Origin of the sequence: Streptomyces aculeolatus, assembly GCF_020400605.1 — a bacterium.
Classification (GTDB): domain Bacteria; phylum Actinomycetota; class Actinomycetes; order Streptomycetales; family Streptomycetaceae; genus Streptomyces; species Streptomyces aculeolatus.
The window spans coordinates 56024-113240 of record NZ_JAINRD010000004.1; the positions used below are offsets into that span (position 1 = coordinate 56024).

The 57217-nt window shown below is 74.6% G+C and carries 45 protein-coding genes, 2 tRNA genes and 3 pseudogenes (2 of these 50 cut by a window edge); 20 read left to right on the plus strand and 30 right to left on the minus strand.

The window, feature by feature from the left end; genetic code table 11:
* The 3 genes from LG396_RS08965 to LG396_RS08975 all read left to right on the plus strand — a co-directional run.
* A protein-coding gene (locus LG396_RS08965) for a hypothetical protein (protein ID WP_225794321.1) crosses the window boundary here: on the plus strand, positions 1 to 160 show its 3' portion. Its footprint begins 455 nt before the window's first position; only the last 160 of its 615 coding nucleotides appear in the window; the start codon falls outside the window, past its left edge; it ends in the stop codon at positions 158 to 160.
* Positions 161 to 271: 111 nt separating this feature from the next.
* Complete coding sequence (locus tag LG396_RS08970) at positions 272 to 616, plus strand: ArsR/SmtB family transcription factor (RefSeq protein WP_018834440.1); 345 nt, start codon at positions 272 to 274, stop codon at positions 614 to 616.
* Positions 613 to 2406: a SulP family inorganic anion transporter gene (locus LG396_RS08975; RefSeq protein ID WP_225794322.1), complete on the plus strand. Its 1794-nt coding sequence runs from the start codon at positions 613 to 615 to the stop codon at positions 2404 to 2406. The genes LG396_RS08970 and LG396_RS08975 overlap by 4 nt, the downstream gene beginning before the upstream one ends.
* Before the next feature lie 72 nt (positions 2407 to 2478).
* On the opposite strand, the gene LG396_RS08980 is transcribed toward LG396_RS08975, so the two are convergent.
* Complete coding sequence (locus LG396_RS08980) at positions 2479 to 3060, minus strand: PadR family transcriptional regulator (protein WP_225794323.1); 582 nt, start codon at positions 3058 to 3060, stop codon at positions 2479 to 2481.
* 112 nt (positions 3061 to 3172) lie between these two features.
* On the opposite strand from LG396_RS08980, the gene LG396_RS08985 reads away from it, so the two are divergent.
* Positions 3173 to 4582: a carotenoid oxygenase family protein gene (locus LG396_RS08985; RefSeq protein WP_225794324.1), complete on the plus strand. Its 1410-nt coding sequence runs from the start codon at positions 3173 to 3175 to the stop codon at positions 4580 to 4582.
* An 82-nt stretch (positions 4583 to 4664) separates the two neighbouring features.
* Here the strand turns inward: LG396_RS08985 and LG396_RS08990 are convergent, their stop codons facing one another.
* Positions 4665 to 5120 (minus strand): carboxymuconolactone decarboxylase family protein, encoded by a 456-nt coding sequence (locus tag LG396_RS08990; protein ID WP_225794325.1) that lies wholly within the window; start codon positions 5118 to 5120, stop codon positions 4665 to 4667.
* Positions 5121 to 5256: 136 nt separating this feature from the next.
* On the opposite strand from LG396_RS08990, the gene LG396_RS08995 reads away from it, so the two are divergent.
* Complete coding sequence (locus tag LG396_RS08995; RefSeq protein WP_225794326.1) at positions 5257 to 6144, plus strand: sigma-70 family RNA polymerase sigma factor; 888 nt, start codon at positions 5257 to 5259, stop codon at positions 6142 to 6144.
* Between the two features lie 181 nt (positions 6145 to 6325).
* On the opposite strand, the pseudogene LG396_RS09000 reads toward LG396_RS08995, so the two are convergent.
* The 4 genes and pseudogenes from LG396_RS09000 to LG396_RS09015 all read right to left on the minus strand — a co-directional run.
* Positions 6326 to 7645 (minus strand): annotated as a pseudogene (locus LG396_RS09000) (PQQ-dependent sugar dehydrogenase); the annotation flags it as partial.
* Between the two features lie 182 nt (positions 7646 to 7827).
* Positions 7828 to 8361, minus strand: a pseudogene (locus LG396_RS09005) (3-keto-disaccharide hydrolase); the annotation flags it as partial.
* Between the two features lie 271 nt (positions 8362 to 8632).
* Complete coding sequence (locus LG396_RS09010) at positions 8633 to 9283, minus strand: HAD family hydrolase (RefSeq protein WP_051642632.1); 651 nt, start codon at positions 9281 to 9283, stop codon at positions 8633 to 8635.
* 67 nt (positions 9284 to 9350) lie between these two features.
* Positions 9351 to 9869, minus strand: coding sequence for a MarR family winged helix-turn-helix transcriptional regulator (locus tag LG396_RS09015; protein WP_225794327.1), 519 nt, complete (start codon positions 9867 to 9869; stop codon positions 9351 to 9353).
* A 129-nt stretch (positions 9870 to 9998) separates the two neighbouring features.
* Between LG396_RS09015 and LG396_RS09020 the strand changes: the two genes are divergently transcribed.
* The 6 genes from LG396_RS09020 (at position 9999) to LG396_RS09045 (ending at position 15976) form a co-directional block, all read left to right on the plus strand.
* Positions 9999 to 10427 (plus strand): Rid family hydrolase, encoded by a 429-nt coding sequence (locus LG396_RS09020; RefSeq protein WP_037749166.1) that lies wholly within the window; start codon positions 9999 to 10001, stop codon positions 10425 to 10427.
* Between the two features lie 97 nt (positions 10428 to 10524).
* Positions 10525 to 10953 (plus strand): NUDIX hydrolase, encoded by a 429-nt coding sequence (locus LG396_RS09025; RefSeq protein ID WP_225794328.1) that lies wholly within the window; start codon positions 10525 to 10527, stop codon positions 10951 to 10953.
* Positions 10954 to 11033: 80 nt separating this feature from the next.
* Positions 11034 to 12119: an S-(hydroxymethyl)mycothiol dehydrogenase gene (locus tag LG396_RS09030; protein ID WP_018834427.1), complete on the plus strand. Its 1086-nt coding sequence runs from the start codon at positions 11034 to 11036 to the stop codon at positions 12117 to 12119.
* Complete coding sequence (locus LG396_RS09035) at positions 12116 to 12733, plus strand: MBL fold metallo-hydrolase (protein WP_225794329.1); 618 nt, start codon at positions 12116 to 12118, stop codon at positions 12731 to 12733. The genes LG396_RS09030 and LG396_RS09035 overlap by 4 nt, the downstream gene beginning before the upstream one ends.
* 173 nt (positions 12734 to 12906) lie before the next feature.
* On the plus strand, positions 12907 to 14085 hold the full coding sequence (locus LG396_RS09040; protein WP_225794330.1) for a lactonase family protein: 1179 nt from the start codon (positions 12907 to 12909) through the stop codon (positions 14083 to 14085).
* Between the two features lie 295 nt (positions 14086 to 14380).
* Complete coding sequence (locus tag LG396_RS09045; RefSeq protein ID WP_225794331.1) at positions 14381 to 15976, plus strand: class I adenylate-forming enzyme family protein; 1596 nt, start codon at positions 14381 to 14383, stop codon at positions 15974 to 15976.
* Positions 15977 to 16006: 30 nt separating this feature from the next.
* On the opposite strand, the gene LG396_RS09050 is transcribed toward LG396_RS09045, so the two are convergent.
* The 3 genes from LG396_RS09050 to LG396_RS09060 all read right to left on the minus strand — a co-directional run bounded on the left by LG396_RS09050 (position 16007) and on the right by LG396_RS09060 (position 17734).
* Positions 16007 to 16318: a hypothetical protein gene (locus LG396_RS09050; protein ID WP_225794332.1), complete on the minus strand. Its 312-nt coding sequence runs from the start codon at positions 16316 to 16318 to the stop codon at positions 16007 to 16009.
* 245 nt (positions 16319 to 16563) lie between these two features.
* Positions 16564 to 16701, minus strand: a complete 138-nt coding sequence (locus tag LG396_RS09055; protein WP_225794333.1) for a hypothetical protein — start codon at positions 16699 to 16701, stop codon at positions 16564 to 16566.
* Between the two features lie 199 nt (positions 16702 to 16900).
* A complete protein-coding gene (locus tag LG396_RS09060; protein WP_225794334.1) occupies positions 16901 to 17734 on the minus strand; it encodes an SDR family NAD(P)-dependent oxidoreductase in 834 nt (277 codons plus the stop codon).
* 74 nt (positions 17735 to 17808) lie between these two features.
* Between LG396_RS09060 and LG396_RS09065 the strand changes: the two genes are divergently transcribed.
* Positions 17809 to 18228 (plus strand): winged helix-turn-helix transcriptional regulator, encoded by a 420-nt coding sequence (locus tag LG396_RS09065; RefSeq protein ID WP_037749196.1) that lies wholly within the window; start codon positions 17809 to 17811, stop codon positions 18226 to 18228.
* Positions 18229 to 18346: 118 nt separating this feature from the next.
* On the opposite strand, the gene LG396_RS09070 is transcribed toward LG396_RS09065, so the two are convergent.
* Both LG396_RS09070 and LG396_RS09075 read right to left on the minus strand, forming a co-directional pair.
* Positions 18347 to 18420: transfer RNA gene (locus LG396_RS09070), tRNA-Ile, on the minus strand.
* A 217-nt stretch (positions 18421 to 18637) separates the two neighbouring features.
* Positions 18638 to 18710, minus strand: a tRNA-Asn gene (locus tag LG396_RS09075).
* A 182-nt stretch (positions 18711 to 18892) separates the two neighbouring features.
* On the opposite strand from LG396_RS09075, the gene LG396_RS09080 reads away from it, so the two are divergent.
* A complete protein-coding gene (locus LG396_RS09080) occupies positions 18893 to 19216 on the plus strand; it encodes a hypothetical protein (protein ID WP_018834419.1) in 324 nt (107 codons plus the stop codon).
* Positions 19217 to 19346: 130 nt separating this feature from the next.
* Positions 19347 to 20957 carry a xylulokinase gene (locus LG396_RS09085; protein WP_225794335.1) on the plus strand — a complete coding sequence of 537 codons (1611 nt, stop codon included), beginning with the start codon at positions 19347 to 19349 and terminating at the stop codon, positions 20955 to 20957.
* A 9-nt stretch (positions 20958 to 20966) separates the two neighbouring features.
* Here LG396_RS09085 and LG396_RS09090 read toward each other — a convergent pair whose 3' ends face one another.
* The 7 genes from LG396_RS09090 to LG396_RS09120 all read right to left on the minus strand — a co-directional run bounded on the left by LG396_RS09090 (position 20967) and on the right by LG396_RS09120 (position 32915).
* A complete protein-coding gene (locus LG396_RS09090; protein ID WP_225794336.1) occupies positions 20967 to 23006 on the minus strand; it encodes a metallophosphoesterase family protein in 2040 nt (679 codons plus the stop codon).
* Positions 23003 to 27136: an FtsK/SpoIIIE domain-containing protein gene (locus tag LG396_RS09095; RefSeq protein WP_225794337.1), complete on the minus strand. Its 4134-nt coding sequence runs from the start codon at positions 27134 to 27136 to the stop codon at positions 23003 to 23005. Before LG396_RS09095 ends, LG396_RS09090 begins: the two co-directional genes overlap by 4 nt.
* Positions 27137 to 27143: 7 nt before the next feature.
* A complete protein-coding gene (locus LG396_RS09100) occupies positions 27144 to 27803 on the minus strand; it encodes an SLATT domain-containing protein (protein WP_100302799.1) in 660 nt (219 codons plus the stop codon).
* A 143-nt stretch (positions 27804 to 27946) separates the two neighbouring features.
* Complete coding sequence (locus LG396_RS09105; protein ID WP_225794338.1) at positions 27947 to 29632, minus strand: glycoside hydrolase family 13 protein; 1686 nt, start codon at positions 29630 to 29632, stop codon at positions 27947 to 27949.
* Positions 29633 to 29729: 97 nt separating this feature from the next.
* Entirely contained in the window at positions 29730 to 30662 is a 933-nt protein-coding gene (locus tag LG396_RS09110) for a sugar ABC transporter permease (RefSeq protein ID WP_225794339.1), read from the minus strand.
* A complete protein-coding gene (locus LG396_RS09115; RefSeq protein WP_225794567.1) occupies positions 30659 to 31546 on the minus strand; it encodes a carbohydrate ABC transporter permease in 888 nt (295 codons plus the stop codon). The genes LG396_RS09110 and LG396_RS09115 overlap by 4 nt, the downstream gene beginning before the upstream one ends.
* An 82-nt stretch (positions 31547 to 31628) precedes the next feature.
* Positions 31629 to 32915, minus strand: coding sequence for an extracellular solute-binding protein (locus LG396_RS09120; protein ID WP_225794340.1), 1287 nt, complete (start codon positions 32913 to 32915; stop codon positions 31629 to 31631).
* Positions 32916 to 33065: 150 nt separating this feature from the next.
* Here LG396_RS09120 and LG396_RS09125 point away from each other — a divergent pair, with 150 nt between their 5' ends.
* Positions 33066 to 34112: a LacI family DNA-binding transcriptional regulator gene (locus LG396_RS09125; RefSeq protein WP_018841659.1), complete on the plus strand. Its 1047-nt coding sequence runs from the start codon at positions 33066 to 33068 to the stop codon at positions 34110 to 34112.
* Positions 34113 to 34142: 30 nt separating this feature from the next.
* Here the strand turns inward: LG396_RS09125 and LG396_RS09130 are convergent, their stop codons facing one another.
* From LG396_RS09130 to LG396_RS09175, 10 genes are all read right to left on the minus strand, one after another.
* The gene (locus tag LG396_RS09130; protein ID WP_225794341.1) at positions 34143 to 35576 is read right to left on the minus strand and encodes an alpha-amylase; all 1434 of its coding nucleotides are present in this window, start codon (positions 35574 to 35576) and stop codon (positions 34143 to 34145) included.
* Positions 35577 to 35918: 342 nt separating this feature from the next.
* Positions 35919 to 37019, minus strand: coding sequence for an RNA polymerase sigma factor (locus tag LG396_RS09135; protein WP_078572846.1), 1101 nt, complete (start codon positions 37017 to 37019; stop codon positions 35919 to 35921).
* A gap of 327 nt (positions 37020 to 37346) precedes the next feature.
* Positions 37347 to 39299 (minus strand): DNA primase, encoded by a 1953-nt coding sequence (gene dnaG / locus LG396_RS09140; RefSeq protein ID WP_225794342.1) that lies wholly within the window; start codon positions 39297 to 39299, stop codon positions 37347 to 37349.
* A 99-nt stretch (positions 39300 to 39398) separates the two neighbouring features.
* The gene (locus LG396_RS09145) at positions 39399 to 40616 is read right to left on the minus strand and encodes a sensor histidine kinase (protein WP_225794343.1); all 1218 of its coding nucleotides are present in this window, start codon (positions 40614 to 40616) and stop codon (positions 39399 to 39401) included.
* Between the two features lie 712 nt (positions 40617 to 41328).
* Positions 41329 to 42603, minus strand: coding sequence for an NAD(P)/FAD-dependent oxidoreductase (locus tag LG396_RS09150; protein ID WP_225794344.1), 1275 nt, complete (start codon positions 42601 to 42603; stop codon positions 41329 to 41331).
* Between the two features lie 334 nt (positions 42604 to 42937).
* A complete protein-coding gene (locus LG396_RS09155; protein ID WP_225794345.1) occupies positions 42938 to 44236 on the minus strand; it encodes a deoxyguanosinetriphosphate triphosphohydrolase in 1299 nt (432 codons plus the stop codon).
* A gap of 73 nt (positions 44237 to 44309) precedes the next feature.
* Positions 44310 to 44693 carry a nitrite reductase small subunit NirD gene (gene nirD, locus LG396_RS09160; protein ID WP_037749229.1) on the minus strand — a complete coding sequence of 128 codons (384 nt, stop codon included), beginning with the start codon at positions 44691 to 44693 and terminating at the stop codon, positions 44310 to 44312.
* Positions 44690 to 47341, minus strand: coding sequence for a nitrite reductase large subunit NirB (gene nirB / locus LG396_RS09165; protein ID WP_225794346.1), 2652 nt, complete (start codon positions 47339 to 47341; stop codon positions 44690 to 44692). The genes nirD and nirB overlap by 4 nt, the downstream gene beginning before the upstream one ends.
* Before the next feature lie 2 nt (positions 47342 to 47343).
* On the minus strand, positions 47344 to 48636 hold the full coding sequence (locus tag LG396_RS09170) for an NAD(P)/FAD-dependent oxidoreductase (protein ID WP_225794347.1): 1293 nt from the start codon (positions 48634 to 48636) through the stop codon (positions 47344 to 47346).
* 108 nt (positions 48637 to 48744) lie between these two features.
* Complete coding sequence (locus LG396_RS09175) at positions 48745 to 49482, minus strand: SanA/YdcF family protein (protein WP_372483484.1); 738 nt, start codon at positions 49480 to 49482, stop codon at positions 48745 to 48747.
* Positions 49483 to 49581: 99 nt separating this feature from the next.
* Here LG396_RS09175 and LG396_RS09180 point away from each other — a divergent pair, with 99 nt between their 5' ends.
* On the plus strand, positions 49582 to 50361 hold the full coding sequence (locus tag LG396_RS09180; protein WP_225794348.1) for a sulfite exporter TauE/SafE family protein: 780 nt from the start codon (positions 49582 to 49584) through the stop codon (positions 50359 to 50361).
* Here LG396_RS09180 and LG396_RS09185 read toward each other — a convergent pair.
* Positions 50312 to 51617 (minus strand): annotated as a pseudogene (locus LG396_RS09185) (RNA-guided endonuclease InsQ/TnpB family protein). The gene LG396_RS09180 and the pseudogene LG396_RS09185 sit on opposite strands and share 50 nt — an antisense overlap.
* A 184-nt stretch (positions 51618 to 51801) precedes the next feature.
* Between LG396_RS09185 and cutA the strand changes: the two are divergent.
* The gene (gene cutA, locus LG396_RS09190) at positions 51802 to 52122 is read left to right on the plus strand and encodes a divalent-cation tolerance protein CutA (RefSeq protein ID WP_018834397.1); all 321 of its coding nucleotides are present in this window, start codon (positions 51802 to 51804) and stop codon (positions 52120 to 52122) included.
* An 18-nt stretch (positions 52123 to 52140) separates the two neighbouring features.
* Here cutA and LG396_RS09195 read toward each other — a convergent pair whose 3' ends face one another.
* Positions 52141 to 54228: a molybdopterin oxidoreductase family protein gene (locus LG396_RS09195; protein ID WP_225794349.1), complete on the minus strand. Its 2088-nt coding sequence runs from the start codon at positions 54226 to 54228 to the stop codon at positions 52141 to 52143.
* A gap of 160 nt (positions 54229 to 54388) precedes the next feature.
* Here LG396_RS09195 and LG396_RS09200 point away from each other — a divergent pair, with 160 nt between their 5' ends.
* From LG396_RS09200 to LG396_RS09210, 3 genes are all read left to right on the plus strand, one after another.
* The gene (locus LG396_RS09200) at positions 54389 to 55303 is read left to right on the plus strand and encodes a sirohydrochlorin chelatase (protein ID WP_225794350.1); all 915 of its coding nucleotides are present in this window, start codon (positions 54389 to 54391) and stop codon (positions 55301 to 55303) included.
* Positions 55304 to 55418: 115 nt separating this feature from the next.
* Positions 55419 to 56189 carry a DUF8817 family protein gene (locus LG396_RS09205; RefSeq protein ID WP_225794351.1) on the plus strand — a complete coding sequence of 257 codons (771 nt, stop codon included), beginning with the start codon at positions 55419 to 55421 and terminating at the stop codon, positions 56187 to 56189.
* 167 nt (positions 56190 to 56356) lie between these two features.
* Positions 56357 to 57217, plus strand: the 5' portion of a protein-coding gene (locus LG396_RS09210; RefSeq protein WP_225794352.1) for an alkaline phosphatase PhoX. The gene runs 303 nt beyond the window's last position; 861 of the gene's 1164 nt are visible here — the first part of the coding sequence; it begins with the start codon at positions 56357 to 56359; its stop codon lies off the right edge, out of view.

The window sequence follows — 57217 nt, forward strand, 5'->3', positions numbered from 1 at the left end:
GGGAGGCCGCCCGGTACTGGCGGCGGTGTGCGCGGGCCTGGCGGGCGCGGGGGCGGTGGGGGCGGTGCGGGAGGGCCGGAAGATGCAGCACTGGGCGAGACTCAAGACGCTGGAGCTGTGCTTCTGGATCCCGGACATAGACGAGCGCTTCGGACGCTGAGGCGGGGTGAGCGGTGCGCCCTCGCTCCGCATCCTCCACTTCGCAAATTGCATTACTCTGCAATTTGCTACATCATGTAGCCGTCATCGCGATCATTTGGAGTCAGTTCCCGTGCAGGTCCCGCTCTACCAAGCCAAAGCCGACCTGTTCCGCATGCTCGGCCACCCCGTCCGCATCCGCGTCCTCGAACTCCTCCAGGACGGCCCCATGGCCGTCCGCGACCTCCTCACCGAAGTCGGCGGCATAGAGGCCCCCGCCCTCTCCCAGCAACTCGCCGTGCTCCGCCGCTCCGGCATCGTCACCGCCACCCGCGAAGGCTCCACCGTCGTGTACGCCCTCGCCGGCGGCGACGTCGCCGAGCTGATGCGTGCCGCGCGGCGCATCCTCACCGAGATGCTCGCCGGGCAGAACGAGCTCCTCGCCGAGCTGCGGGAAGCGGAGGCCGAGGCGCGGTGAGCACACTTCTGGCCCGGGCCTGGGGCCCGGTTCGCTCGTTGCTGCCCGCGCGCGCCGAGTTCGCCGCGATGCGCCGCGATCCGCGGCGCGACCTGCTCGCCGGGCTGACCGTGGCGATCGTCGCGCTGCCCCTCGCGCTCGGGTTCGGGGTCTCCTCCGGGCTCGGGGCGGAAGCCGGGCTCGCCACCGCCGTCGTGGCGGGGGCCGTCGCGGCGTTCTTCGGGGGGTCCAACCTCCAGGTCTCCGGGCCGACCGGGGCCATGACCGTCGTCCTCGTGCCGATCGTCGCGGAGTACGGGGCCGGCGGCGTGCTGGCCGTCGGGCTGATCGCGGGGGTCATGCTGGTGGCGCTGGCGGTGGCGCGCGCGGGCCGGTACATGCAGTACGTACCGGCCCCCGTCGTCGAGGGGTTCACCCTCGGCATCGCGTGCGTGATCGCCCTGCAGCAGATGCCCAACGCCCTCGGCGTCGAGAAGCCCGAAGGCGAGCGCGTCCTCGTCGTGACCTGGCGGGCCCTGGAGGAGTTCGCCGCCGCCCCCGACTGGACCGCCGTCGCCCTCGCCGCCGGCGTCGTCGCCATCATGCTCGCCGGGGCCCGCTGGCGGCCCGCGATCCCGTTCTCCATCGTCGCCGTCATCGCCGCCACCCTCGCGGCGCAGGCGTTCGGCCTCACCGGCGCGAAGCCCATCGGCGAGCTGCCCGCCGGCCTCCCGGCCCCCTCCCTCTCCTTCCTCGACCCGGGCGACCTCGGCAGCCTCCTCGCCCCCGCCGTCGCCGTCGCCGCCCTCGCCGCGCTGGAGTCGCTGCTGTCCGCGCAGGTCGCGGACGGCATGACGGCCGGCCGGCGGCGCGGCCCCGACAGCACCGCCGCCCCCGCGCCACAGAAGCACGACCCCGACAAGGAACTCTTCGGGCAGGGGCTGGCCAACATCGCCGCGCCCCTCTTCGGCGGCGTACCCGCGACCGGGGCCATCGCCCGTACCGCCGTCAACGTCCGCACCGGCGCGCGCTCCCGGCTCGCCTCCCTCACCCACGCCGCGATCCTCGCCGTGATCGTCTTCGCCGCCGCGCCGCTGGTGTCGAAGATCCCCCTCGCCGCCCTCGCCGGGGTGCTGCTCGCCACCGCCGTACGCATGGTGGAGGTCGCCTCGCTGCGCGCCATGGCGCGGGCCACGCGCTCCGACGCCGCCGTGCTGGTGCTCACCGCCGGCGCCACCCTCGCCCTCGACCTCGTCTACGCGGTGATCATCGGCCTGCTCGTCGCCGGCGCCCTCGCACTGCGCGCGGTGGCCCGGCACGCGCGGCTCGACCAGGTCTCCTTCCGCGCCCACCTGCCCGGCGACCACACCGACGAGGAGCACTCGCTGCTCGCCGAGCACATCGTCAAGTACCGCCTCGAAGGGCCCCTGTTCTTCGCCGGCGCGCCCCGCTTCCTGCTGGAGCTGACCGACGTCGCGGACGTGCGCGTCGTCATCCTGCGGATGTCCCGGGTCTCGACGATCGACGCCACCGGCGCGCTGGTCCTCAAGGACGCGGTGGAGAAGCTCGACCGCCGCGGCATCGTCGTCATGACCTCCGGCATCCGCCCCGAGCACCGCCGGGCCCTCGACTCGGTGGGCGCGCTGGACCTGCTGCGGGCCGAAGGCCGCGAGTACGCCACGACCCCCGACGCCGTCGCCGCCGCCCGCCGCCACCTGCACGGCGCCGGCATCCTGCCGTTCCCCGCCCCGCGCCCGGACCCCCACCCCACCGCGCACACGGCCACCCTCGTCGAGGAACCGAACCGCTAGCCCGACGCGGCGGTCCCGTACCGCGTACGCGGGCGAGGGGCCGGGGCGCAGTTGCGGCCACTCCCCGCCCCCTCAACGTCCCCGGCCACGCGGATCCACCACCCCTGCTCCCCCCTCCGCGACCTCCGTCCAGAACTCCACCGCCAACTCTTCGAACCGCATCCCGAACGCCAGCGCCGCCGCCTGCGGAGTCTCGAACCGCGGTCCCACTCCCGCCGAATCACCCGCTCCCGCCCACACCAGAATCGCCTCGTACTCCGCCAGCTTCGCCCGGTGCGCCGCCACCTGCGCCTGCGCCAGCCGCCGCACCCCCTCCCCGTCCGACGCCGCGTCCTGCTGGAAGTACAGCCGCAGCAAGCCCTCGTCCCGCACATCCGTCGCCGCCTCCGCCGGGCCGGTGAGCCACGCCGCGAGCGTGTCCCGCCCCGCCCGCGTCAGCGCCAGCGTCCGCCGTCTGCGGCCGGCGGCCTCCCGCTCCTCGGTCACCAGCCCGCGGCGTACGAGCCGGGCGGCCTCCGCGTAGATCTGGGACCGCGGGAAGTCCCAGAAGTGCCCGACGCTCCGCTGGATTTCGCGATCGAGCGCGTACGGGGTCGCGGGGCCGGATTCCAGGAGGCCGAGCACCACATAGGCGCTGGCGGAGAGCGAGGGCATGGGGCATCTCCCGGTCTGGACGGTCTGAACCCCGGCGTTGCACGCCGGACTCCGAAGCCGGAGCATCGAAACAGTACAGGCTGCACGTTCCAATGTGACGATCGGAGTCCCGATGGCTACCGCAACCCGCAGCGACAACCCCTACCTGGAGGGCAACTTCGCCCCCGTCCCCGACGAGCTGAGCGTCTCCGACCTCCCCGTGACCGGGGCCCTGCCCCGCGCACTCAACGGCCGCTTCCTGCGCATCGGCCCCAACCCCGCCGCCCACGAAACCGGCGCGGGCCACCACTGGTTCGCCGCCCGGGGCATGGTGCACGGCGTCCGGCTGCGCGACGGGCGCGCCGAGTGGTACCGCAACCGGATCGTGCGGGGCGACGCCCCCGAGGACTCCCCCAACACCAACGTCCTCGCCCACGGCGGCCGGCTCCTCGCCCTCGTCGAGGGCGGCGGCGCGCCGGTGTCGATCACCCCGGACCTGAACCGGATGCGGACCTGGGACTCCGACGGCGCGCTGCGCTCCGGCTTCACCGCCCACCCGAAGATCGACCCGGAGACCGGCGAGATGCACGCCGTCAGCTACCTGATCGACCCCTCCTCCGCGCATCTGCGCTACGTCGTCGTCGACGCCTCCGGCACCACCGTCCACGCGGCCGACCTGCCCGTATCCGGCGTCCCCATGGTCCACGACATGGCGATGACCGCCACCCGCGTCGTCGTGCTCGACCTCCCGGTGACCCTCTCGGCCGCCGCCGTGGGCCGCCTCGCCGCGGGCACGCCGCAGCCCGGCGACGCACACCCGATGCGGTGGAACGACGCACACCCGTCCCGCGTCGGTGTGCTGCCGCGCGGCGGTACGGCCGCGGACATCAGGTGGTTCGACGCGCCGCGCTGCTACGTCTTCCACGTCCTCAACGCCTACGACGCCCCCGACGGCTCGATCGTCATGGACGTCGTCCGCTACGACACGGTGTTCCGCGACAGCCTCCGCGGCCCCGCCGACGCCCTGCCCGCCCTGGCCCGGTGGACCGTCCCGCCGCACCGGGGCGCCGTCTCCGAGCAGATCATGTCCGACCGCAGCATCGAGTGGCCCCGGATCAACCAGGCACTGACCGGGCGCTCCCACCGCTACGGCTGGTTCGGCGGCATCGGCCCCGCGAGCCTGCGGCTGACCGACGACGTCGACCGCGACAGCGGCGGCAGCTTCGAACCCGGGCCGCTGGTCAAGTTCGACACCGTCACGGGCGAGTCCGCCGCCCACCACTTCGGCGCCGGCCGCGTGACGCAGGAGCCGGTGTTCGTGGCCCGGCCGGGCGGCGGAGAGGAGGACGACGGGTGGATCCTCTCGGTCGTCCACGACGGCACCACCGACCGCAGCGAACTGGTCGTCCTCGACGCCGCCGACGTCACCGCCGCGCCCCTCGCCCGCGTACACCTGCCGCGGCGCGTCCCCTTCGGCTTCCACGGCAACTGGATCTCCGACGACGAGATCAGCACCCGGTCCCCGGCCGTGCTCCCCGCCTGACCTGCTGCCCCCACTGCCCCGTCGCGGCCGGCCCGGTCCGTCCCCCCTCCGCGGACCGGGCCGGCGCCCTCAGGGCACCTGGTCAGGCACCCCAGTCCTGCGGCACCTGCCTGGTGGTCGCGTTCAGCCGGTTGAACATGTTGGTCACCGCGATCATGAGCACGATCGCCGCGAGCCCCTTCTCGTCGTAATGGCCGGCGACCTCGTCCCAGAGGGCGTCGGGCACCGGGTCGCTGCGGTCGGCCATTCTCGTCGTCGCCTCCGTCAGCGCCAGCGCGGCCCGCTCCTCCCCGGTGAAATACGGGGAGTCCCGCCAGGCGGCGACCGCGGAAAGGCGCTCCTCGGTCTCGCCGCTCCTCCTGGCATTGCGGGAGCCGGAATCGACGCACGCGCTGCACCCGTTGATCTGGCTCGTGCGCAGGTGCACCAGGTCGAGTGTGGTTTTCGGGACCCCGCCGGAATAGGTCGCCTTGAAAATGTCCCCGACGGGCTGCATGGCATCAAGAACGCGGGCCGGATTCGGCATTCGCGGCTGCATGGAAATGTCACTCCTTCGCAAATTTCGTGGCGCCGGATTCCGGCGTGCACACTGCTATGACGTCCGGCGGTGGGGCGGTGTGACAGCCGGCCGCCGTGGCGGTGACCGCAGCGCGGCGGCAGGGGCGAGGAGGAGGATGGTGGTCATGTACGAAGACGAGTTGCTGGCCCGCAGGTTCGAGGAGAGGCGGCCGCGGCTGCAGGCCGTGGCCCGCCGCATGCTCGGTTCCGCCGAGGAGGCCGAGGACGCGGTGCAGGAGGCGTGGATCAGGCTGCAGCGCGCCGACGCGGAGTCCGTCGAGAACCTCGACGGCTGGCTCACCACCGTCGTCGGCCGCGTCTGCCTGGACGTGCTGCGGGCCCGTACCCGCCGCGAGGAGCTCTTCGAGGAGCTGCTCGACCAGCACGCCGACCCGCCGCCCGCCGCGCCGGCGGACGAGGCCGCCGACCCGGAGGAAGCGGCGCTGCTGGCGGACTCCGTGGGCCGGGCGCTGCTGGTCGTCCTGGACACGCTGGAGCCGGACGAGCGGCTGGCCTTCGTGCTGCACGACATGTTCGCCGTGCCGTTCCCCGACATCGCCGCGATCATCGAGCGCAGCCCGGCCGCCACCCGGCAGCTCGCCAGCCGGGCCCGCCGCCGCGTCCGGGGCGCGTCGCCGCTGCCCGACCTGCGGCGCCAGCACCAGGTCGTGAGCGCGTTCCTCACCGCCGCCCGCAACGGCGAGTTCGACCGGCTGCTGGCGCTGCTGGCGCCGGACGTCGCGATGCGCGCCGACGCGACCGCGGTGGGCATCGGCGCGGCGCGGGCGACGCTCGGGGCGGAAGGGGTGGCGAAGGTCTTCTCCGGCGGCGCGCAGGCGGCGCGGCTCGCGCTGGTCGACGGGGCGGTGGGCGCCGTGTGGCAGGTGAAGGGGCGCGCGGTCGTGGCGTTCGGCTTCACCGTCGAGGACGGGAGAATCACGGCGATCGAGCTGATGGGCGACGCCGAGCGGCTGGAGGGGCTGGACATCGCGGTACTGGGATAGGACCCGTCCGCAGGGCCCCGGCCGTGGGCCCCGCCCGCCCCGGCGGCGGCCTACGGGCCGCGCCCCCTGCCGCACCGCAGGTGCGCCGCCGGGCGGAAGAACCGCCCGGCGGCGCCGATCGCCGTCAGCCGTCAGCCGCGGTTTCCGGCTGCGCGCCCGCTGCGTGCGCCTACTCGGCCGCGCCGTCCGCGACGTAGTCGATGCGGTAGATCCCGGCGTTGGTGTTGGTGCTGCCGCGGCCCACGCCGCTGCCCTCGCCGAAGTCGATGACGTAGAGCGAGCCGTCGGGGCCGAACGCGGCGTCGAAGGGCTGGATCCAGCTCATGCCCTCGAAGACCGGGTCGATCGACTGCAGTTCGCCGTCCGCGTACGAGAAGGTCTTGAACCACTTGCGGGTCAGCTCGTAGTTGAACCACTTGCCGTCGTACGACTCGGGGAACTTCGTCGCGCTGTCGAGGTCCGGGTCGAAGTCGTACCGCGGGCCGCCCATCGGACCGCCGCCGCCGGAGCCGAGCTGCGGGAACTCGGCGGAGGCCGCGTACGAGTACCAGACCTGCGCGGCGGTGGCCGGTGGCAGCTGGGCCTTCCCCGTGTTGTTCGGCGAGTTGTTCACGGGTGCGGCGCAGTCGAACTTCCCGCCGGAGGTGCCGGCGGCGAAGTCGTAGTCGTTGAAGGGGATGTTGTTGCCGACGCAGTACGGCCAGCCCATGTTGCCGGCCTTGGAGATCAGGTTGTACTCGACGATGCCCGCCGGGCCGCGGTCCGGGTTCGCCTCGCGGGAGTCGGGGCCGTAGTCGCCGACCATCAGCGCGTCGGTCGCGGGGTCGACGGAGATGCGGAACGGGTTGCGGAAGCCCATCGCGTAGATCTCCGGGCGGGTCTTCTTCTCGCCCTGCCTGAAGAGGTTGCCCTTGGGGACGGTGTAGGTGCCGCCCTTGGTGGGCTTGATACGCAGCACCTTGCCGCGCAGGTCGTTGGTGTTGGCGGCGGTGGACTGGGCGTCCCAGGCGTGCCGGCCGTCGCGCTCGTCGGTCGGCGAGAAGCCGTCCGACTCGAAGGGGTCGGTGTTGTCGCCGGTGGCGGCGTACAGGTTGCCCTTGCTGTCGAAGGCCAGCGAGCCGCCCATGTGCACGTTGGCGCGGCCCTCGCCGCGCCAGGTGGGGATGGACAGCAGCACCTTCTGGGAAGCGGGGTCGAGGCGGTCGCCCTTCAGGGTGAAGCGGGAGACGTCGACCCTCTTCTCGGCCTTGTCGGAGTGCATCACATACAGCTGGTGGTTCTTCGCGAACCGGGGGTCGAGCGCCAGCCCGAGCAGCCCGTCGGACTGGGTGGTGAACTCCAGCGGATAGTCGAAGTCGTACGCGGTGGTGACCTCCCGCGTCTCCTGGTCGACGATCTTCAGCTCACCGGTGCGCTGCGCCCACAGCACCCGCCCGTCGGGCGTGACGGCCAGCTCGAAGGGGTCGGCGAGGTCGGAGTCGACCAGCGCGGTGCGGGTGAACCCGGCCGCGTTCGGCGCGCTCGCGCCGGTGGGCTCGGGCGCGGCCACGGCGGAGGGCGTCGCCACCAGTAAGGCGGGCAGGACGGTGAGCGCGGCGACGAGGGACAGGGGTTTGATCTGACGGCTCATGGGGCTCCCAACGGTGGAGGCGGTTCGGCGGGACGGCGGTCCCCGCCTGCTCGTCACTTGCCATAGACCTCGATCACGATGTTCCGGAACGAGACCTCGTCCCCGGCGCCGTGGTTCTGCAGCCCGATGTGGCCGGGCCCGAGGCGGCGCTCGGGGACGGTGTCGGTGTAGTCGTTGATCTCCACGCCGTTGAGCCGCACGGTGAGCCGGTCGCCGGTGACGCGGAGGTCGTAGGTGTTCCACTCGCCCGGGGGGTTCAGCGCGGCGTCGCGGGCGGCGATGTCGGCCGACTGGAACCCGTACACCGCGCCGGTGGTGCGGTCCGGGGAGTCGGTGGCGTCGATCTGGACCTCGAAGCCGCCGTTGCGGATGGCGGGGTCGTCGCCCGGGGGGAAGCCGAGGTGCACGCCGGAGTTGTCGTCGCCGGCCATGCGCCAGTCGAGGGTCAGGCGGTAGTCGGTGCCGAACTCCCGGCCGGAGTACCAGAGGAGGCCGAGGCCGCCGTACGAGGTGAGCGCCCCGTCGGCGAGGGTGAACCCGCCGGGTCCTGCCTGGCTCCAGCCTTCGGTGGAGGTGCCGTCGAAGAGGACGAGGCGCTCGGGGGCGGCGGTCGCGGCGGCCGGCGGGGCGGTGGCGGCGCCGGCCGCCGGGGCGGGGACAGGGGGCGCGGCGGCGAGTAAGCAACCGGCGGCGGCTGCGACGAGGGCGGCCCGCAGGGGGGCGCGGCGGTGGGGGGTGGGCACAGTGGTTCTCCTGAGATCGCGAAGAAAGCGCTTTCATGACTGTGCCCTGTCAACGTAAGCCCCTTGCCGCCCGGGGTCAACGCCTTGGTACGTACCGGAAGTCGGGCCCCGGCAGTCAGCCGGCCAGCAGCCCGGGCAGGTCCCGCATGTCGTCGAAGACGACCGTGCCCGGCCCCGCCAGCCGCGCGGCCGGGGTGAGCCCGCCGCAGTAGCCGAAGGCCCGCATGCCCGCGGCCCGGGCGGCCTGCACCCCGTACGCGCTGTCCTCCACCACCACGCACCGCTCGGGCGGCACCCCCAGGGAGCGGGCGGCGTGCTGGAAGAGGTCGGGCGCCGGCTTGCCCCGCGGCACGTCGGAGGCGCTGAAGATGCGGTTCTCGAAGCGGCCGAGGAGATCGGTGAGCTCCAGGCTGCGGCGGAGCGCGGAGTGCCCGCTGTTCGACGCGACGCAGAAGGCGGTGGTGAGCCGGTCCAGCACCTCGGCGATGCCGTCGACCGCGGTCAGTTCGTCCTCCAGCGCCGCGCGGTAGAGGTGGTCGTACTGCCGCTGCCAGCCCTTCTCCAGCCGCCGTCCGAGCCGTTCCTCGATGAGCGCCGTGTAGACCTCGATGGACGAACCCACGAAGTGCTCGATCATCTCGGCTTCGGTGAAGGCGCATCCCAGGTCGGCCATGACCGCAGCATCGACCTTGACGCATATCCGCTCGCTGTCCACCAGCACGCCGTCACAGTCGAAGATCACCAGCTCAACAGTGCTTTGCGTCATGACGGCAGCGTAGACGCAGCCGCGCCCGCGGCGGTCGGGTGCGGCCCGCGCGGGCCCGGGGCGGCCCTCAGCCGAGGCCGTCGGGGACGATGCGGAGTTTGTCCGCGATACGGGCAAGGGCCTTCTGGTCCGCCGTGTTGAGCGCGTCGAGGACGGTGTCGCGCACCGCACGCAGGTGCGTGGGCGCCGCCCGGTGCACGACGTCGAAGCCCGCGTCGGTGAGTTCGGCGACGGTGTAGCGGCCGTCGGCCGGGTCGGGTGCCCGTACGATCCAGCCGCGCTGCTCACAGCGCTTGACGACGTTGGACAGGCGGGAGAGCGACCCGCTGGCGAGGAAGGCCAGCTCCCCCATCCGCAGCCTGCGCTGCGGCGCCTCGGAGAGGTGGCTGAGCACCAGGTATTCGAACAGGGTGAGGCCGTGCTCCTGCCGCAGCGGCGACTCCAGCCTGCCGGGGAGCAGCAGGACGAGGGAGATCAGCCCGGTCCACGCCGCCTTCTCCTGCTCGTCGAGCCAGCGCAGCTCCTCGTCGCCCTCGTCGCCCTCGCGCCCGCCCGTGCCACCCGTGGGCTCTTCCGTGCCGCTCATCGACCTTCCCGTCCTTCCCGCGAAGCCGTCATGACTTTGCGCTTGAAGTCATCCTCTGCTACTTTTACTTTACGCGTGAACTCACACCAGAGGAAGCGCACCCCCTGAGAACAGGAAGAGGAACGCATCATGAGCACCACCGTCACCTTCGGCGTCACCCCGGGCTTCGGCGAGAAGCTGCACGCCAGCCACGGCTACAGCGGGGCCGTCCGCGTCGGCGACCGGGTCGAGATCTCCGGCCAGGCCGGGGTGGACGACGACCTGGTCATCCCCGACTCGCTGGAGGACGAGATCGTCCGGGCCTTCGACAACGTGGAGCGCACGCTCGCCACGGTCGGCGCGACCTGGAAGGACGTCATCCACGTCAACTCGTACCACAAGGTCGCGCCGGGGGACGACGCCATCGGCGACGACCACAACGCGGTCATGACCGAGCAGTTCCGCCGCCGCCTCGACGGCCGCGCGCCGATCTGGACCGAGACCGGCGTCACGGTCCTCGGCCTGGCCGCCATGCGCGTGGAGATCCGCGTCACGGCCGTCGTCGGCTCCGGCGACTGAGCCGTAGCCTCCCGGGAAGGAACCGGCCGAACCGACCCGACCGCCGACACGGCACCGCCTGCCGGCACGGCACCGCCCCGACCGGAGGTCCCTCCCGATGCATCCCGCGCGTGTCAGGACCGCCTCCTACGTGATCCGCAGCCGCCCCGGCGGGCCGGAGCTGCTCGTCTTCGACCACCGGGACCACCCCCGGGCCGGGACCCAGGTGCCCGCCGGAGGTGTGGAGCCCGGGGAACTGCTCACCGAGGCGGCGCTGCGGGAGGTCGCGGAGGAGACCGGGGCCGCCGCGGTCACGCTGGGGGCGGCGCTGGCCGTGCAGCAGAGTCCCCATCCCCACACCGGGGAGCCGCAGATCACCGTCTACTTCCAGGCGCGTACCCGCGAGACCCGGGACGACTGGATGCACACCGTCGCCGGCCCGGACGAGGACCGGGGAATGGTCTTCCGGTGCTTCTTCATCCCCCTGGAGCGGGCCGCGGGGCTGCTGGCCGGGGACCAGGGGGAATTCGTCGGGCTCGTCCGGTAGGCGGTCCCGCCGCCCGCCTGGCTCCCCCGCGGGGGCGGGGGACGTACTGTATGAGCCCCCGCCACGAATGGAGCGCCCTCATGCCCCAGGACGTACGAGCCGTCGTCGCGCGTGCGAAGAACCAGCCGGTGGAGATCGCCACCGTCGTCGTGCCCGACCCCGGGCCCGGCGAGGCGGTGGTGGCGGTGCAGGCGTGCGGGGTGTGCCATACCGATCTGCACTACCGCGAGGGCGGCATCAACGACGACTTCCCCTTCCTCCTCGGCCACGAGGCCGCCGGAGTCGTGGAGTCCGTCGGCGACGGCGTCACGGACGTGGCACCCGGCGACTTCGTCGTGCTCAACTGGCGTGCCGTGTGCGGCCGGTGCCGGGCGTGCGAGCGCGGGCGGCCCTGGTACTGCTTCGACACCCACAACGCCACGCAGAAGATGACCCTCGAGGACGGCACCGAGCTGTCGCCCGCGCTGGGCATCGGCGCGTTCGCGGAGAAGACCCTCGTCGCCGCCGGCCAGTGCACGAAGGTCGACCCCGAGGCGTCCCCCGCCGCGGCCGGGCTGCTGGGCTGCGGCGTGATGGCCGGCCTCGGCGCCGCGCTCAACACCGGCAACGTCGGCCGCGGCGACTCCGTCGCCGTCATCGGCTGCGGCGGCGTCGGCGGGGCGGCCGTCATGGGGGCGCGGCTGGCGGGCGCCGGCAAGATCATCGCGATCGACGTGGACGAGCGGAAGCTGACCACCGCGACCGGCCTGGGCGCCACCCACACCGTGGACGCCGGCGCCACGGACCCGGTCGAGGCGGTGCGGGAGCTGACCGGCGGCAACGGCGCCGACGTCGTCATCGAGGCGGTCGGCCGCCCGGAGACGTACAAGCAGGCGTTCTACGCCCGCGACCTCGCCGGGACCGTCGTCCTCGTCGGCGTGCCCACGCCCGAGATGAAGCTGGAGCTGCCGCTGCTCGACGTCTTCGGGCGCGGCGGCGCGCTGAAGTCGTCCTGGTACGGCGACTGCCTGCCGTCCCGCGACTTCCCCATGCTCATCGACCTCTACCGGCAGGGCCGCCTCGACCTCGACGCCTTCGTCTCCGAGACCATCGAACTGGACGGCGTGGAGGCCGCGTTCGCCCGGATGCAGGCCGGCGACGTGCTGCGCTCGGTGGTGGTCCTGTGAGCGGCGCCCGCATCGACCACCTGGTCACCTCCGGCACGTTCTCGCTCGACGGCGGCACGTGGGACGTCGACAACAACGTGTGGATCGTCGGCGACGACTCCGAGGCGCTCGTGATCGACGCCGCGCACGACGCCGACGCCATCGCCGCCGCGGTCGGCGACCGCCGCCTGACCGCCATCGTCTGCACCCACGCGCACGACGACCACATCGACGCCGCCCCCGCGCTCGCCGACATGTACGGCGCCCCGGTCCTGCTCCACCCCGACGACCGGGTGCTGTGGGACATGACCCACCCCGACCGCGCCCCGGACGGCGCCCTCGCGGACGGCGGGACGCTGCCGGTCGCGGGCACGGAGCTGACCGTCCTGCACACGCCCGGCCACGCGCCGGGCGCCGTCTGCCTGTACGCCCCCGACCTGGGCACCGTCTTCACCGGCGACACCCTCTTCCACGGCGGCCCGGGCGCCACCGGCCGCTCGTACTCGGACCGCCCGACGATCGAGGCGTCGATCCGCGCGCGGCTGCTGACGCTGCCGCCGGAGACGGTGGTGCGCACGGGGCACGGCGAGTCGACGACGATCGCGGCGGAGGCGGCGGGGGCGGCGGAGTGGTGAGGCCCCGAGCGGTCTAGAAGGGTCGGGGAGGTACGGGAACGGGCGTGGCCGGTTGTGCCCGCCGGCGGCGCCCGGTGCTCCGCGGTGGCGTTGACCGGTCCGGGGGTGCCCGGCATGCTCATGGCCGGGACATGCCACCCATTCGTCACTCCATCCCCCACTGGAGGTCTCCCATGCCGTCCCGACCCACACGCCGCGCGCTGCTCCTCGGCGCCGCGGGCATCGGCGCCCTCGGCGCCGCGGGCATCGGCTCCGCCCACGCCGGCCCCGCGCCGGCCGACCGCTCCCGCCCGCTCGCCCCCCGCGCCCTCGCCCAACGCCCCCTCTACCTCGGCACGTACGGCCAGGGCATCCTCGCCTGCACCTACGACACCGCCACCGGCGCCCTCGCCGAGACCGGCGGCGGCTTCGGCGACGTCACCAACCCCGACTTCCTCGCCCTCTCCCCCGCCGGCGACGTCCTCTACTCCACCGTCGGCGGCGGCGCCGAGGGCGGTGTGCGGGCGTACGCCATCGGCGCCGACGGCGCGCTCAGCGCCCTCGGCGGCGTGCAGTCCACCGGCGGCGCCGGCGTCACGCACCTGTCGGTGCACCCCGGCGGCGGGCACCTGCTCAGCGCCAACTACACGAGCGGCAGCGTCGCCGCGCACGCCATCGAGGCCGACGGCAGCGTCGGCGAGCGCACCGGCTTCGTCCAGCACTCCGGCTCCGGTCCCGACCCGGACCGGCAGGAGGGCCCACACGCGCACCAGATCGTCACCGACCCGGCCGGCGGCTTCGTCCACGCCGTGGACCTGGGCACCGACTCCGTCCACACCTACACCCTCGACCCCGGCAGCGGCGCGCTGTCGCCGGTGTCGGAGGTGAAGTCCGTGCCGGGCGCCGGCCCGCGGCACATGGTCTTCCACCCGCAGGGCACGCACGCGTACGTGGCCAACGAGCTGGACAGCACCGTCACCGCGTACGCCCACGACGCGGCGACCGGCGGGCTGACCCGGCTGGAGAGCCTGCCGACCCTCCCCGACGACGTGGATCCCGGCGGCAACTACCCGGCGGAGATCACGATCTCGGCGGACGGCCGGTTCGTCTACCTCTCCAACCGGGGGCACAACAGCGTCGCCCGCCTCGCCGTCGCGGACGGCGGCGCGGCCCTGGAGCTGGTGGACACCGTGCCGTGCGGCGGCGACTGGCCGCGGCACATCACCCTGTCGCCGGACGGGGCGCTGCTCTACTCGGCCAACGAACGGGGCCGCACCATCGGCGTGTTCACCGTGGACGCGGAGAGCGGCGCGCTCACGGCGGCGGGCGAGCCGTTCGCGACGGCGTCGACGGGCTGCGTCCTGCCCACCTGAGCGGGGCCGGCAGGCCCGCGGGCCCGTCACGCCGGGTGACGCCGTGACGGGTCCGCGGGCGGCCCGGAACCGCCCCGGGCGCGTCCGAACCGAAGACCGTAATTCGAACGAAGAATCAAACACACCCTCACACTCCCTCCAAGGAGCCCGAGAGGTCAGGCATATCTTGTATGCCGCCTTTCCCATGACGAATCCTCAACTGAGCACCAAGTCGTCCTCCGCCGCGGGCCGAGTCCGCCACCCCACACTGTCGGCGCGCGACTGCGGGCGGCCGGGCCGCCCTCGGTAACCGAACGTGACGCCGGTCTGGGTGGAGGGCATCGTGAGCCGGAATCCGAACCACAAGCGCGGCCTCTACCTGGGTACGGTGCCGGAGCGGGCCGCGGTGAAGCACGGCGCCGCCCTGCTGACGCTCGACCACGACCTCGACGTCCTGCCCGAGGCCGGCCGCCGGCTGACGGTGGCCGAAGTGGCGGCGTTCGCGGCGGACCTGGCGAACCGGCTGGCGGCGGCGGGCGTACGGGCCGGGGCGCACGTCGTCGTCCACAAGCGGGCGAACTTCGACGCCTGGCTGCTCGCGACCGCCACCGCCCGCCTCGGCGCGATCCCCGTCATGCTCTCCCCCGCGCTGCCCGCGCCGACGGTCGCCGCCCTCCTCAGGCGCCTGCGCGGCCCGCACCGCCCCCACCTCCTCGTCGACGGCCCGAAGCTGGCCGAGCTGGCCGGCCTGCCGCTGGACGAGCTGACCTCGTCGGTGATCGGCGTGGCGGGCACCGGCCGCGGCGTGCCCTCGCTGGCCCGGCTCGCCGGGTCCCCGCCCGTACCGCCGGAGTTCCGGGGGCTGGACGAACCGGCGATGATCACGCACACCTCGGGCACCACGGGCGTACCGAAACTGGTCGTCCACACCCCGCGCACCATGCGCGCCCGGCTGCGCCCGCAACTCGCCCTGCTCGCACTGACGCGCCGGCGCGAGACGGTCGCCGTCAGCGTGCCGTTCGTGCACTCGCGGCTGTTCGCGGCGATGGCGCTGGTGCTGCGGAAAGGCATGCCGGCGGTCCTGATGGCCCACCACGACCCGGAGAGCGCCGCGAAGACCTTCCTGCGGAACCGGCCCGGCCTCGTCGAGGCGCTGCCCAACTCGTTCCTCGCGTGGGAGGGCCTGGCCGCGGACCCGCGCGAGCCCCTCGCGTCCGTGAAGTACTTCTCCTCCACGTTCGACGCCCTCCACCCGCGGACCGTACGCCGCCTCCTGGACGCCTCCCGCCGCCGCGCCCCGCGGTTCTTCCAGATCTACGGCCAGTCCGAGGTCGGCCCCGCCGCGGGCCGCCCCTACTTCCGCCGCGACACCCGCGGCATGGACGGCCGCTGCGTCGGCTTCCCGCTGCCGGGCAGCGCCCGGATCCGGGTCGTCCCGCGGAACGGCCGGAAGGTGTCCGCCGCGAACCCGGGGTTCATCGAGGTCCGCTGGGACGGCATCGCCCGGACGTACCACGGCGAACAGGACCGCTACGACGAGAACGTCCACGACGGCTGGTGGCGCACCGGCGACGTCGGCTACCGCACCCGCGCCGGCTGCCTGCACATGCTCGACCGCGAGACCGACACCATCCCCGGCGTCGGCTCCAGCCTGGAGATCGAGGACACCGTCCTGGACCGGCTCGAGGAACTCGTCGAACTCGTCGTCGTCCAGGGCCCCGACGCCGAGCCGGTCCCCGTCCTGTGCACCCGCGGCGACGAGCCCCTCGTCCCCGCCCGCTGGCGGGCGGCCACCGCCGACTACCCGCAGCTCGGTGCGCCGGTCCACCTCCCGCTGGCCGAACTCCCCCGCACCGCGACCCTCAAGACCCGCCGCGTGGAACTGTCCCGCCTCCTCCACGACCGCCTCTGACCCCCGCGGTCCCCTCTCCTCCCCGCGGTCTCATCCCTCCGGCAGGGTCCACTCGGGCCCGCCCGCGGCCGGCGCGGGACGCACCTCCCAGCCGGCGGCGTCCGCCTCCGGCTCCCAGTACGGCACGTCGCCCGCGTAGTAGAGGCCGTAGGCCCAGTACTCGGGCAGCTCGTGGCACATGAGGTCGGGATACGGCCCGATCTCCATACCGCCGAACGCCCGGTTGATCCGGGCCACGGCCTCGGCCCGGGGGATGCCGATGCGCCGCACCAAGACGCCGGCGATGTCCCGGAAGAACCCGAGCATCCCGTCGTCGAGATCGGTCGTGAACTCTTCGGTCATGGTCCTCTCGCCGGTCGGTCGCCGAAGGCGACGGCCTACCAGACCAGTCCATCCAGATGGTTGTGGCCGGAAAGCAGGAGCGCGATGCGGCCCTGCGCCGCTTCGCGCATGTCGGGCAGGGGGCGGTGCGCGCAGAGCGCGAGCTCCACGTACATGTCCCAGCCCCGACCTGCTGAAGTGCCGCACTCACCACGGGTGGATGGCAGGCGTCCCGGGCCGTGAACTGCACCTGATCGGTGGCGGGTTCAGGTGACGGGTGGCAGGAACGGATCAACGGACGGCGGAGGAAGCCGGCTTCTGTGGACCGCCCTGCGCACGGTGCTGAACACCTGGTACGCGGCCAGGCAGAGCACCGCTAAGACGATCAGGTCGACCTCGGACACCCTCCGCCCCCCTTTTCCGACCCGCCCCGCCCCCGCGCACCGGCCCCGGCCCCGAGGGCTGCGTCCCGGCCATCATCCCGGCGCCGCGCCACGGCCGTCCAGGGGCCCGGAACCTCGACTCGCCACCGCTGGATTTCCTTGCGCCGGACACCCCGCCCGTTTGCTGACCGCCGCGCGGCCCGCGTACGGCTCATCCGCCTCACCGGAACGACCGGAGCAGGTCCTCCGTGTACGCCGTCAGGCGCTCGGCGTCCTCGGGGCGGAGCGTCCTGAGGGACGGATCGACGTGCCTGCCCCTGTCGACGGCCGTGTGCGCATCGGGGGGCGGCTGGTCGATCCAGTCGACGATCGGTCGGACTGATTCGGCCACGGGGCGGGCGAAGTACCGGGCGAGGAGCCTGAGGGAGCCGCGGACCAGAGGGATGTCGTGGCTGTCGATGCCGCTGCGGGTGAAGCCGGGGTGGTAGGCGACGTAGCGCGTCCTGGTCGCGGCGCCGACCGCGAAGGCGACGCCGAGCAGGTCGTTGGCTCGGCCGGCCTGGAGTTGGGCGCGTACGGGGCCGTAGCGCCGGATCATCTGGGGGTCGTCCCAGTGGATTCTGCCCGCGGTGTTGCCGACGCCGGCGACGTTGACGATGACGGGCGCGGGGGCCAGGTCGAGGAGCGGGAGCAGGCGGTGGCTGAGCAGGTAGCGGCTCAGGTAGTAGAGGGCGAAGGTGGACTCCAGGCCGTCGGCCGTCTCCTTCCGCCTGCGGCTGACCCGGTTGGCGAAGAGGGCAAGCGCGTCGACCGCCTCGTACTCCGCCGCGATGCCGGCGACGACTCGCTCGACCTCCGCGATCGAGGACAGGTCCGCGCACACGAAGCGCAAGTGCCGCTCGCCGGCCTGCCCGAGCAGGGCGCGTCCCTTGTCCTCGCTGCTGCCGATGACGGTGACGCGGTCGCCGCGGGCGAGCCGTTCCAGGGCGACCGCGCGGCCCATGCCGTCGGTACCGCCGCTGATGATCACGGTCTTCTTCGGTGTGCCCGGCACGGCCTGCTCCCTAGGATCGGCATCGACCGACCCATCGTGAACGGCAGCGCCACAGGCGGAAAGAAGGCAGTTTGATGTCCGGTACGCACACGGATGTGCCCTCGGTGCTCGCCCATGAGCTGCCCCGACCGGTGCCGGCCGACGAACTCGCCGCGTGCCCGGTCGGGGACGTGCTCCGGCGCGTGGGCGACAAGTGGAGCATGCTGCTGGTGATCCTGCTCGGCGGCCGTCCCCACCGGTACAACGAGTTGCACCGCGCTGTCGAGGGCATCAGTCAGCGCATGCTGACGCGCACGCTGCGCACCCTGGAATCCGACGGTCTGGTGCGTCGCCAGGTCCATCCCACGGTGCCGCCCAGCGTGGAGTACAGCCTGACCCCGCTGGGGCGAAGCCTGCTGGAGCCGGTCTCGGCGCTGGCCGACTGGGCCGTACGGCACGAGGAAGAGATCAGCGGGGCCCGGGCCCGCCATGCCGCCGCACGGGACACCCCGTGACGCCGGCCGTCGCCGAGGTGCCGGCAAACGAACTCCAGCCCCCGTCCGGCGCCCGAACGCCGACGGGGGAGCGGGAGGAATCTCCTGGTCGAAACGATCCTTCGGGGGAGGACCTGGGTGGGGCGGGTGGGACTCGAACCCACGGCCGACGGATTATGAGTCCGTTGCTCTAACCGGCTGAGCTACCGCCCCGTACGGCGCGTCACGTACAGATGTGCGCGCCGTCTGCCGCAGCATAGCCGCTCATACGATCTGTCGCCCGGAGACCCCGTCGCCAGGGAGGGCCCGGGCGGCTGCGCATGTCCGGAAGGACGCGGGTGGACCGCTTCCGGTTCCGGGGGCGGAGGAGCTGGGAGGGTCGCGCGGGCAGAAAGGGGCGAAGGCCCCGTTCGGGGCCTTCGCATACCTGCTCCCCCGACTGGACTCGAACCAGTAACCTGCCGGTTAACAGCCGGCTGCTCTGCCGATTGAGCTACGGAGGACTGCTCCGCACGGAGGCCCTTCCCGCTCCCGGGGGGCGCTCCTGTGCTGCTCGCAATACATTAGCGCATGGCTGGGTCCGCTCCGAAATCGGTATTCACCCTTCCCCCTCTTCCGGGTACGCGTACCGGTGACAGCAGGGCGGAACAGCCCAGTCGAGGCAGTCCGAAGGAAGGTGGAGACCATGCGGTACCGGGTGAGCTTCGTTGCGGGGATCGCCGTCGGGTACGTCCTGGGCAGTAGGGCCGGACGCGAGCGCTACGAGCAGTTGCGGAAGGCCGCGCAGCAGTTCAGCGAGTCCCCCGCGGTGCGCAACGCCGCCGAGGCCGCCGCGCTGACCAGCCGGGACGCCGTGACCAAGGCGGCGAGTTCGCTCTCCACGAAGTTCGCGGACGTGGTGCCGGAGAACGTCGCCGCGCGCGTCCACTTCCTCCACGGGAACGGGCACGCGAACGGCAGCCGCGGCCGGCGCGACGAGCCCGACGACTGGGGTACGACGAACACCTGACCCCGGCCCGGCCGCGGGGCGCGCACCGGTTCGAGGCGCCCCCGCGGCCGGCGGGCCGGTTCCGGTCAGTCCCCTGGCCGAAACCCCGCCGGTGCCCGGATGGCCCTTCCGATAGGGCATCATCTGCGGCATGGGGATAGTCGCCGGTCTGGACAGCTCGCCTGAAGGCACCAACATCGTCGTCTGCGACGCCGACACCGGCGCGGTACTCAAGCAGGGCTACGCCCCGCACCCGGTGTCCGACTCCGTCGACGAGGCGGCGGCGGCGTACGAGGCCGACCCGCAGACGTGGCTCCTCTCGCTCGGCGAGGCCGCGGACGGCGGCGTACTGGAGGGCGTGCAGGCCATCGGGGTCGCCGCGCAGCAGCACGCCGTCATCCCGCTGGACGCCGCGGGCGCGCCCGTACGGCACGCGCTCACCGGCAACGACAAGCGGGCCCAGGGCGCCGCCGCCGACCTCGCCGGCGAGTTCGGCGGCCGGGCGGCGTGGGCGGAGGCCGTCGGCGCGGTGCCGGACGCCAAGCTGCCCGTCACCAAGCTGCGCCGGCTCGCCGCCACCGAGCCCGACCACGCCAAGCGCACCGCGCAGCTGATGACCCCGCACGACTGGCTGGTCTGGCAGCTGCTGGGCAAGCCGGCCCGCCGCACCACCGACCGCGGCTCCGCCTCCACCACCGGCTACTGGTCCGCGCACACCGGCGAGTGGCGCCGCGACCTCGTCGAGCTGGCCCTCGGCCACGAGGCGGGCCTGCCGGAGGTCCTCGGCCCCGCCGACGCCGCCGGCCGCACCCCCGAGGGCCTGCTGATCTCCGCCGGTACCGGCGAGACCATGGCCGCCGTCTTCGGCCTCGGCCTCGGCGCCGGCGACGCGGTCGTCACCCTCGGCGCCTCCGGCGCGGTCTACGCCGTCCACGACGCGGCACTGCCCGACACCGGCGGCACCATCACCGCGCTCGCCGACGCCACCGGCATGCACCTGCCCGTCGTCCACACCCTCAACGCCGTCCGCGCCCTGCGCGGCGCCGCCGAGTTGCTGGGCCTGGCGCCGACCGACCTGGAGCGGCTCTCCGAGCTGGCGCTCACCTCCACGCCGGGCGCCCACGGGCTCGTACTCCTGCCGTACCTCGACGGCGAGCGCACCCCGAGCCTCCCCCAGTCCGCCGGCTCCCTGCACGGTCTGCGCCGCGAGAGCATGCGGCCGGAACACCTGGCGCGCGCGGCCTTCGAGGGCATGCTGTGCGGCCTCGCGGACGCCCTGGAAGTGCTGCGCGCCCGGGGCGTGTCCGTACGCCGCGTCTTCCTCCTCGGCGCCGCGGCCGGCCTCCCCGCGGTGCAGGCGCTGGCGCCCGCCGTCCTCCAGGCGCAGGTCGTGGTCCCGGCGTCCGCCGACTACGCGGCCCTCGGCGCCGCCCGGCAGGCGGCGTGGGCGCTGGGCGTCGCGGAGGGCAGGCTCGGCGCGGAGGCGCCGCCGGTGTGGGAGACGGGGCCGCACGAGACGTTCGAGGCGGACGAGGACCTGGCGCTGGGCCAGGCGGTGCGGCAGCAGTACGCGGCGGTGCGGGAGTCGGTGTACCCGGGAGCGCTGGGGCTCGCAGCCGGCACGGCGGGGCCTGCGGCCGGCGCGGCGGGTGCGGCGGCGGCCGGGGGCCCGGCTGGTGCGGCGGCCGGTGGGGAAGCGGCGACCAGGCCGGAGGAGCAGGGGCAGGGGCACGTGGCGGGGCAGGAAGTCGCGCAGAGCTGAGCCGCCCCGTCAGGCGGGGTCGTTGCAGAGGGCCGTCAGGGGGGTTTCGTCCGCCGCGCCCGGGGTGAAGCCGAACGCCGGGCCCGGGTTCCAGGTTCCTGCCTCGTAGCGGACCGTGCGCAGCGCCAGCGCGTGGTCGCCGCCCTCGCGGGCGACGAACACCTCGTTGTACCCGTTGCGCTCGTCCGACTCGCGGCTGCCCAGCGCCGGGGCGCCCGCGATGCGCGTGGTCCAGGGGCGGGCGGTGCCCAGCAGGCGTTCCGCGGCGGTGAAGCCCAGGTGCGTGTGGCCGTGCATGACCAGGGACGTGGCTGCCTCCGCCATCGTCCACTTCGCCTGGCCCGCGTTGACCACCCCCGAGTACGGGGCGATCTCCACCGCCGGCACCGGCGACAGCGGGTGGTGCAGGGCCGCCAGGGTGACGTAGCCCGGTTCGCGCTTGAGCCGGTCGAGTACGCCGCGGGCGATGACGCCGGGGTCGTGGCGCTCGAACTCGAGCACGATCCGGCGTACGGCGTCCTCGTCCGCCGCGTCCGCCGCCGCCACGTACGTCGCGCGGAACCGCTCCAGCCGCTCGCGGTCCCGGTCGTGCGCCGGTTCGCCGCCGGACTCCGCGGTGCCCAGCAGCGCCACCCGCAGCCCGGCGTCCGGATAGGTCACGTAGACGCGGCGGGCCGCGGTGTCGGGTTCGTGCAGGTCGGGGTGCGGGTAGCCGGCGAAGACCCGGGCGAACCAGCGGTGCCGCGCCTGCGGGTCCTCCTCCAGGCACAGCTCCCACGACACGTCGTGGTTGCCGCCGGTGAGGAGCACCCGCGGGTCGTCGGGGCGCAGGTCGGGGTGGTCGGCGAGCTGGTCCCGCAGGGCGCGCAGCCAGGCGAGTGCGGTCTCGCCGTCGGCGTCGACGGGCCGGTTGACGAGGTCGCCGGTGGCGACGATCAGGTGCGGGGCCCGGCCCTGGTCGGCGAGGCGGCGCACGTGGTCCAGGTACGCGTCCAGCGGCGAGCCCGCGCCCGCCAGCTCCGCGAGCCGCTGCCCGGCCTGCGAGGTGTCCTTGGCGTCGACGTTGGCGCGCAGCCCGCCGCCGTGGTGGAGGTCGGTGACGTGGTGGATGCGCAGCACGTCGGGCAGGTGGCGGACGAGCACGGGGTCGTCCGCGGGCGGCGTGTGCGCGGCCCGTACGGCGATCTCCACGCCCGCATCGTGCCACCGCCGCGCCCGCAGCGCGGCGCGGTGCTCGGCGGCGAGGCCGTCGTGGAACCACTGCGGCACGTACTGGTGGCGGGCGCACGCCTCGTCGTACGCGGCCGTCGCCAGCCGCGCCGCGTCGGTGCGGAGCGCGGGGTGCTCCTCGGCGGTCTGCAGGGCGAGTTCGAGGAGGAACGGCGTCTGCAGCCATGCCGGTTCCGCGCGGCGCAGCAGTTCCACGACGCCGGGGGCCCACTCCGGGGCGCGGGCGGCCATGCGCGCGCATTCGTCGCCGGCAAGCGGCGGCGGGCGCAGCACATCCTTGGGGGCGTCCGCGCCGAGGTGCGGGGCGAGCAGCAACTGCTCGGCGGGGGTGGCGAAGACGACGGGCACGGCGCCCGCGTCGCGCACCTGCTCGAGACCGGCGGCCAGGGCAGCGGGGTCGACGCCGGCCGGGGCGGGCGGTGCGGGGGTGCCTGCGGCCGGGGCGGCGTGGTGCGTACGGGCCGGGCCGCCGTGCTCCGCGCGCCGCGCCAGCGCCGGTTCGTCGACCAGCACCACGCACCCCGGCGGCAGCCGCGGCGGCTGCTTGCCGCCCACCAGGCACCCGAGCCCCCGGCGCCGTACCGCCTCCGCGGTCGAGCGCAGGTCCACCCGCAGCGACTCCCGGTCGCCGCCCCGGGCCCGTTCGACGGCGTGCGCCAGCCACGTCTTGCCCGCCCGGCGGGGCAGCTCGACCAGCCACGCGGCGGAGTTGGGCAGCTGGCCCTCGGCCAGGGGCCGCGCCCAGCCGGGCACGTGGTCGCCGGGGAACCGGACGTCCAGCTCGGGCTGGTAGGCCCGGCTCGGCCGGAAGCGGCTCATGTGGCTTGCTCCTCATCGGTTCCAGGGCCCTCGGCCCGTGTGCTGTCCGCCGGGGGCTCGTGCCGTCCCCCGCCCCGTAACGACTCGTCCCGCAGCGACACCTGGCTCAGCGCGATCCAGTCGAAGAACGGCCGGTCCGCCAGCCACACGTCCCCCGGCCGCAGCAGCCCCACGTCCCGCAGCTCCATGCGCTGCGCCGGCGCCGGCTCCGGCGGCGGCCCGCCGGGGGTGTGCAGCAGCGCGGCGCGGCCCGCGGGGCCGATCTCCGCCCAGCGGGACTGGAACTGCTCGCTGCGCCCGATCAACAGCTCCTGCCGGCACAGCTCTTCGAGCGCGGGGCCGCTCGTCAGCGGGCGGCGGTCGTCCGCCTGGACGGCCCGTACGACCGCGTCCCCCATCACCTGGAGGTAGAACGGCCAGGTGCCGACCAGCGCGAGGATCCGCGCGCCGGCGCGGTCGGGTTCGATGTCGACGCCGAGGTTCGCGGCGGTGCCGGTGAGGAACGCCAGCGCGTGCGGCTCGCCGAGGGGGCCGAGGATGCGCTTGTCGACGTCGTTGCCGAAGCTGGAGCCGGGGGCGGTGAGCGCGGAGCGGACGACGGTCTGCCAGTCCTTCTCGGTGCCGGTGTAGACGAGCCACGCGCCGGCCTGGCCGAGGTCGCGGAGCCAGGAGACGGCGGCGGGGTGGTACTCGGCGAGCCGGCCGACCTCGTCGAGCAGGAACGCCTCGCGGTCGGCGCGCGCGGCGCGGTCGGCGGCGCGGGTGAGCAGCGCCTCGGCGGGGCTCGTCGCGCCGCGGACGGCGGGGTCGAGGAGGGCGGCGAGCTGGTCCGGGCTGGCGACGGGGCTGGCGCGGTGCGGGACGGTGAGCTTGCGGACCCGGCCGGCGCCGTCCGCGACGAGGCGCCGCTCCAACTCGCCGAGCACCCACGTCTTGCCCGCCCGGCGCGGCCCGAGCAGCGCGACGGAGGTGCCGGTGGCGTACCGGTCCTGGAGCCACGCCAGCTCCGCGTCGCGGCCCACGGGCCGGCCCGTGCCGCCGCCGACGTGGAAGCGGTCGGCTGCCAGGTCCAGCGCGTCGACGCGGAACGGGCGCCGGGTGGGCGGCACCCGGGCGTCCCGCTCCCGTGCCGTGGCGCCGATCCGGGCCAGCGCCTCGGCCTGGCCGCGCGCGGTCTCGGCGCCGCCGGGCAGCAGCGCGATCTGTACGACGGTACGGTCCCTGCCCTCGGCGTACAGCGCGCGGCCCGGCGGCATGCGGTGGGGGACGAACCGGGGCCTGATGCCGGCCTCCAGGTAGTCGGTCTCGGCGGCCTGGCGCAGGACGAGCACGTTCGCCGCCGCCGTCCTGATCCGGCCGTGCAGCAGCGTCGGCCCGCCCACGACGACGGGGCAGACTCCGACGCGCGGGCCTTCCCGGCAGAGCCGGATGAAGGCGTCCACGGGCTTGCCGTAGTCGACGCTGTCCATCGCGTGGACGAAGCCCTCCCACCCGTCCAGGAACACCAGCAGGTAGGGCAGCCGCCGGTGCGCCGCCACCGCCTGCCGCTGGGCGGCGATGTCGCCGAACGCCCCGGCGGCAAGCTCCGACTGCCGGACGCGCACGGTGGTGGTGAGCCGGTCCAGCAGCCGGGTCAGCCGGTCGGGTTCGTTGCGGGAGACCACGGCGCCGCAGTGCGGCAGTTCGGTGAGCGCCTGGAGGGCGCCGGTGCCGCAGTCGATGCCGTAGAGGTGCACGTCGGCGCTGCTGTGCTGGCGGGCGACGGAACCGGCGACGGTGCGCAGGAGTTGCGAGCGCCCGCTGCGCGGACCGCCGGAGGCGAGCAGCGGCAGCTTGTCGGCGAGGTCGAGCACGGCGACCGTCTGGAACTGGTCGTCGGGGATGTCGCCGAGGCCGATGGGGACGGGCACGAGGTCCCGGCCGCGCTTCGGCAGGTCCGCTTCCGTCAGCGGCGCGTCGAGCCTGATCACGTCGGGGAGCGGGGGCGGGAGGATCGCCGGGGGCCGGGGGATGCGGAGGAAATCGGCGGCGCTGCCGATGCCGGCGACCAGGACGGCGAGGTCCGTCAGCCCGGTGGGCTCCGGCTCCACGCGCAGCGAGCCGCTGTCCTCGGGTCCGCCGCCTTGGGCGTCGCGCACCCGTACCTCGAACCAGGGCTGGGGGTCGGGCGCGCGGCGGACGCCGACGCGCGCGGTGCGCAGGCGTACGAGGGTTTCGGCGCCGGTGCGCACGTACGCCACCCCAGGCTCGGACTCGCCGAGCCAGGCCGCGTCCGGCTCGTCGATCACGTCCGTGCTCTCCGCCTCGTCCGTGAGGCGCAGCGCGACACGGAGGTTGGTGTTGGCCCGGATGTGGGGGGTCACCGCGCCGCCCGGGCGCTGCGTGGCGAGCACGAGGTGCACGCCGAGGGAGCGGCCGCGCCGGGCGATCTCCACGAGGCCGCTGACGAAGTCGGGGAACTCCCGGGTGAGCGAGGCGAACTCGTCCACGACGAGCACCATCCGCGGCAGCGGTTCCGGTGCCCGCGGGTCGCCGGCCCGGAACAGGTCGGCGTAGTCGCCGATGTCGTGCGCGCCGGTCCGGGTGAGCAGTTCCTCGCGTCTGCGCAGTTCCGCGGTGAGTCCCGTGAGGGTGCGTTCGACGAGGTACGCGTCGAAGTCGACGATGACGTCGACGGTGTGCGGCAGCCGGGCGCAGTCGGTGAACGCGACGCCGCCCTTGTAGTCCACCAGCACGAACGACAGGGCGTCGGGCGGGTGGGCGGCGGCCATGGAGGCGATCCAGGTCCGCAGGAACTCCGTCTTGCCGGAGCCGGTCGTGCCGGCGACGAGGGCGTGCGGGCCGTCGCGTACGAGGTCGATGGCGACGGGCACGCCCTGGGATTCGCCGACGGGGGCGGAGAGCCCGTGGGCGGGGCGCGCCCAGAGCCGGGCCAGCGCCTCGACGTCGTACGCCGGCAGGTCGAGGAGGTCGAGGAGGCGCGGGCTGTCCGGCTCGGCGAGAGCGGCCGGGTCGCGGAGGGGCGCGAGGACGCGGCCGATGCGGTCGGTCTCGGCCGGGGTGGCGCGGTAGGCGCGGAAGCCGGCTTCGCCGGGCCTGCCGCCGTCCAGCTCGAACACCTCGCGGCACGCGCCGGGCAGGTGCCGCGGCGAGGCCGCCACGCAGATGGTGTACACGCCGTACTCGGGCCCGTTCCTGAGGAGTTCCGCGACTCCCGGCAGGGCGCGCAGCCCGCGGTCGTCGTCGAGGACGAGGACGGCCGCGGCCGGCCGGGCGCTCCCGCGGCGGCGGGTGTGGCCGCGGCCGGACAGGTCGTTGAGGTGCCGGGCCCACCCGCCGGCCTCGTAGGCGATGCGGGGGCCCGCGGGGGTCTCCGGGAGCAGGCGGAGGAAGTCCCACACGGCGCGGTCCCGGTCGGTGGCCAGGACGCGTACGTCGACGTCGGCGGGGCTGTGCGTGGCCAGGAGGTGGGCGACGAGCCACGCGGCGGCCTCGCTCGCCTTGTACGGCCCCGTGAGGCCGAGGACCCCGGCGGCGGGCAGGTCCGTGCGGAGCGGGGCGTACAGGTGGTCGTCGTCGATGTTGAAGTAGTGGCCCAGTTCGACGCGGAGGAACTCGGCGCTGTCCGGCAATCGGTGCCACAGCTCGGCGGGGTTCCTGAGCAGCCAGTCCAGGCCCCCGGTCCACGTCCCGTGGTCGGGACCGAGGCCCGCGAGGCGCCGCGCGTCCGCCACCAGCCGCCGCCAGCCGCGGCGTTCGGGCTCGGCGGGGTCCGTGCCGCCGCGGCGGGAGACGAGCAGGGTGCCGCCGTCGCGCGGTTCGGCGAGGCCCTTCTTGATCAGGGCGCGGTGGACGGCCTCCGGGGTCAGCTGGCTGCGTACCGGCTCGGCGGGCGGCCGGCCGACCCAGAGCCGGGCGCCCGGGCGTACGGGCACCTCCACGAGCGTGGCGTCGGGCGGCAGTTGGGTGCCGTCGGCGAGGAACAGGGGCTCCGTGCCCGCAGGCAGGCCGCACCAGTTGCCGAGCCGCCGGGCCACCAGCGACACCGGCGCGACGTCGGGCCCTTCCACCACGACGTCCCGCTCCGCCCCGCCCGGCAGGACGACCGTCAGCATCCGCTCCGTCGTCACCCCCGCCTCACCCCCGCTCGCCCGGCGGCGGTCCCGCGTGGTCCTGCAACTGCTGTGCCGTCGCGCGGAACTCGGTCAGCCACTCCGCCGTCTCCGACTCCACCTGCCGGCGTACGGCCTCCACCAGCGACGTCAGCAGCGCGAGCCGGCGCTCCAGCGCCGCCGGGTCGAGCGGGCCGGCGGCGGGGCCCGTGCGGAGCTGGTCCGCCGCCCAGGCCATGCGGAAGTCGTTCAGCTCCGCGCGCAGCGCCTGCGCCGCCGTGATGTCGCGCATCCAGCCCGACGACAGGCCGAAGAAGTGGTCGAACCCCTTGCAGCCCGCCGCCAGCGCCAGCAGCACGTAGCCCCAGCCCTGCGGCGGGCCGCCGGAGATGACGCTCGCCAGGGGGATCAGCGTGCCGGCGACGGCGAGGAGGATCGTGAGCGCGCTGATGACGCGGGAGCCGCGGCGCTTGAGGCGCTTGTCGTCGAGGTACCACTCGATGGCGTCCTCGGCCTCCTGCTCCGCCCAGGCCCTCAGCTCGCGCAGGATCTCCGCCTGTCCGCCCGCGTCCTCCAGCGCGACGCCGGGGAAGGGGCGGCCCCGTAGGTCACGGCGTCCGCCGCGGCCGCCACGGCCGCTCCCGCCGCCCCGGACGTCCGGCGTCCCCGTCTCCCGACCCGGCATCAACTGCCTCCGCGCTCGCCCCAGTCCAGCTCGCCGAGGCTATCGGCATCCGGCTGCCCGGGGCGCGGCGGACGGGCGGAACCCGCCACCCGAGGGGGTGCACCCGGCCCGTACGAGCCGGGTGCTCCCCCGGTCCGTACCCCTCAGCCGGCCTCCGCCGACCACCACGCCGTGGTGTCCGCCGGCAGGTCCACCTCGCCGCCCGACTCCCCGCCGGACACGCCGCCCGCCGCGCTCGACAGCAGCAGCCGTCCGGCCGGGACCGTGATCCGCACCGGCGCGCCGGTGGTGTTCGCCGCGCAGACGAACGCCGCGTCCCCCGACGTGCGGCGGAACAGCAGCACCCCCTCCGGCGCCGGCAGCCACTCCACCCCGTCCCCCGCGCCGAGCGCCGCGTGCGCCCGGCGCACCGCCAGCGCCGCGCGGTACAGCTCCAGGGTGGAGCCCGGGTCGCCGGTCTGCGCCTCGACGCTCAGCTCGCCCCATCCGGCCGGCTGCGGCAGCCAGCTGCCGCCGTCGCCGAAGCCGTACGAACTCCCCGCCACCGTCCACGGAATGGGCACCCGGCAGCCGTCGCGGAAGCCGTCCTGCCCCGCGCCGCGCGCGAACGCCGGGTCCTGGCGCACCTCGTCGGGCAGGTCGGTGACGTCGGGCAGGCCCAGCTCCTCGCCCTGGTAGAGGTACGCGGAGCCGGGCAGCGCCAGCATCAGCAGGGTCGCGGCGCGGGCCCGGCGCAGGCCGCGGACCGGGTCGCCGGCGGAGCGGAGCTGGGTGCCCAGGCCCGCGGGGTTGGCGAAGCGGGTGGTGTGCCGGGTGACGTCGTGGTTGGACAGCACCCAGGTCGCGGGCGCGCCGACGGGGCGCATGGCGGCGAGTGAGGCGTCGATGACGGGGCGCAGCTCGGCGGCGTCCCAGTACGTGCCGAGGTACTGGAAGTTGAACGCCTGGTGCAGTTCGTCGGGCCGCACGTAGTTGGCCGTGCGCTCGACGGTCGGCGTCCACGCCTCGGCCACGGCGATGCGCCGGCCCGGGTACTCCTCCAGGACGCGCCGCCAGCTCCGGTAGATGTCGTGCACGCCGTCCTGGTCGAAGAACGGCATCGCGGCGTTGCCGAGCAGCCCGAGCTGGCCGGTGCCGCCGATGTCGGGCAGCCCGGCGGCCTTGACGAGGCCGTGGGCGACGTCGACGCGGAAGCCGTCCACGCCCATGTCGAGCCAGAACCGCAGGATGGAGCGGAACTCGTCGGCGACGGCCGGGTGCTCCCAGTCGAAGTCGGGCTGCTCGGGGGCGAAGAGGTGCAGGTACCACTCGCCGTCCGGGCAGCGGGTCCAGGCGGGGCCGCCGAAGATGGACTCCCAGTCGTTGGGCGGCAGTTCGCCGTCCGCGCCCTTGCCGGGGCGGAAGTGGTAGCGGGCGCGCAGCGGGGAGCCGGGGCCCTCGGCCAGGGCGCGGCGGAACCACTCGTGGCGGTCGGAGGAGTGGTTGGGCACGACGTCCACGATGACCCGCAGGCCGAGGCCGTGGGCGTCGCGGATGAGGGCGTCGGCGTCGTGGAGGGTGCCGTAGACGGGGTCGATGGCGCGGTAGTCGGCGACGTCGTAGCCGCCGTCGGCCTGCGGGGAGGCGTAGAAGGGGCTGAGCCACACCGCGTCGACGCCGAGCTGCGCGAGGTAGGGCAGCCGGGCGCGGATGCCGGGCAGGTCGCCGGTGCCGTCGCCGTCGCCGTCGGCGAAGCTGCGCGGATAGACCTGGTAGATCACCGCGTCGCGCCACCAGTCGAGGGCGTCGGCGGAGTCGGCGGCCGTACGGGCGGCAAGGTGCTGGGTCATGTCTTCCCCGGGTCGTCGGTGGGCGGGCGGCCGCGCGGGCCGCGTCCAGTGGCTTGCGGGAGGGGCGTGGCGGGAGAGGCGTGGGAGCGTGGGGGGCCTACGACTTGGCGGCGCCGGCCGTCAGGCCGGTCACCAGGTGGCGCTGGACGAGGTAGAAGAACGCCGCCGCCGGGATCGCGATGAGCACGCCGGTGGCGGCCATCAGGTTCCACTGCTGGTCGTGCTCGCTGACGAAGGTCGCCAGGCCGATGGGCAGCGTGTACTTGTCGGAGCTGAGCAGGAACACCGACGCGAAGGCGAACTCCGCCCAGGCGGTGAGGAAGGTGTAGAACGCCGCCACGGCCATGCCCGGCCGGGCCAGCGGCAGCACCAGCCGCCAGAACGTGCCGAAGGGCGTGAGCCCGTCGACGCGGCCGGCCTCGTCGATCTCGTGCGGGATGGTGTCGAAGTAGCCCTTGAGGAGCCAGGCGCAGTACGGCACGGCCTGGGTGAGGTTGACGGCGATCAGCGCCCAGTACGTGTCCAGCAGGTCGAGTCCGGCCAGGATGTTGTACAGCGGCACGATGAGGATCGCGAACGGGAACATCTGGGTGACCAGGAACGTCCACATGAGCTGCCGGTGGCCGGGGAAGCGCATGCGCGAGACGGCGTAGGCGGCGCTGGCGGAGACGAAGACGCCGATCAGGCACGTGCCGAGGCTGACGATCAGCGAGTTGCCGACCCAGTGCAGGAAGTCGGTGTCGGACAGCACGGTGGTGTAGTTCGACAGGCTGACCTTCCCGGCGATCTCGCCGGCGTGCAGGAAGTCGGTCTTGTCGGGGCCGAGCGAGATCCACGCCAGCCAGGCGACCGGGAAGAGCGCGACGAAACTCGCCGCGAGCAGCGTGCCGTGCAGCGCGACGGACGCGGCGGTGCTGCGCTCGCCGCGGCGGCGCGGGCGGGAGGCGGCAGGGCGGGCCGGGCGCGGTGCGGCGGCGGGACGCGGCGCGCCGGCCGGGCGGGCGGCGGCGGTGCGGGTGGCGCGGGTCATCGGACGGCCGCCTCCTCGTTGCGGTTCAGCCAGCGGCGGTAGACCGACACCAGCACGACGAGCATGGACAGGATGATCACGCCGTACGCGGCGGAGCCGGCGTAGTCCCGCGGCGTCTGGCCGAAGCCGAGCCGGTACGCCCAGGTGACGAGGATCTCCGTGTCGGGCGCGGTGGAGCCGAAGAGCAGGAAGATGACGATGAACTGGTTGAACGTCCAGATCACGCCCAGCATGATCACCGTGCTGCTCACCGCCCGCAGCCCGGGCAGCGTCACGTGCCGGAAGCGCTGCCAGGGCGTGGCGCCGTCGGTCTCGGCGGCCTCGTACAGCTCGCCGGGGATGGACTGCAGCCCGCCGAGCAGCGAGACCATCATGAACGGCACGCCGCACCAGGTGTTGACGACGATCGCCGCCGTCCGCTGCCAGAACGGCTCGCTGAGCCAGGCCGGCTCCGGCATGCCGACGGAGGCGAACGCGGAGTTCAGCACGCCGCCGTCGGCGAGGATCATCCGCCAGGAGAAGACGGTGACGAACGTCGGCACCGCCCACGGCAGGATCAGCGCCAGCCGGTACAGGGTGCGCCCGCGCATCCGGCGGTTGAGCAGGACGGCGAGGCCCAGGCCGATGCCGTAGTGGAGGGCGACGCAGGCGGCGGTCCAGAAGAGCGTCCAGACGAACTGCTTCCAGAAGGTGTCGGCGGCGCTGCCGGTGAGGATCTCGACGTAGTGGTCGAAGCCGACGAAGGAGAAGCTGTCCGGGATCTTGTTGACGCCGATGGTGCGGCCGACGTTGTCGCTCGTGGCGTCGGTCAGCGACAGGTACACGCCGCGGCCCAGCGGGTACGCCACGAGCACGCCGAGGACGGCGACGACCGGGGCGACCATGGCGTACGCGTACCAGTGGCGGCTGTACGACTGCTTCAGGGTGCTGATCACTTCCGTTGCCCTTCAGGACCGCTGCTGCGCGCTACGCGAAGTCGGGGACCAGGTCGGCGAACTTCTCGGCGGTGGCGCCGAGTCCGTCCTCGACCGCGGTGTCGCCCTTGAGGATTGCGGCGAGGTTCTGCGCGAAGTCGTCGCCGAGGAGGGTGCTGTACTCGGGCAGCGAGGGGCGCGGCTGGGCGGTGTCGGCCAGCACCTGCTGGTAGTCGGCGACGCCGGGGGCGGCCTTGACCTCGTCGGTGTAGGCGGAGGTGCGGGTGGGCAGGGTGCCGTTCTTCAGGGCGATCTCCGACTGGGTCTTCGCCGAGGTCATCCAGCCGACGAACTCGATCGCGGCCTCCTTGTGCGCCTCGTCGGAGCCGTTGTAGACGGAGAGGTTGTGGCCGCCGGTGGGGGCGCCGGCCTCACCGGTGGAGCCGGCGGGAACGGGGGCGATGCCGAGGTTCGCCTTGTCCTTGAAGGCGGAGCCGGCGTAGACGTTCGTCAGCTCCCACGGGCCCTGGACGATCATGGCGACCTTGCCGTTGACGAAGGCGTCCTGCATGTGGGCGTACGCGTCGGCGGTGACGTCGAGGTCGGCGGTGCCCGGTGCCTCGACGATCTCCCTGGCCTTCTCGACCCCGGTGACCGCCTCCGGCGAGTCGACGGTGATCTTCTGCGCCTCGGCGTCGACCATGTCGGTGCCCTCGCCGAAGAGGAACGGCAGCGTGTAGTACGGGTCCTTGTTGACCCAGAAGCCGTCGGCGCCGGTCTTGTCCTCGACGTCGGCGGCGACGTCCATGAGCTGGTCCCAGTCGGCGGGCGGCGCGTCGTGGCCGGCCTTCTTCAGCAGGTCCTTGTTCCACATCAGCGCGAGGGTGTCGGTGACGATCGGGGCGCCGTAGGTGCCGCCCTCGTACTGCGCCTGTTCGAGCAGCGACGGCGTGAAGTCGTCCTGCTCCGCCAGCGCCGCGGTGCCGTCGAGGGGGGCGAGGAACTGGGACTTGGCCCAGGAGGCGGTCCAGCCGACCTCGGTGCGGATGACGTCCGGGGCGCCCTTGGTGCCGGCGGCGGTGGTGAACTTGTTCTGCGCCTGGTCGAAGGGGACGTTGACGTACTCGACCTTGATGTCCGGGTTGGCCTTCTCGAACTCCTTGATCAACGCCTTGTACGTGGGCGCCTCGTTGGTGGCGTTCGAGGTGTCCCACCAGGTGATCGTCACCTTCCCGCCGGCGCTCCCGCCGCCGTCGCCGCCGTCCCCGTCGTCCCCGCAGGCCGCGGCCGTCAGCGCAAGTGAGGCGGCCAGGGCGGTGGCGGCTATGCCACGTCGCATAGTGAACTCTCCTTCAGGCAGGGAACCGTGACCGCGCAGCGCGGGGCCGGACGCCGAGGAAGCTAACAGGATTGACATGCGGCCGAAAGACCTTGCAAGAAATTTCTGCAAGGAGTTACGGTCACAGCAGAGAACCAGGGAGGACACGACGTGCGCCAGGAACAGTCAGGTGCCGCGACCGCGCGGCTCGCCGACATCGCGGCCCAGGCCGGGGTCAGCGAGGCCACGGTCAGCCGGGTGCTGAACGGCAGGCCGGGCGTGGCGGACACCACCCGGCAGGCCGTGCTGGCCGCGCTCGACGTGCTCGGCTACGAGCGGCCGGTGAAGCTGCGCCGCCGCAGCGCGGGGCTGATCGGCCTGCTCATCCCCGAGTTGGACAACCCGATCTTCCCCGGCTTCGCCCAGGTCATCGGCCAGGCGCTGACCCGGCAGGGCTACACCCCGGTGCTGGCGGCACAGACGCCCGGCGGCTCGACGGAGGACGAGCTGACCGAGATGCTCGTCGAGCGCGGCGTGGACGGCATCGTCTTCGTCTCCGGGCTGCACGCCGACACCACCGCCGACATGGAGCGGTACACACGGCTGCGCGGCAAGGGCGTGCCGTTCGTGATGATCAACGGCTACTCGGAGAAGTTCCAGGGCACGTTCATCTCGCCCGACGACCGGGACGCGATGCGGCTGTCGGTGACGCACCTGGCCTCCCTGGGCCACCGCCGCATCGGGCTCGCACTCGGCCCGGGCCGGTTCGTGCCCGTACAGCGGAAGGTCGAGGGGTTCCTCGACTCCATGCGCGACGTGCTGGCCGTACCGCAGGAGGACGCGCGGGCGGACATCGAGCACTCGCTGTACTCGCTGGAGGGCGGGCAGGCCGCGGCGTCGGCGCTGCTGGACCGCGGCTGCACGGCGATCGTGTGCGCGAGCGACATGATGGCGCTGGGCGCGATCCGCGCGGCGCGGCAGCGGGGGCTCGCGGTGCCCCGCCAGGTGTCCGTGGTGGGCTACGACGACTCGCCGCTGATCGCCTTCACCGACCCGCCGCTGACGACGGTGCGCCAGCCGGTGACGGCGATGGGCCAGGCCGCGGTGCGGGCGCTGCTGGAGGAGATCGGCGGCACCCCGGCCCCGCACGCCGAGTTCGTCTTCCACCCGGAGCTGGTGGTACGGGGCTCGACGGCCTCGGCGCCCGCGGAGACCTGACCGCGGGCGCCGGTGCCGCGGCGCCGGTTCCTACGGATGGAAGGCGACCGCCCCCTTGGCGGGCAGGTCGAGCGCGACCCGCCCGCCGGCGACGGTGACCTCGGTGGCGCAGCCGTCGAGGACGTTGCAGTACGTGCCGTCCGCGACCGCCGTGCCGAACTCCTGGCTCACCTGCTCCCCGGTGTTGTTGAGTGCCACGAACCCGCGGTCGCCGCGGCCGAAGCCGACGACGTTGCCGCGCGGCGACTGCCAGTCGGTCACCTGCGCGCCGCCCGCGGCGTTGCGCCAGCCGACCATCCCCGTGATCCGCGGGTCGCGGTCGAGGCAGTACCAGCCGGCGCCGCAGTCGGTGCCGGTGACGAAGCCGCCCCCGTCGGCGGGCGGCGAGTCGTCGTTGCCGGCGAACGCGAAGCCCGCGTACACGGTGGGCGGCGCGTCGGTCCAGCCGAGCTGGAAGACGTTCGCGAGGACGGCGGTGTCGCCGTCCTTGTACGTCAGGTGGCGGCCGTTGCGCTCGGTGTCGTGGTTGGTGACGAACGGCACCGAGTTCTGCGCGGGCAGCAGCCCCTGGTCGGGGCCGAGGTTCTCCAGCTGGGCGATGTCGCTCTGGAACGCGGCCTTCATCCGGTCGCCGAAGGCGAAGTCCAGCACCCGGCCGCTGCCGTAGTACTCGTCGGGCGCGGGGGTGCTGCCGGGGAAGACCTCGTGGAAGACGAACGGCCGGGCGCCGGCCGCGGTGTCGTCCAGCCGGCCGGCGATGGCCTCCAGGTCGGCGGCGGGGATGTGCTTGGCGGCGTCCACGCGGAAGCCGGAGACGCCGCGGGCGATCTGGGAGTTCAGATACCCGGCGATCCTGTCGCGGACGGAGTCGCTGCCGGTCTTCAGGTCCGGCAGGCCGAGCAGTTCGCAGTTCTGCACCTCCCACTTGTCGTCCCAGTTGCTGATCTCGCGGTCGCAGACGTCGACGTTGTAGTCCGCCCGGGAGTACATGGGCGGCGCGTACTTGTCGCCGAGCGCGGTGCCGGCGTAGCCGGTGCCGGTCATCGCTGCGGTGTGGTTGACGACCGCGTCGGTGTAGACGGCGACGCCGGCGGCGTTGCAGGCGGCCGTCATGGCGGTGAAGTCGGCCTCGGTGCCCAGCCGGCCGGAGAGGCCGTAGCTGTACGGCTGGTAGACGTCCCACCAGTGGTGCTGCGGGTGGGCCAGGGACTCCGCGGGCGGCGCCACCCACACGGCGGCGTACCCGGCGGGGCCGAGGACGTCGGTGCACTCGGCGCCGACCGACTGCCAGTTCCAGGACCACAGGTTGGCGATCACGTCGCCCCCCGCGGCCGCCTCCGCCGTCACCGCCCTGGTGCCCGCCTGCGTCGCGGCGGCGGGCAGCAGCCCGAGCACGAGACCGGCGAGAGCCGTCCCGAGCAGCAGGCGCGAGCCGCGCAGCCGCGCACGTACCGGATGAGCCATGTGTACCCTCCTGGTCCTTCGGAGAGCTGACGCGCCACAGCCGCATCGGTGTGTGGAACGAGAGTCGCAAGATTTTGCAGCACGACCTCGGATCCGTGTTCCCGGACGACGGTAGGGGCGCGCCAGAGCACGGTCAACCCGTCGGAAAGGTGCTTGCAAAGTCTTTCAACACCGCCCCGGCGGTGCTAACTTCACCGAGGCGCCCCCCGACCCCGGTCCGGCCGGGCGGGGGTCCTTCACAGGCCCCACGCGCCCGCCCGGCCGGACCGGTTCCACGCATGCAGAAGCGGGCTCCGGCACCCGACGGCCGGAGCCCTCCGCGTCTGCGGTGCGACCGGGGAATCAGTCCAGGTAGCCGCGGAGCTGGTCCGCGAAGGCGTGGTCGCGCAGCTTGTTGAGGGTCTTGGACTCGATCTGCCGGATCCGCTCGCGGGTCACGCCGAAGATGCGGCCTATCTCCTCCAGCGTCCGCGGCCGGCCGTCGATCAGTCCGTACCGCAACTGCACGACCTTGCGCTCCCGTTCGCCCAGCGTGGACAGCACCGCCTCCAGGTGCTCGCGCAGCAGCAGGAACGCCGCGGACTCCACGGGCGAGGCGGCGTCGCCGTCCTCGATGAGGTCGCCGAGCGCGACGTCCTCCTCCTCGCCGACCGGCGCGTGCAGCGACACGGGCTCCTGCGCCAGCCGCAGCACCTCGCTCACCCGCTCCTCGGGCAGCCCGAGGTGGGTGCCGACCTCCTCGGGCGTCGGCTCGTAGCCGCGCTCCTGGAGCATGCGGCGCTGGACCCGCACGACCCGGTTGATCAGCTCGACGACGTGCACGGGGACGCGGATGGTCCGCGCCTGGTCGGCCAGCGCGCGGGACATGGCCTGGCGGATCCACCAGGTCGCGTAGGTGGAGAACTTGTAGCCGCGGGCGTAGTCGAACTTCTCCACCGCGCGGATCAGCCCGAGGTTGCCCTCCTGCACCAGGTCGAGCATCGTCAGCCCGCGGCCCACGTACCGCTTCGCGACGGAGACGACGAGCCGCAGGTTCGCCTCGATCAGCCGGCGCTTGGCCATCCGGCCCAGCACGACGAGCCGGTCCAGGTCCAGCGCGAGCTGGGTGACCAGGCCGGGGTCGGCGGCGAGCTTCTCCTCGGCGAACAGCCCGGCCTCGACGCGCCGGGCCAGCTCCACCTCCTCGGCGGCGCTGAGGAGCGGAATCCGGCCGATCTCGCGCAGGTACTGCCGGAACAGGTCGGAGGTGGGCCCGCCGCGGTCGGGCCGCACGGCGGACGCCGGCGGCGGCGCGGGCGCCGGCTCGCTCCCGGCACCGGGCTCGTCGAGCCCCGCCGGAGCCCCGTTCGGCAGGGTCAGGACGTCGGGCGCACCCTCGCGCCCGGCCCGTACGGAAGTCTTGAGGGTCTGGGTCTGCACGGGGGCGACCTCCAGGGTGGTCACTGCCGGTTCGGGGACGTGGGGCAGCGGAACGGCTGCGGCGTACTCGCCGCCTTCCGTCCCGATCGTGGATAGCGGATCCCTGGCGGCTTGACGCCCCTTCCGGGCCGAACCGCCACGCTCCGAGGACTCAGGCACCGCCCCCAGTGTGGGGTACGACACAGGCCTGGCAGTAGGGTCGTGCGACCACATTTTGTGCCCGGCCCGTGACCGGATGGTTACGCAACGGACGAATGTGCACGCTCGGGGCAGCCCACATCCCCGCGGACTGTGACAGTGCCGTCACATGTTGAAGGGATGGGCCACCGGGCCGCGTTCCCCGCGGGGGCGTCAGAGCGCCGCCGCGCCGCGGGCGCGGAGGGATTCCCGGTACTGCTGGAGCGTCCACAACTCGCGCTGGGCCGACTCGAACCGGTCCGGCGGGCCCTGGGCGCCCAGGCGGTGGACCGTACTGCGGACGTCGTCGATGCGGCGGTCGACCGCGGCCAGGCGGACGCCCGCGAGTTGCTCGCCGGCGTAGATCGCGTCCGGCTCGCGGCGGCTGCGCGGGGGCTCCACCGCCAGTTCCGTGATGAGGGAGCGGACGCCGTCATCGGGGGCCGCGTCGCGGACGCGGGCCAGGTAGGCGGCGCTGTCGGCCGCGGCGGCCACGCCGCCGGCCGCCTCGATGGCGGCGCGGACCGTCGCGTACGGTGCGGCGGTGAACTCGTCGGCGAGGTAGGCGTCGAAGGCGGGGGCGACCAGCTTGGGGTGCTGGAGCGCGAGCTTCAGCAGCTCGCGCTCGCGGTGCAGCGCCGGGGTCCTCATGTACAGCGCGGGGCCGCCGGCGGCGCCCCCGGCGGGTGCGGGACCGGACTGCCGCGGGCCGGCGGCTCCGGGGCCCGCCTGCGGCGGAACACCGCCGCGGACCTGCGCCTGGCCCTGACCGCCCCGGCCCCGGCCCGCGCCGCCCTGCGCCGCGTACCGCGCGAGCTGCCGCACCCGGTTGGTCACGAACCGTTCGTCCAGGATCCCCAGCATCCCGCCCAGCCGCACCGCGTAGTCGTGCTGGATCGAGACGTCCTTGATCCGCGCCACCACGGGCGCCGCCTGCTCCAGCGCGGCGGAACGGCCCTCCGCCGTATCCAGGTTGTGCTGCTTCACGAACGAGCGGATCGCGAACTCGAAGAGCGGCGAGCGCTCCTCGATGAGCTGCCGCACCGCCTCGTCGCCCTTCGCCAGCCGCAGGTCGCACGGGTCCATGCCGCCCGGGCTGACCGCGATCGACGTACGGGCCGCGAACTTCTGGTCGTCCTCGAACGCACGCAGCGCCGCCTTCTGGCCCGCCGCGTCGCCGTCGAACGTGAACACCACCTCGGAGCGCGAGTTGTCCGTCAGGACCCGGCGCAGGATCTTCACGTGCTCGCCGCCGAACGCGGTGCCGCACGTCGCGATGGCGGTCGTCACCCCGGACAGGTGGCAGGCCATCACGTCGGTGTACCCCTCCACCACGACCGCCCGGCCCTGCTTGCCGATGTCCCGCTTGGCCAGGTCGATCCCGTACAGCACCTGGGACTTGCGGTAGATCGGGGTCTCCGGCGTGTTCAGGTACTTGGGGCCGTTGTCGTCCTCGCGCAGCCGGCGGGCGCCGAAGCCGACGACCTCGCCCGTGATGTCCCGGATCGGCCACATCAGCCGCCCCCGGAACCGGTCGATGGGCCCGCGGCGGCCGTCCTGGGAGAGCCCGGAGAGCGTCAGCTCCTTGTCGGTGAAGCCCCTGCCGCGCAGGAAGCGGGTGAGGTGGTCCCAGCCCGCCGGCGCGTACCCCACGCCGAAGCGCTCCGCCGCGGCCTGGTCGAAGCCGCGCTCCGCCAGGAACCCGCGGCCGATCTCCGCCTCCGCGGAGCCGAGCTGCTCCGCGTAGAACTGCGCGGCGACCTTGTGCGCCTCCAGCAGCCGGGTGCGCTCGCCCTGCTGCCTGCCGGGGGTGTAGCCCCCCTCCTCGTACCGCAGGGTGATGCCGGCCTGGGCGGCGAGGCGCTCGATGGTCTCGGAGAAGGACAGGTGCTCGACCTTCATGACGAAGTCGACCGTGTCCCCGCCCTCCTGGCAGCCGAAGCAGTGGTACAGCCCCTTGGCCGGACTCACGTGGAAGGAGGGGGACTTCTCGTCATGAAAGGGGCACAGGCCCTTCAGATTGCCCCCGCCGCCGGGGCGGAGCTGCAGGTACTCGGAGACCACGGCGTCGATCGGAACCGCGTTCCTGACCGTCCGCACGTCGTCGTCGTTGATCCTGCCTGCCACGAGTGCAGTCTACGGCCGGGCGCCGACACCCCCACCCCCGCCGCGGCCGGCGGGACCGCCGCCGCGGCGTACGGGCAGGACCGGTGCCCGGGCGGCGGATCAGGTGTCCGCCTCGCGGGCGCAGGGCAGCACGGCGGCCACCGCGAAGCCGGACGCCGCCGTGCGGTGGCCGGCGTCCAGCAGACCGCCGACGCTGCGGGCGCGTTCGCGCATCCCGGCGATGCCGTAGCCCTCGCGGCGCGCCCCCGCGGGCACCAGCGGCTGCCCGCCGCCGGCCGGGCCGTCGTCGGTGACGCGGACCGACAGGGCCTTCGCGTCCTCGTCGTAGCCCACCTCGACCAGCACCCGCACCCCGGGGCCGGCGTGCTGCACGGCGTTGGTCAGCGACTGCTGCACGATCCGGTACGCGGCCGCCCCCACCGCCTGCGGCACCTCCAGCTCCGCCCCGACCGCCAGCTCCACCCGCGCCCCGCCGGACTGCGCCGCGTCGGCCAGCCCGTCCAGGCCCGCGAGACCCGGCAGCGGCCCCGTCCCGTCCTTGCCGCCCTCGCCGGCGCGCAACACCTGGAGCGTCGTACGCAGCTCGGCGCGGGCGTCCCGGCAGGTGCCGGCGATCCCGTCGAGCGCCTCGGCGACCGCCTCGCGGTCCAGCCGGTCCGGGTCGGAGACGACGAGGTGGGCGGCGACGGAGGTCTGCACGCCGATCAGCGTGATGCTGTGCGCCAGCAGGTCGTGCAGGTCGCGGGCGATGCGCAGCCGCTCCTCCGCCACCCGCCTGGCCGCGGTCTCCTCCCGGGTGCGCTCGGCCCGCTCGGCCCGTTCGACGATCGCGGAGAGGTAGTTGCGGTGGACCCGTGCGGCCTCGCCGAAGAGGGCGACGGCGATGACCCAGCCGGAGATCCGCAGGATGTCCATGACCCGGCTCATGTCGACCGTCGTCAGCACCCCCATCAGCCCGCCGAGCAGCCCGCCGACGACCAGCGCGGTACGCAGCCGGGGCCCGGCGAAGGCCAGCGAGTAGACGGCGACGACGGTGGCGGGCACCGGCGCGTGGTGGGCGTTCTGCAGTGCGTGGTACGGGAGCTGGAGGACGATCACCGCCGCGAACGTCGCCATCGGCGCGGGCCGCCGCCACGCCAGCGCGGTGCAGGTCGCCACGAGCAGCACCCAGCCCGGCAGGTCCGGCCGGTGGGCGCCCACCTCGACCTCCGCCAGCAGCGCGAGCCCCGCCGACATCGCCGTCACGGCCGCCGCCAGCGCCAGGTCCCTGCCCGGCGGTACGACGAACCGCCCCTGTACGGATAGCGGTGGCCCCATGCGGTTCTTCCTCACCCGGACGGCCCGGTCGTGTCGTTCCGGGTGCGCCCCGGGGCGACGGTGGCAGCCCCGCCGGGCGGCTTCGCGGAGAGGCGTGCCGCCCGGCGGGGCAGGGTCCACGGGCTCCGGCCGGGGGAACCGGAGCCCGCAGGCTGGTGGGTGGCGCAGCGCACCGGCGGCCGTCCGCCACCCGCCGCGGACCCGGCCGGGGGGTGCGGGCCCGCAGGAGTGGAGGACGCGCCGCCGCTGCCCGGTCACCTCCCCACCCGTTTCGGGACGACTGCGTGTCGTGCGCTCGTACGAGTCCAGCCTCCCGGCCGGCGCGGCGGGTGTCCTCGATCCCGCGACCGAGACCGGCACTACTGCCCCGGGCGACACGGAACGGCCGCTACTCCCCGGGGAGTACGCGCAGGTGGTACCGGCCGCGGGTCAGGCGCCGGGCGCGAGCTCGGCGGCCATCACGATGTGCGGGCCGACGCCCTCGATGTCGAACTCCGCCTCGGCGGGCGGGCGTCCGGGCACCAGCACGGAGTGGCGCAGTGTGAAGATCTCGGCGACGTACCCGGGCGGTGCGGATGGCCATGCAGAGGATAGGCCGGGGCCGCCGGGAGGGGGCGTGCCGCCCGTACGGCGCGGGCTCGGACGCACGCGTCGCGGGCCCGCGACCGTCGCGTACCCGGTCGCGGGCCCGCCGCGGCGCTCTCCGCGCGCCCTACGCGATCAGGTCCCCCAGCGGCACCGCCGGGTCGCCCAGGCGGTCCGCGTCGACCGCGGCGCCGGAGCGGATCAGGTTCTGGATGCCCTCGGTGACGTCCCACACGTTCATGTTCATCCCGGCGAGCACCCGGCCGTCCTTCAGCCAGAAGGCGATGAACTCCCGCCGCCCCACGTCCCCGCGGGCAACCACCTGGTCGTACGAGCCGGGCGGGGCGTACCCCGAGTACTCCAGGCCCATGTCGTACTGGTCGGAGAAGAAGTACGGCACCCGGTCGTACGTGACGTCCTGCCCGAGCATGGCGCGGGCCGCGGCCGGGCCGCCGTTGAGCGCGTTCGCCCAGTGCTCCACGCGCAGCCGGCCGCCGCCGGCGGAGCCCGCGGCGGGGTGGAGGAAGGCGGCGACGTCGCCGGTGGCGTAGACGTCCGGGTCCGAGGTGCGCAGCGAGGCGTCGGTGGCGATGCCGCCGCCCTCCGCGGGCGGCACCACGTCGAGCCCGGCGGCCTCGGCGAGCGCGGTGCGGGGGGCGGCGCCGATGGCGGCCAGCACGTCGTGCGCCGGGTGCTCCTCGCCGTCGTCGGTGAGCGCGGCGAGCACCATGCCGTCCCTGCCCGTGATCTCCGTGAGGCGGGCGCCGAAGTGGAACTTCACGCCGTGCTCGCGGTGCAGGTCGGCGAAGACCTGGCCGATCTCCGGGCCGAGCACCTTGTGCAGCGGGGTGGCCTCCGGCTCGACGATCGTGACCTCCGCCCCGTACGAGCGGGCGGCCGCGGCCACCTCCAGGCCGATCCAGCCGGCGCCGGCGATGACGAGCTGGCCGTTGTCCCGGCCGAGGGCGGCGAGGACGCCGCGGAGCAGTTCGGCGTGGGCGAGGCGGCGCAAGTGGTGGACGCCGGCGAGGTCGGTGCCGGGGATGTCGAGGCGGCGCGGCTCGGCGCCGGTGGCCAGGAGCAGCTTGTCGTAGTGCACCCGGGTGCCGTCGCCGAGGGTCACGGTCTTGGCGGCGCGGTCCAGCGAGGTGACGGTCTGGCCGAGGTGCAGCTCGACCTCCGCCTCCGCGTACCAGCCGGGCGGCTGCGCGAAGACGCTGTCGCGCTCTTCCTTGCCGAGGAGGTAGCCCTTGGACAGCGGCGGTCGCTCGTACGGGTGGTCGCGCTCGTCGCCGATGAGGATGACCCGGCCGGTGAACCCTTCCGATCGCAGCGTCTCTGCCGCTTTCGCACCGGCCAGTCCTCCACCGACGATGACGAACGTCTGATGTGCGTCGACCACTTCACGCCTCCTAGCTCCCTGGCCCCGACCATCCATTTTGCCGTGTCCCCGGCCGCGTTGCCGCACCGTGAGCCTCCCGCACCGGGGTACGGGGGCGGAAGGGGCAGGCGCGCCAGGGCTGGGTGGGCGGGCGGGGTGGCGGACGGGACGGGCGGCCCGGCCGGCCGGGCGGACCCGGCGGCGGCGCCGGGGCGGGTGAGGGGGAAACGTGCTGGTGGGGGCGGTGGTGGGCGGGTACGGGGGCGGGGGTGCGGCCCGGTGCGTGACCGGGGGCGCTCCCGGCCCGCTCCCCGCCCCCGTGCCCGACGACGCGCCGGTGGCCGGATCTCGCCGTTCACCCCGTCAGCCGCGCGTGCAGCCGCCGCGCCGCCGCGTCCGTCAGCGCCGCGATCTGGTCCACCACCGCCCGCAGCCGCCCCGCGTCGTCCGCCGCCTCCTCGTACAGCGCCCGGAACTGCGGGTCCAGCCCCGCGGGCGCCCCCGCCGTCAGCGCCCCGGCCAGCTCCCCCAGCACGACCCGCTGGTCCGCCCGCAGCCGCTCCTGGTCCGGCCGCTGCATCACGAACCGGTCCGCGACGGCCTTGAGCACCGCGCACTCCAGCCGCTCCGCGCGCGGCACGATCAGCTCGGCCGCGTAGCGGGACAGCGGGCCGGTGCCGTACGCGGCGCGCGTGGCGCCCTCGGCGGCGAGGCAGAAGCGGCCGATGAGCTGGCTGGTTGCGTCCTTGAGGCGGGCCTGCGCGGCGGCGGTGCCGTCGTAGCCGTGCGGCCACCACTCCTGGGCGAGCAGTCGGTCGAGGGCCTCGGCGAGTTCGGCGGCGTCCGCGCCCGGGGCGTAGCGGGCGGCGGCGACGGCGAGGACGTCGGCGCGCTCGGGTCCGGCGAGCAGCACCGCGGGGTCGAAGTGGCCGGCGTGCAGGCCGTCCTCGACGTCGTGCACGGAGTACGCCACGTCGTCGGACCAGTCCATGACCTGCGCCTCGAAGCAGGTGCGGCCCGCGGGACCGCCGGGCGCGCCCGCGCGCAGCCAGTCGAAGACCGGCACGTCGTCGGGGTAGACGCCGAACTTCACGGCGTCCGGCCCGGCCGGGTGGCCGCCGCGCGGCCAGGGGTATTTGGTGGCGGCGTCCAGGGCCGCCCGGGTGAGGTTGAGCCCGACGGGCCGGCCGCCGTCGGTGAACCGCTTGGGCTCCAGCCGGGTGAGCAGCCGCAGCGACTGCGCGTTGCCCTCGAAGCCGCCGCAGGGCGCGGCCAGCTCGTCGAGCACCTGCTCGCCGTTGTGCCCGAACGGCGGGTGCCCGAGGTCGTGCGCGAGGCACGCGGTCTCGACGAGGTCGGGGTCGCAGCCGAGGGCCGCGCCCAGCTCGCGGCCGACCTGGGCGCACTCCAGCGAGTGCGTGAGGCGGGTGCGGGGCGTGGCGTCGGCGAACGTCACGGCCTGCTCACCGCCGCCGTCGCCCGCGTCGCCCTCCCCGCCGCCGGCGCCGGGCGTGACGACCTGGGTCTTGCCGGCGAGCCGGCGCAGCGCGGCGGAGTGCAGCACGCGGGCGCGGTCGCGCTGGAAGGCGGTGCGGCCGGGGCGCTTGTCGGGCTCGGGGGCCCAGCGTTCGAGGTCGGCGTCGGTGTACCCCATGCACGGAACGGTAACCGGGGCGCCGCGCGGGAGGCGCCCGCGGTACGCGCCCGGGCACCCGGGTGCGTACCCCCTACGCCGCCACCTCCGCGATCCGCACCTGGTAGGCCGGCACCGCCACCTCGTCGTCGTCCAGGCAGCGCCCCGTCGCCAGGTCGAAGCGCTGCTTCAGCAGCGGGGACGCCACGAACGGCCGGCTCCCCTGCGGGGAGGGCGCCGATCCCACCAGCCCCCGCGACAGCACGTACGCGCCGGTGAAGGGGTCGCGGTTGCCGATCGCGTAGGCGTCGCCGGTGCGGCCGAGGAAGACGGCGGCCTGCGTGCCGTCCGGGAGCAGCGCGGCGACGCCGCGGCCGGGGGTGAGCACGCCGAGGTCGCACACCGGGTGCCAGCCGGCGGCCGTGCGGATCTCGACGCGCAGCACGGTCCGCGCGGGCGCGTACGCCGTGGTGGTCATGCGGGGGCTCCTTCCAGCGTCCCGCGCACCGGGATGGCGGGTCCTGACAGCAGGGTGAGGTCGGGCTTGACCTGGTCGCGCTCGGGGACGAACCGCACGGAGGGGTCCGGCACGCCCGGCGCGTTGACGAACGAGACGAAGCGGGCGAGCCGCTCCGGGTCGGCGAGGGTGGCGGCCCACTCGTCGCGATAGTGCGCGACGTGTGCGGCCATCTGCTCCTCCAGCTCGGCGGCGATGCCGAGCGAGTCGCCGACGACGACGTCCCGCAGGTGGCCGAGGCCGCCCTCCAGCCGCTCCAGCCAGACGGAGGTGCGCTCCAGCCGGTCGGCGGTGCGGATGTAGAACATCAGGAACCGGTCGACGAGCCGTATCAGCTCGTCGTCGGCGAGGTCCTGGGCGAGCAGGTCGGCGTGGCGGGGGGTGGCGCCGCCGTTGCCGCAGACGTACAGGTTCCAGCCGGCGGCGGTGGCGATGATGCCGAAGTCCTTGCTCTGCGCCTCGGCGCACTCCCGCGAGCAGCCGGAGACGGCGGCCTTCAGCTTGTGCGGCGAGCGCAGCCCGCGGTAGCGCAGCTCCAGGTCGATCGCCATGCGGACGCTGTCCTGCACGCCGTAGCGGCACCAGGTCGACCCCACGCAGGACTTCACGGTGCGCAGCGCCTTGCCGTAGGCGTGCCCGGATTCGAACCCGGCGTCGACCAGGCGGGCCCAGATCGCCGGGAGCTGGTCCACGCGGGCGCCGAAGAGGTCGACGCGCTGGCCACCGGTGATCTTCGTGTAGAGCCCGAAGTCGCGCGCCACCTCGCCGAGCACGATCAGCTTCTCGGGGGTGATCTCGCCGCCGGGCACGCGCGGGACGACGGAGTACGAGCCGTTGCGCTGGAGGTTGGCGAGGAAGTGGTCGTTGGTGTCCTGGAGGGCGCCCTGCTCGCCGTCGAGCACGTACCCGTCGGCGCCGATGACGGGCGCGAGGGAGGCGAGGATCGAGGCGACGGCGGGCTTGCAGACCTCGCAGCCGTCGCCGCTGCGGGCCTCCTCGCGGCCGTGCTCGTCGAGGAGGCGGACGTAGGAGCTGATGCGCTTGACGCGGACGATCTCGTACAGCTCGGTCCTGGTGTGGGCGAAGCAGCGGCACAGGCCCGTGTCGACGGCGACGCCGCGGGCCGCCAGCTCGTCGTTGACGAGGGCGGTGAGGACCTTCTCGCACGAGCCGCAGCCGGAGCCGGCGCGGGTGCACTTCTCCACCTCGCGCACGGTGGTGCAGTCGTGGTCGGCGACGGCGCCGCGGACTGCGGCCTTGGTGACGTTGTGGCAGTTGCACACGACGGCGTCGTCGGGCAGCGCGGCCGGCCCGAGGGCGGCGGGGGCGCCGGCGCCCGGGGGCAGCACGAGCTGCTCGGGCGGTACGGGCGGCACGCTGCCGGTGAGCGGGCGGAGCACGCCGTACGCGTCGGTGTCGCCGACGAGGACGCCGCCGAGGAGGGTGCCGTCGCGGTCGACGACGAGCTTCTTGTACAGGCCGGCGCGGGAGTCGGAGTAGACGACGTCGAGGCAGCCGTCGGCGGCGCCGAGGGCGTCGCCGAAGGAGGCGACGCCGACGCCGAGGAGCTTGAGCTTGGTGGAGGTGTCGGCGCCGGTGAAGGTCTTGGCGACCGCGGCGGGCGCCGCGGGGGGCGCCGGTGCCGGTCCGGCCGCGATCGCGGCGGCGGCGGTCTCCGCCATCTCGTACCCGGGCGCCACCAGCCCGTAGACCCGGCCGTCCGCGGCCTGCGCGCACTCCCCGATGGCGTAGACCGCCGGGTCGGAGGTCCGGCACCGCTCGTCGACGGCGATGCCGCCGCGCTCGCCGACGTCCAGGCCCGCCTCGCGCGCGAGTCCGTCCCGCGGGCGGACCCCGGCGGAGAAGACGACGAGGTCCGCGGCCACGGCCGAGCCGTCCGACAGCTCCATCCCCGCCACCGCGCCGGCGGCGTCGGTGCGGATCTCCTTGCCCGCGACGCCCGTGTGCACGTCGAGCCCCAGGTCGCCGATGGTGCGGCGGAGCGCGGCACCGCCGCCCTCGTCGACCTGGACGGGCATCAGCCGGGGCGCGAACTCCACGATGTGCGTCCGCAGCCCCAGCCCCTTGAGGGCGCCCGCCGCCTCCAGCCCGAGCAGCCCGCCGCCGACGACGACGCCGGCGGTGGCCCCCTGCGCGTAGGCCTCGATGGCGAGGACGTCCTCGATGGTGCGGTAGACGAAGCAGCCGCGGGCGTCCTTGCCGGGGACCGGCGGGACGAAGGGGTACGAGCCGGTGGCCAGCACCAGCACGTCGTACGCGACGGTGCGGCCGGCGGCGGAGGTGACGGTGCGCGCCGCGCGGTCGACGGCGGCGGCGGGGTCGCCGACGTGGAGTTCGATGCCGTGCTCCGCCATGAAGCCCGCGGGGGTGACGGAGAGCCCGTCGGGGGTGGTGCCGGAGAAGTAGGAGGTGAGGTGCATGCGGTCGTAGGCGGGGCGGGGCTCCTCGCAGAAGACGACGACGCGGGCGCTGTCGGTGACGCGGTGCTCGGCGAGGGCTTCGAGGAAGCGCTGCCCGACCATGCCGTGCCCGACGAGCACGATGGTGCGGGGCGGGTGGGCCGTGGTGGCCGTGGTCGTGGGAGCCATCGTCAGGAGCCTCCGAGGTGGTCGGTGAGCAGATGGTGCAGCGGAGTGCCGGCGGGCAGCGGTGCGCCGCCCTCCCAGGCGCGGGCGAGGGCGCCGACCGGGCCGAGGTCGCCGACGAGGATGCCGCCGACGAGGCGGTCGGCGCGGACGACGACCTTGCGGTAGACGCGGCGGGTGGCGTCGGCGAGGTGCACGACGTCGTCGCCGGGCGCGGGCTCGGTCTCGCCGAAGGCGGCGAGGTCGAGGGGGCGGTCGGCGGCGGGCAGGGTGAGCCGGGTCAGCGCGCGGGTGCCGGTGTAGCGGGGTGTGTGGCCGGCGGGGCCGGTGAGGATGCGGGCGAGCAGGTCGGCCTGTTCGAGGGCGGGGGCGGCGAGGCCGTAGAGGACGCCGGCGTGCTCGGCGCAGTCGCCGATGGCGTGGACGGCGGGGTCGGTGGTGCGCAGCTCGTCGTCGACGACGACGCCCTCGGCGACACCCAGCCCGGCGTCCCGGGCGAGCCCGGCCCGGGGCCGGACCCCGCAGGCGAGCACGACGAGGCGGGCATCGAGGACGTACCCGTCGGCCAGCTCGACCCCGGTGACGGCCCGGACCGCGCCGGGGGGCGGCGGACTCGTCCGCACGCCCCGTACCCGGCAGCCGGTGTGCACCTCCACGCCCAGTTCCTCCAGGTGCCCCCGCAGCAGTCCGGCGGCGGCCGGGTCGAGGTGCCGCTCCATCAGCCGCTCCCCCTGCTGCGCCAGCACCACCCGCGCGCCGCGCAGCGCCAGCGCCCGCGCCGCGGAGACCCCGAGCAGCCCGCCGCCCACGACGACCGCCGCCGTGCCCGCGGTCGCCGCCTCCGCCAGCGCCAGGCAGTCGGCCAGCGTGCGGAAGGCGTGCACCCCCGCGGGCAGCGCGCCGCCGGCCCCGCCGGAGAGGCCGCGCAGCGGCGGCAGCACCGGCGCGGCGCCGGTGGCCAGGACCAGCACGTCGTACGGCACCGCCCGCCCGTCGTCGCACCGCACCCGGCGCGCGGCGCGGTCGACGCCCACCGCGCGCACGCCGCGCAGCGCCCGGACGGCGGGGGCCGCCGGGAGGTCCGGGAGGCGGATGACGTCGGGCGCGTAGCGCCCGGCGAGGACGTCGGCGAGCAGCACCCTGTTGTACGCGGCGTGCGGCTCCTCCCCCACGAGCGTCACCCGGTCCCCGGCGGCGGCGAGTTGCCGGGCGAGCCGCGTACCGGCCATGCCGCCGCCGACGATCACGGCGCGGCGCCCCTCGGCGGGGCCGGCGGCTGCGGCTGCGGGCTGGCTCATGAGCCCACCCTCGGGCGGCGCCGTTACCCCGCCGCATCCCTCCGGTTTCCGCCGCGCAACACTGCCCTCAGCGGCGGATGTGCGGGGCTGTGAGCACCCCGGGCCCGCCTACCGGGCCGCTGCCACCGCCTCGTCCACCCCCCGCTCGCGCGGCCCCAGGAAGCGCGGGGCCGGCGTGAACGCCGCGTCGTACGCCGCCTTCACCGCGCCCGGGATCTCCCGCAGCCCGCCGTAGTACCAGGCCCCCCGGCGGGGCTCGTCCACCCCGACCCCGTACGCGTCGATGCCCGCCGCCCGGCACAGCGCCAGCGCCCGGCGGATGTGGAAGCCCTGGCTGACCAGCAGCGCCCGGTCGACGCCGAAGACGCGGTGGGCGCGGACGCAGGAATCCCAGGTGTCGAAGCCGGCGTAGTCGCGGACGACGGCCCCGGCGGGGACGCCGCGGTCGACGAGGTAGCGCCGCATGGCGGTGGGCTCGTCGTAGTCGCGGGTGCCGTGGTCGCCGCTGACGAGGACGGCGTCGACCTTGCCCAGCTCGTACAGCTCGGCGGCGGTGTCGAGCCGGTGCGCGAGGTACGGGGACGGCTCCTCGCCCCACAGGCCGGCGCCGAAGACGAGGGCCACGGGCGCGCGCGGGGCGCGCTCGGCGGCCACGACGCGGTCGCCGGCGGCGACGAACAGCCACGCCGAGGGCAGCAGGGCCAGGACGCACGCCAGCACCGCGCCCCGCAGCGCCCGCCGCCGCCCGCGCCGCGTCCGCGGCAGCCGGGGCCGCCACCCCGGCCGCGGGCCGCGCCCGCGCAGCCGGGGCCGCCACGCCCGTACCCGCGCCGCCGGCCGTACCACCCGGTCCCCCCACAGATTCCCCACGCAGCACTCCCTCCCACCCCTGGAACGAACCCGGCGCGATCCCCGGTTCCACCCCCGGGTTACGCTCGCCCGACGATGCCCGACATACCCCTGTTGACCCTGGTCATGCTGTGTGTCGCCGCCGCCGCGGCAGGCTGGATCGACGCCGTGGTGGGCGGCGGCGGGCTGCTCCTGCTGCCCGCCCTGCTGCTGGGCTATCCGCAGTTGCAGCCCGCGTACCTGCTCGGGACGAACAAGGCCGTGGCCATCGTCGGCACCTCCGCGGCAGCCGTGACGTACGCCCGCAAATCCCCCGTCGACGTGCGGCTGGCCGTGCGCATCGGGGCGGCGGCGCTCGCCGGCTCCGCGCTGGGGGCGTTCTTCGCCGCGGGGGTGAGCAGCGACGTCCTGCGACCGGTGATCATGGTGGTGCTGCTCGCCGTGCTCGCGTTCGTCGCGCTGCGCCCGTCGTTCGGCACGGACGCCCCCGCGACCGGCCCGGTCACGCCGCGCCGGGTGGCCGCCGCGGTGGCGCTGGCGGGCCTGGGCATCGGCTTCTACGACGGGCTGATAGGCCCGGGCACGGGCACGTTCCTGGTCCTCGCGCTGACCGCCGTGCTGCAGCTGAACCTCGTGCAGGCGTCCGCCACCGCCAAGATCGTCAACGTCTGCACCAACTTCGGCGCGCTCGTGATGTTCTCGGTCCAGGGCACGGTGCTGTGGTCGCTGGCCGCGCTGCTGGCGGTGTTCAACCTGGGCGGCGGCTGGCTCGGCGCGCACATGGCGCTGAAGAAGGGCAGCGGCTTCGTCCGCGGGGTCCTGGTCGTCACGGTCGTGGGACTGGTCGCCAAGCTCGCCTACGATCAGTGGGCTTGACTCCTCCCCCTGGTGAAGCGAGGGGGATTCCTGGCTCACGTCGCCTGCCCCCCGGCGGGGGTGCAGGTCTTGCACGATCAGCGCCAGCCGGGTCGAGACCAGCCCGGACGAGCATCACGCGGGCGGAGTTCTTGTCCCGGGGACGGGACACCCCGCACGCGGTGCACATATACGTTCGTTCCGAGAGAGGCAGCGCGTGCTTGGTTCTCGCTCCGCAGTCTGCGCAATCCATGGTGGTGTGCGCCGGGTGCACCAGGTGCACCATCCGGCCGTGTTTGCGGGCCATCTCGACCAGCGCGGCCTTGGTGGCGCCGATCGCCGCGTCAGCGGCCTTGCGGGCCATGGTCGACTTCGCGAGGAACTTCGGGCGGAAGTCCTCGACGGCCAGGGCGTCATGGCCACGGACGACTTTCTTGGCCCACTTGCGGGCGGTGTCCTGGCGTTGCCGGGCGATCTTCTTGTGGAGCTTGGCGGCATGCCGCTTCGCTTCGCGGTAGCCGTTCGATGCGGCCTGCCCGCGCTTCGGCTTCCTGCGGGCCATCATCCGCTGATATCTCGCCAGCTTCTGCGCAGCCGTCCTCCCGTGCTGCGGGTGGGGAAGGTCGTGGTCGTCGGACGTGGTGGTGGCGGTCTGCCCGACACCCCAGTCGATACCGATCACACGCCCGGTGGCGGGAAGCTGCTCGATCACGGCGGGGACGACGAAGCTCGCCCACCAGTGGCCCACCGCATCCCGGTACACCCGTACCGAACTGGGCGTCTTGGGCAGTTCCCGCGACCACACCGGGCGCACCACGATCCCACCCGCCAAATGCAGGCGACCGGCCTTGAGGCGGAAACCGCGCCGGGTGTACTCGAGAGTGGGCAGCGCCTCGCGCTTCCTCTTACACTTCGGCATCCCGGCCCGCTGCCGTATCGGCAACCCGGCCTTGATGTCCCTCAGCGCCTTGGCGCGGGACTTTCCGAAGTCGCGTACCACCTGCTGCTGCGGAACACAGGCCCCCTCCCGCAACCACGGAGTGCGCGCGCGGGCCTCGGTCAGCATCGCCGCAAGCTGCACCGGCCCACACGTCGCCTTCCCGCCCGTCGCCCGATTGCGCTGGTGCACCTGCCTGGACTTCGCGACGCACCTCATTCCACACCCAGCGCACCCGGCCCCACTCAGCTTCAAGAGCCGTACGGTCCGTGGACGACACGCGAAGACGGAAGGTGTACCGAGCATGCCCGACCGCTTCCGTAGCCTCTTTTGTCGTCATGCATCAGAACCTAGCGGGGAGGACTGACAATTGACCCCGCTCAATCCCTGCGGTGCTCCCCGCCAGCAGTTTTGGTGCACGCACCAATCACCCTGACGGCGACTCGCCTCTCTGCCCCGCGCCCGCGGAGGCTCCGCTCCCTCCCCCGGCTGAAGCCGGGGGGGGTATCCACGAAGGAGACCTGATGACGGACTTCCTGACGGTACTGACGACGACGGACGCCCGGGAGAAGGCCGAGGCGCTGGCCCGCGGGGCGGTGGAGGCGCACCTGGCGGCGTGCGCGCAGGTGAGCTCGCCGGTCACGTCGGTGTACCACTGGGAGGGCGCGGTCGAGGAGACCACGGAGTGGCAGGTGCTGCTCAAGACGACGACCGCCCGGTACGCGGAGCTGGAGACCCACCTGCGCCGGGCGCACGACTACGACGAACCGGAGATCATCGCCACCCCGGTCACCCACGGCAGCGCGGGGTACCTGACCTGGGTGGAGCGGGAGACCGCCACCTGACGGCCCGGGGCGCAGGCCCTACTCCCCCGCCGGCTCCACCCGCACCGCGCACACCTTGAACTCCGGCATCCGCGACACCGGGTCCAGCGCCGGGTTGGTCACCGTGTTCACCCGGCCCGCGCCCGGCCAGTGGAACGGCATGAACACCGTGTCCGCCCTGATCGCCGCCGTGATCCGGGCCGGCGCCACCGCCCGGCCGCGGCGCGAGACGACCGCGACCGGGTCGCCCTCCGCGGCGCCCACCCGCGCCGCCAGCTCCGGGTGCAGCTGCACGTACGGGCCCGGGGCGGCCGCCGTCAGCTCGCCGACCCGGCGCGTCTGGGCGCCCGACTGGTACTGGGCGAGGACCCGGCCCGTCGTCAGCCACACCGGGTACTCCGCGTCCGTCTCCTCCGCCGCCGGCCGGTGCTGCACCCCCGCGAACCGCGCCCGGCCGTCCGGCGTCGCGAACCGGTCGAGGAACATCCGCGGCACCGGCTCGCCGCCCTCCGGGCACGGCCAGAACACGCCGTCCTCCGCCTCGATCCGGGCGTACGTGATCCCCGAGTAGTCCGCCTTCCCCCCGGCCGACGCCCGCCGCAGCTCCGCGAAGACCTCCTCCGCCGCCACCGGGAACCCCGGCGCCCGCGCCGGCGCCAGCCGCTCCGCCAGCCCGCGCAGCACGTCGAGGTCGCCGCGTACGCCGGGCGGCGGGTCGACGGCGCGGCGGCGCAGCAGCACCCGGCCCTCCAGGTTCGTGAGCGTGCCGGTCTCCTCGGCCCACTGCGCCACGGGCAGCACGACGTCCGCGAGCGCCGCCGTCTCGGACAGCACGACGTCCGCGACCGCCAGGAAGTCCAGCGACCGCAGCCGCTGTTCGACGTGCGCGGCGCGCGGCGCGGAGACCACCGGGTTGGAGCCCATGAGCAGCAGCGCCCGGACGCCGTCGGGTCCGGGGGCGCCGAGGGCGTCGAGGAGTTCGTACGCGCTGCGCCCGGGGCCCGGCAGCGTGCCGGGGTCGACGCCCCAGACGGCGGCGACGTGGGCGCGGGCGGCGGGGTCGGTGAGCAGCCGGTAGCCGGGGAGCTGGTCGGCCTTCTGGCCGTGTTCGCGCCCGCCCTGCCCGTTGCCCTGGCCGGTGAGGCAGCCGTAGCCGGAGTAGGGGCGGCCGGGGCGGCCGGTGGCCAGGCACAGGTCGATCCAGGCGCCGACGGTGTCGGTGCCCTTGGCGTGCTGCTCGGGTCCGCGGGCGGTGAGGACCATGGCCGCCTCGGGGTCGCAGAACAGCGCGACGGCCTCGCGCAGTTGCGGTACGGGCACGCCGGTGATCCGTTCGACCAGCTCCGGCCAGTGGGCCATGGCGGCGGCGCGGGCGGCGGGCCAGCCGGTGGTGCGGGCGGCGATGTAGGCGTCGTCGGTGCGGCCTTCGGCGATGACGAGGTGGAGCAGGCCGAGGGCGAGCGCGAGGTCGGTGCCGGGGCGGGGCGCGAGGTGCAGGTCGGCCTGCTCGGCGGTGCGGGTGCGGCGCGGGTCGACGACGATCAGCGTGCCGCCGCTCCGCCGCAGTTCGGTGAAGTAGCGCAGCGCGGGCGGCATGGTCTCGGCGGGGTTGGCGCCGACGAGGACGACGCAGCCGGTGCGGGGGATGTCGGCGAGGGGAAAGGGCAGGCCGCGGTCGAGGCCGAAGGCGCGGCTGCCCGCGGCGGCGGCGGAGGACATGCAGAAGCGGCCGTTGTAGTCGATCTGGGAGGTGCCGAGGACGACGCGGGCGAACTTGCCGAGCGCGTACGCCTTCTCGTTGGTCAGCCCGCCGCCGCCGAAGACGCCCACCGCGTCCGCCCCGTGCCCGTCGCGGGCGCGGGCGAGGCCGGCGGCGACGCGGTCGAGCGCGTCGGGCCAGGTGGCCGGGCGGAGCGGGGCGGCGGGGTCGTCGCGTACGAGGGGGTGGGTCAGTCGGGCGGCGGAGTCCAGGACGGCGGGGGCGGTGCGGCCCTTGCCGCACAGGGCGCCGCGGTTGACGTCGAACGCCGTGCGCTCCAGCACGTCGGGGGCGCCGCCGTCGGCGGCCGGGGCGAGCGTCATGCCGCACTGGAGCGAGCAGTACGGGCAGTGGGTGTCGACGGTCATGGGGTGAGGGTGCGGGAGGGATGTCACCCCTGGTGGACGGGCGTATTACGGGACGGGTTCGCGCTCCTCAGCGGCCGGGGCGCACGGGCGTGAGCAGCCGTTGACAAGGCGACCCGGCGCGGAAACGGGGCCGCAACGGCGAGGGGCCAGGCTCGCGGGTATGACGACCGCGGCAGAGCTGATGGGCAGGATCACCGCCGAGCTGAGCACGGGTCTCGCGGCGGCGGGCCGCGGGCGCGGGCACCCGCGGGCGCCCGCGCTGGTGGCGGTGGCGCACGGGAGCAGGGATCCGGAGGCGGTGCGTACGGTACGCGCGCTGCTGGCCGCGGTACGGCGGCTGCGGCCGGGGCTGCCGGTGCGCCTGGGGCACGTGGAGCTGAACGAGCCGCTGCTGCGGGACACGCTGGGGGCGCTGACGGGCGACGCGGTGCTGGTGCCGCTGCTCTTCGGCCGGGGCCACCACGTGACGCGGGACATCCCGGAGATGCTGCGGGCGGCGGGCGAACGCGGCCGGCGGGAACGCGCGGGCGAGCCGGCGCCGCCCGGGAGCACCGGAGCTGCCGCGGGGCCCGGCCCCGGCGGGTCCGGCGGGGGCGGCACCTCCGCGCCCCCGCTCTCCGCCCGCGTCGCCGCCCCCCTCGGCCCGCACCCCCTCCTCGCCGAGGCGCTCGCCGGCCGGCTGGCCGCGGCCGGCTGGCGCGGCGACGGGGTCGTGCTCGCCGCCGCCGGGTCGCGGGCCGCCCGGTCGGCGGCCGACACCGGGGCCACCGCCGCGCTGCTGGCCGCCCGGCTCGGGGTGCCGGTGCTACCCGCGTACGCCTCGGCCGCCGCCCCGACCGTCGCGGAGGCGGCCCGCACGCTCGCCGCCCGGGGCTGCCGCCGTATCGGGGTGGCCTGCTGCTTCACGGCCCCCGGCCTCTTCGCGAGCCGCACCGCCGCGGACGCCCGCGCCCTGGGCCTGGCCGCCGCCGCACCGCTCGGCGCGCACCCGGCGCTGGCGCGGCTCGTACTCCACCGCTACGACGAGCAGCTCGCCGGCCTCGCCACTCGCTCCCGCACCCGCCCCGCAGCCTGACCACCCTCCTCCCGGCCTGCGGTTATAAGGGAGAGATAAAAGCTCCATAGGCGCGCGGACCGATTCTGCGGCAGCCTCGGGGGCCGGTTCCGGGGCGAGGTCGAGGGGTGGCGGCGTGACAGAGGCAAGGGTGCGGGCGAACGAGACCACGGTGCCGGTGCTGCCGTGCGTGTCGGTGGCGGAGACGCTGGAGTTCTACCAGGCGCTGGGGTTCGTGATCACCTACGAGCAGACCCGGCCCTACCTCTACCTGGCGCTGGAGTGGAGCGGTGTCGCACTCCACTTCGGCACGCCGCCTAAGGACATCGACCCCAGCCGGGAGGACGCCGGCGGCTGCCTGGTCCTGGTCGACCGGGTCGCGCCGTACCACGCGGAGTTCACCCGGGCCCTGCGCGCCGCCTACGGCAGGGTCCCCGGCAAGGGCAGGCCGCGGATCACCCGGTTCCGGCCCGGGGCCAGCCGGTTCACCGTGGTCGACCCCTCCGGGAACTCGGTCATCTTCATTCAGCGGGACGAGCCGGAAGAGCTGGAGTACGGCGGCTCGAAGAGCCTCACGGGCCTGCCCAGGGCCCTCGACAACGCCCGGATCTTCAGCGAGTTCAAGAACGACGACCGCACCGCCCTGCGGGTCCTGACCACCGCCCTGCGCAAGCACGGGCCCGGCGCCCCGGCCGCGGACGTGGCCCGGACGCTCGCCACCCTGATCGAGTTGGCCGCCGCCCTGGAGGAGACCGACGGAGTCGGCGAGTGGCGCCGCCGCCTGCACGCCCTCGACCTCACCGACGCGGAGCGCCGCCGGGCCGAGGAGGGTCTGCGCGACGCCGAGGACCTCCGCCTGTGGGACGCCACCGGTGCGGGCCCGGATGCGGCGGCGGACACGCCCTGACGCCGGCCGGCCGCGCTCGCGCGGGCACCCGCGGCCTCGCCCGACGGCGAGCGGTCAGCTCTGCGTAACCGGCGCGTTTCCGCTCCGTCAACCTCGCAGCCCTAGGGTGCGAAGGCGGCCCGCGGGCGGCTGTCCCCGGGCTCCCCCACATCGAGGAGTGGATGGTCGTGGAGCGCCGTTCTTTCCTGCGCGGAGCGGTCGTCGGCGGATCGGCGGCGGCGTTCGGCGGCAGCCTGTGGCGGGGGTCGGCCGCGGCCGACCCGGCGCAGCCGGGGGCCGGCCCGTACGGTGCGCCGGGGGCGGCGGACGGCAACGGGATCCGGCTGCCGCAGGGCTTCTCCAGCCGGGTCGTGGCGCGCTCCGGGCAGCAGGTGGCCGGTACGTCGTACACCTGGCACCCCGCTCCGGACGGCGGTGCCTGCTTCGCGGACGGCGACGGCTGGATCTACGTCTCCAACTCCGAGGTCGCCCCCTCCGGCGGCGCCGGCTCGATCCGCTTCACCGCCGCCGGCGAGGTGGCGGGCGCGTACCGCATCCTGTCCGGGACGCGGCAGAACTGCGCGGGCGGCAGGACGCCGTGGGACACCTGGCTGTCCTGCGAGGAGGTCGACCGCGGCTACGTCTACGAGACCGACCCGTGGGGCGCGAAGGCCGCCGTGCGGCGCGACGCGATGGGCCGCTTCAAGCACGAGGCGGCGGCCGCGGACCCGGAGCGGCAGGTCGTCTACCTCACCGAGGACGTCTCCGACGGCTGCTTCTACCGCTTCCGGCCCGCCACCTGGGGCTCCCTCTCCGCCGGCACCCTGGAGGTGCTGCGCATGGGCCACGGCACCTCGGGCCCGGTCACGTGGGCGCCGGTGCCGGACCCGAGCGGCGCTTCGGCGGCGACGCGGAACCAGGTGGCGGGCGCGAAGCGGTTCGACGGCGGCGAGGGCTGCCACTACTCGGGCGACGCCGGCGTCTGCTGGTTCACGACGAAGGGCGACGGCCGTGTCTGGCGGTACGACGCGGCGGCGCAGACCCTGGAG

Coding starts and splice junctions, on each gene's coding strand:
- cutA (WP_018834397.1), top strand. CDS start 51,802: ATGACGGACTTCCTGACGGTACTGACGACGACGGACGCCCGGGAGAAG.
- LG396_RS08990 (WP_225794325.1), bottom strand. CDS start 5,120: ATGCAGCCGCGAATGCCGAATCCGGCCCGCGTTCTTGATGCCATGCAG.
- LG396_RS09085 (WP_225794335.1), top strand. CDS start 19,347: ATGGGGATAGTCGCCGGTCTGGACAGCTCGCCTGAAGGCACCAACATC.
- nirD (WP_037749229.1), bottom strand. CDS start 44,693: ATGACCACCACGGCGTACGCGCCCGCGCGGACCGTGCTGCGCGTCGAG.
- LG396_RS09200 (WP_225794350.1), top strand. CDS start 54,389: ATGACGACCGCGGCAGAGCTGATGGGCAGGATCACCGCCGAGCTGAGC.
- LG396_RS09050 (WP_225794332.1), bottom strand. CDS start 16,318: ATGACCGAAGAGTTCACGACCGATCTCGACGACGGGATGCTCGGGTTC.
- LG396_RS09170 (WP_225794347.1), bottom strand. CDS start 48,636: ATGAGCCAGCCCGCAGCCGCAGCCGCCGGCCCCGCCGAGGGGCGCCGC.
- LG396_RS09195 (WP_225794349.1), bottom strand. CDS start 54,228: ATGACCGTCGACACCCACTGCCCGTACTGCTCGCTCCAGTGCGGCATG.
- LG396_RS09040 (WP_225794330.1), top strand. CDS start 12,907: ATGCCGTCCCGACCCACACGCCGCGCGCTGCTCCTCGGCGCCGCGGGC.
- nirB (WP_225794346.1), bottom strand. CDS start 47,341: ATGGCTCCCACGACCACGGCCACCACGGCCCACCCGCCCCGCACCATC.
- LG396_RS09080 (WP_018834419.1), top strand. CDS start 18,893: ATGCGGTACCGGGTGAGCTTCGTTGCGGGGATCGCCGTCGGGTACGTC.
- LG396_RS09015 (WP_225794327.1), bottom strand. CDS start 9,869: ATGAGCGGCACGGAAGAGCCCACGGGTGGCACGGGCGGGCGCGAGGGC.
- LG396_RS09105 (WP_225794338.1), bottom strand. CDS start 29,632: ATGACCCAGCACCTTGCCGCCCGTACGGCCGCCGACTCCGCCGACGCC.
- LG396_RS09030 (WP_018834427.1), top strand. CDS start 11,034: ATGCCCCAGGACGTACGAGCCGTCGTCGCGCGTGCGAAGAACCAGCCG.
- LG396_RS09110 (WP_225794339.1), bottom strand. CDS start 30,662: ATGACCCGCGCCACCCGCACCGCCGCCGCCCGCCCGGCCGGCGCGCCG.
- LG396_RS09025 (WP_225794328.1), top strand. CDS start 10,525: ATGCATCCCGCGCGTGTCAGGACCGCCTCCTACGTGATCCGCAGCCGC.
- LG396_RS09155 (WP_225794345.1), bottom strand. CDS start 44,236: ATGGGGTACACCGACGCCGACCTCGAACGCTGGGCCCCCGAGCCCGAC.
- LG396_RS08995 (WP_225794326.1), top strand. CDS start 5,257: ATGGTGGTCATGTACGAAGACGAGTTGCTGGCCCGCAGGTTCGAGGAG.
- LG396_RS09090 (WP_225794336.1), bottom strand. CDS start 23,006: ATGAGCCGCTTCCGGCCGAGCCGGGCCTACCAGCCCGAGCTGGACGTC.
- LG396_RS09120 (WP_225794340.1), bottom strand. CDS start 32,915: ATGCGACGTGGCATAGCCGCCACCGCCCTGGCCGCCTCACTTGCGCTG.
- LG396_RS08985 (WP_225794324.1), top strand. CDS start 3,173: ATGGCTACCGCAACCCGCAGCGACAACCCCTACCTGGAGGGCAACTTC.
- LG396_RS08980 (WP_225794323.1), bottom strand. CDS start 3,060: ATGCCCTCGCTCTCCGCCAGCGCCTATGTGGTGCTCGGCCTCCTGGAA.
- LG396_RS09115 (WP_225794567.1), bottom strand. CDS start 31,546: ATGGTCGCCCCGGTCGTCGCCGTCCTCGGCGTGCTCGTGGCGTACCCG.
- LG396_RS09180 (WP_225794348.1), top strand. CDS start 49,582: ATGCCCGACATACCCCTGTTGACCCTGGTCATGCTGTGTGTCGCCGCC.
- LG396_RS09130 (WP_225794341.1), bottom strand. CDS start 35,576: ATGGCTCATCCGGTACGTGCGCGGCTGCGCGGCTCGCGCCTGCTGCTC.
- LG396_RS09100 (WP_100302799.1), bottom strand. CDS start 27,803: ATGCCGGGTCGGGAGACGGGGACGCCGGACGTCCGGGGCGGCGGGAGC.
- LG396_RS09145 (WP_225794343.1), bottom strand. CDS start 40,616: ATGGGGCCACCGCTATCCGTACAGGGGCGGTTCGTCGTACCGCCGGGC.
- LG396_RS09065 (WP_037749196.1), top strand. CDS start 17,809: ATGTCCGGTACGCACACGGATGTGCCCTCGGTGCTCGCCCATGAGCTG.
- LG396_RS09010 (WP_051642632.1), bottom strand. CDS start 9,283: ATGACGCAAAGCACTGTTGAGCTGGTGATCTTCGACTGTGACGGCGTG.
- LG396_RS09020 (WP_037749166.1), top strand. CDS start 9,999: ATGAGCACCACCGTCACCTTCGGCGTCACCCCGGGCTTCGGCGAGAAG.